This is a genomic window from Bradyrhizobium sp. BTAi1 (assembly GCF_000015165.1).
Taxonomy (GTDB): Bacteria; Pseudomonadota; Alphaproteobacteria; order Rhizobiales; family Xanthobacteraceae; genus Bradyrhizobium; species Bradyrhizobium denitrificans.
This window is the reverse complement of record NC_009475.1, coordinates 55068-111631: the sequence shown is the minus strand read 5'-3', so window position 1 is coordinate 111631 and position 56564 is coordinate 55068. Positions and strand designations below refer to the sequence as shown.

The following is a 56564-nucleotide window of genomic DNA, read 5'->3' as shown; positions in this document are numbered from 1 at the left end:
CGGCCTAAGCAATGTCCCGATCTTTCTCGATAGCCCGATGGCAGTCGATGCCAGCGAGATATTCTGCAAATTCAAGACCGATCAAAAGCTCTCCTACGATGAGTGCAAGAGAGCGTGCGCCGTTGCGACCTATATCCGCTCAGTCGAAGACTCGAAGCGTTTGAGCGATAGTCCTGTTCCAAAGGTCATCATTTCCGCCAGCGGCATGGCAACCGGCGGGCGCGTGCTCCACCATTTGCGACGCTTCGCGCCGGACCCGAAGAACACGGTTCTCTTCGCCGGGTATCAGGCCGAGGGCACACGGGGGGCGGCGATGATTTCAGGTGCCAGAACCATTCGGATCCACGGCCAGGATGTCCCGATCGTCGCCGATGTTCGCAACATCGACGCCCTGTCCGCTCACGCCGACGCCGACGAAATGCTCGGATGGCTTAAGAGTGGACGGATCGCTCCGAGTCGAACCTTTATCACCCACGGTGAGCTGCGCGCCGCGCATGCTCTGCAGAGCCGAATCACGAAGGAATTGGGATGGACCTGTGTCGTACCTGAGCAATGCCAGGAGGCAACGCTGAACTGACGTTGGTCGTTCGTATGATTCTCGAACTGAGCATGTCCTTGAAGCCGCATCTATCGGGATCGGCACCCCGGAGGGGTGACCAGCAATTCAGGGTGCCGGATCACCACAGTGCAATCACCGCTCTTTCTTGGGCCCCATGTGATGCGGCACATCGGTCTTGGGTCCACCACCATAGTGGTGGCTGCTGCTGCCCGACCGGCTCTTCGAGCCCGTGCTCTCTTTCTTCGCCATGTGGTGTGGAACCTTCAGTTCTTTGAGATTAGTCAAATTGCCGTCGGTCAATCGCAGTAGCCTCCTCAAGCTAGCTAGTCATCACAACTGGTTGCGAAACCATATGGAGAACATGATGAGGACGATCGATCAAAAACGCTTTGCGGCAGCCTTAGGCTTTGCCCTTACCTTAGGGTTCTCGGGAGCAGCTTCGGCACAACAGCAGGCGCCGGATACCCAGACTCAACAAAGCGCACCTGCTCAGCAAACCACCCCCGCCCAGCCGGGTCCGGGCATGGGCCAGCGCATGATGCACGAGGGAACGGAGCACAGCAAAATGGGCAAGGAAATGATGAAAGAGCATGGCCGGATGGGCGGCACAACGAGCGATTCGAATTCGGCGACGACCGGTACCACCGCGCCGGCGAATCCGAACGCGGCGCCGCCCTCCGGCTCCAAGTAATCGTTTGTGTGCTTTCCTGACAGCCCGGACAAGGCATCCGGGCTGTCAGCTTTTGATGTGTCTAAATTCGCTTTTTAGGGGGTAGCGTCGAATGCGCTGGGGAATCGGCACTCAAATGCCGATCGGGCTGACAAAGACGGCTCAGCAATGATCCGGCCGAAGATTGAGGCGGCGTTCTCAGCCGTGATGAAAGATACCGAGTGCTTGGGGCCTGTAGCGGCTCCCATGTGCAAAGCCGCTGCAGAAAACCGCATTCGTTTGTTTCGGTCCCATGTGGCGGGCAGTTGTCTTCGAACCGCCGCTGTTGTGATGGCCGTTGGTCGTATCAGAATCGAGTATTCGGACCCGAGCGTAAGACCACGTTTGGCCTCTGAATTTTGATGTAAATCAAGCTCAGCAGCCATCAGACTGGAATATATCAGCCGATGACCGCGTTGATCGCCGGTCCATAACGACCGGCAGAAGAGAAGTTCACCAAATTCACAACCAGGGACTAACACGCTTCATGCCTCCGCTGCGGCGAGCTGTCAGAAAACGTACCCGAGCCGCGCCTGATTTTTGGTGATGGAGGCCGAATGATTGTTCACGCGACCACGCACAAGATCATCCGGATGATTCTCACGCAGGCCGAGCGCAGTTCGTTTGTTCCTCTGGTCGGATTGGCGGCGTTCCTCTCAACTCTTTCGATGACCGTCCCTGTAGAGGGGTTGGTCGTCGTCGCCTCTTTGGCCTGCCGGCGCCGCTGGATCGTGAGTGCGTCCATCGCGGCCGTCGCGAGCGCCATCGCGTCCCTCGGCTTCTATCTCGCCTTTCATCATATTGGCTGGAACATCTTGATTGAGCGCTACCCCGAACTTGCCGGATCGCGAGCCTGGTTGCAGGCGGCCGATTGGCTGTCGCAATATGGCCTGTTCGCGATATTCGGACTGATGGCCGTGCCGCTCCCGATCCCCAAGCTGCCGATGCTCGCTGTGGCCGGAATCTATCGGCTGCCGATACCGGACGTCTTTGTCGCCATTGTCGCCGGCAAGATCTTCAAATATTTGGCCTACGCCTACATCACCGTTCGATTCCCGGAGGCCTTTCACTTCCTCACCGACCGCTCGATGCCATTGAACCGCCCTCGCTCAGTTCGACTGCATACCTTGATAGTTGCCGGCATGGCGATCAGTCGTAAGATGCGAATCGGGTCGTCTCCGTCGACGACGCAGAAAGACGTCATCAGAAATGGAGGAAGCAACATTGGCTGACGAGACCACTGGCCGCGCGCCCGGCTGGACTCTGCAGATTGCCGTTTTTGTGCGGCAGCGGGTTTGGGAAACCATCACCGTTCGATCTGTGCTGCCGAAGTCACAGCGCGACGTCCGCTTGGATCTGTTTCGTGGTCTTGCGAATTGGCTGATTTTTTTGGGGCATATTCCGGATACGGTGCTTGTCTGGTTCACGACGCGAAACTACGGTTTCAGCGATGGGGCCGATCTTTTCGTGCTAATCTCCGGCTACACGGCGACTTTCGTTTTCGGCAAGATGATGATGGAGCACGGCTTTGTGATCGGCGCGACGAGACTGTTGCGCCGAGTCTGGCAGCTCTATGTCGCCCATTTGCTGCTGTTCCTCATATACCTTACTGCGGTCCATTACCTTGCTCATAGGTTCGATGATCCGCATCTCATGGATCAATTCAACGTTGCGCCCCTGATGAACTTTCCCGTCGAGACCCTCGCTCAAGGCCTGGTGCTCAAGTTCAAGCCGCTCAATCTCGACGTTCTACCTCTCTATATCGTGTTGATGGCTGCGTTCCCGATTGTCCTTTGGTTCATGATGCGATGGCGCAATGCGGTGATGATCGGATCAATCGGCTTGTATCTCGCCGCTCGTCATTATAGCTGGAATTTTGCGTCGTATCCCGCCGGAGTCTGGTACTTCAATCCGTTTGCCTGGCAGTTGGTCTTTGTGTTCGGAGCCTGGCTCGCCCTCGGCGGCGCTGCGGCAAGTCGGGCAATCCTGCAAAATCGCATTCTCTATGTCCTGAGTACCGCCTTCGTTCTGTTCGCTCTTGCCGTTACTCTGGCAGAACGCATTCCCGAATTGCAGCGGTTCGTTCCTGAGATCATTGCCAGAGCGTTCATTCCGAACGACAAGACCAATCTCGCTCCCTATCGCGTGATCCATTTGGCGAGCCTGGTGTTCATCGTAGTTTCGCTCATTCCGATCGACTGGCCGGGCCTGAAGTGGCCGATCTTCAAGCCGCTCATCAGATGCGGTCAGCAGTCACTGCCCGTCTTTTGCGTCGGCCTATTCCTGTCGTTTATCGCGCATTTTGTGTTGGAGTACGGTTCAGAGGGGGTTCTGGCGCAGCTCGTGGTCGGCGTCGCGGGCCTGTGGATCATTACGATCATTGCTTACTATCGAACCTGGTCGAAGGATATCGACAAGAGCTTGTCTTCCGGCGCAAAAATGACGCAACGTGCAGTCGGCGGCGAGCCATAAGCCAGGTCGGAGGATGAAGTCGGGTTCTCAATTCGGAGGCATGTGGTGAGGCAAGGATGATCACCTCGGAAGCGATGTTCGCGGAGCAGACTCAACGCGCCATATTGCACGGGCTTCATTGGACGGCTTCGATCGTCGAGCTGCTTGGGGTGGTGGTGATCATCTGCGGCGTCGTCGTTGCGACCGCATGGTCGTTCGGCGAACTGCGGCATGGGGAATTCGTCGCCGCGTTTGGTTCCTATCGCGCCATCCTCGGCCGTGGCATTTTGCTGGGCTTGGAATTCCTGATTGCCGCCGATATCATCGGGATGGTCGCAATCGTGCCATCGTTCGACCGGCTTGGCATCCTCGCGCTGATCATTGTGATCCGCACGTTCCTAAGCTTCTCGCTTCAAATCGAAATCGAGGGCCGTTGGCCTTGGCAGCGGCACGCCGCGGCTCCCGACAAGGCGGATCACGCCGGACTCTGAGACTTCCCCGGTTCCGGGAGACTTACCCCGGATGACGATCAACTATTTTGTTGGTGGATATAATCTGGATGACCATTTGGGGAGGACAATCCCGTCCGGTCGATCGATGTCTTCGTCGATGAGCTTGTCCGTCAACACGGCGGGCTTCAAGGCCGAGTTTCCAGCCGCAGCAGCCGATCGTTCGTTCGCCTAGCAGAAGCGCCCACCTTCATCATCATCGTCTAGCCGATCGAAGAGCCCCGCTTGCCTCGATGAAGGCTCGGCGGCGGCGCTGTATCGGCTCCTCTAAGACAAACTGGCGGCAACCGCCATTGTCGCGATCGATCATTGCTCGAGGTGACCTGACCGGGCTTTTTTGAACCAAGCTTTGTGAGAAAGTGAGCTTGGAAAGGAGCTTTGATCATGCCGAAGAAGAGGTTCAATGCGGAGCAGATCGTGGTGCTGCTGCGCCAGATTGAAGTGTTGATGTCGCAGGGCAAGGCCGCGCCGGTGGCCTGCCGGGAAGCCGGAATTTCGCAGCAGAGTTATTATCGCTGGCGAAAGGAATACGGTGGTCTTGAGCTCGATCAGGCGAAGCGGATGAAGGATCTGGAGCGGGAGAATATCCGCCTCAAGCGTCTCGTTGCCGATCTGTCGCTGGAGAAGCAGGTGCTCAAGGACGTTGCCTCGGGAAACTTATAAGCCCCGAACGGCGCCGGCAGGCGGTCGATGGCATTCGAGGGAAGTACGGTCTCTCCGAACGCCAGGCCTGCCGGATCGTCGGCCAGCACCGCGGAACACAGCGATACGCCACCATCGTTCGATCTGATGAGGATGCGTTGACGAGAGCGATTATCTCTCTCGCGTCCCAATATGGGCGATATGGCTATCGTCGGATCACGTCGCTGCTGGTCGATGCCGGCTGGCACGTCGGATGTGATCGGGTCCAGCGGATCTGGCGCCGTGAGGGGCTAAAGGTACCCAGGAAGCAGAAGCCGCGGGGTCGGCTCTGGCTCAACGACGGATCCTGCATCCGTTTGAGGCCGCAGCATCGTAATCATGTCTGGAGCTACGACTTCGTCGAGGCGCAGACCCACGATGGGCGCAAGCTGCGGTTGATGACTTTGATCGACGAGTTCACCCGGGAATGCCTGGCAATCAGGGTGGCTCGCCGGATCAACAGCTTCGGTGTCATCGAGACGATGGCCGACGTAATGCTCGAACGCGGTGTGCCAGAACACATCCGGTCGGACAACGGCGCGGAGATGACAGCCAAGGTCGTGCGCAACTGGTTCGCCAAGCTCGGAGCAAAGACGCTCTACATTGCGCCCGGCAGCCCATGGGAAAACGGCTACTGCGAGTCCTTCAACGGCAAACTGCGCGACGAATGCCTGAACGGTGAAATCTTTTACAGCCTGAAGGAGGCCACTGTCGTCATCGAGCAATGGCGCAAGCACTTCAACACGATCCGACCGCACTCATCGCTGAGCTACCGGCCCCCGGCGCCGCAAACATCGGCGCCGACACTGCAGCATCTGGATCGGAGCGCAGCGATGCAGTAGTCTCTATCCCGCTGGTCCAAAATATCCGTCAGGTCAATCGCTCTGCCGCCCCCGAGGTCTTGAGAGAATGACTTACTTCAGGCTGGTCATCGCGGTCAGGTCAGCCGAGAGCTTGACGATACCGGCCGCGCCGCACCAATTCGAACCTGTCCCGAGCGGATTGATCGGGGTGACGTTGGTCGTTCCGGAAGCGTTGAAAGAACCCGTGAAAGCGCTGCAATTACCCTTCGACAAATCGGTGTCGGAATAGCGCAGGTCCAGCGCGAACACCTTGTAGGTAAAACCTACGCCGATGTTCCAAGTGTTGTAATCAGCATAGTGGATGCCATTCGGGAAAGCCGGGACACCGTAGAAGCTGTCGGTCGTTCCAAACCACTGCCGCCCGAACTCACCGGAGACATACATGCCAACGCCGCTGCTGCCGAAGATCGTGCTCGGGGCGGTGTACTTGCCGGTGATCGAAGAATAGTTGCCCCAGGCGCCTGAGTTCAGGAAATTCGGCGAGTAGTACTCGTTCAAGCCGAACTGCCAGTTTTCATTGATTGTGTAGCTGACCTTTCCATAGGCCTCGAAAAAGCTGACGTCCTTCTTCATGGTGTTACCATTGGGGAGGGCGTTGGCTGCGCATTCCGCGCTGACCGCCTTACCGGCGGCATCAAACGGGGCGCCGAAGAAGCAGGTGCCGCCCGGATACAGGTAGCCCCAGACGCCGATATCGAAGGCAAATGCCCCGAAGGTCGGACGAATACCGCCGTAGATATCGATTTCAGCAGCGGGCCGGTTGGTGAACGAGATGCTCTCGCCGGCGAGGCCAACATACAGCTGCAGGTCCTTGGTGACGTTGTAGCGCGGCTCAAAATAGGCCGCGACGGAGGGCTTGTGATTGGACTGGGTGACGCCGCGGAAGATGTAGTCGTTCATGATCGCGCTGCCGAAGGCGAAATCCCAAGGATCGAACGGCGCCGGCGGCGGAGCCTTGACAGCTTTCACAGCCATATCGGCCGCAAAAGTCGAGCTTGCCGTCATCGCAAGCACTGCTGCGACCAAAACCAATCTCTTCATGACGATCCCCATCACCGTTGAACTTCAGCCCCATTGCCGAGCGCCACGAAGGGCAAGGTACTTAGCGACTGCTGGAAACTCTTTCCGGCAACGACCTTGCTGAAAAATAGCAGAATCGTGAAGCCATAAACGCGGGCATTTGCCTAAGAGTTGGTCATTTCGAACGCTCTGCGCGAGTTTCGCTGACGAGTGTTGCATGCGCGCCACAGAAGTAACGCTCGTCAGGAACATGCGCGATTTCCGATCCCCCAGTTTCCCGCGCCATCTACGCAACACCCGCACCTTCTTGGTCGCTGTCCTCCCTTTGCAAGGCTTGAATTTTGGGGTCCTCAAGACCCAGAACTCGGTAAATCTGTGGTGGAAGAGCCGATTGCTATGTGGTTTTTTATCGATCTCTGGAGATTGCCATGAACGGACTTGAGCTGAAGAAATGGCGCAAACTTCTGAATTACACGCAGGAGCAGGCGGCGAATGAATTCGGGGTCACTAGACCAACCATTCAAAACTGGGAATATGAGATCACGCCGGTTCCGGTCGCGGTCGATTTGGCTTCCCGGCAACTCTTGCGACGTTGGAAGCAACGTCCCGGGTTCGGGCCCGTTACCCTCGTCTACGCGAGCGCTCCGCTCTCGCCGACGCAAGATCGCGTGGATCGGCTGCCGACTCTATTCTGCAGACGGTACCTCGACAACAATGCTGCCTTCCTCAGGGTCTTGGAACTGAGAAGCAGCTCAAACTTCTTTAATCCGCTGATACTCGATGACACCAACCTCATCATCTGGGGCGGACCTCAGCTAATGGAAGAATGCGAAAAGCTGCATTTGCAAGGTTAGGAGCTGCGAGGCAGGCAGAATTCAGCAAAGTTGGAGTTACGTTGGGAATTCTAGGAATTGCTTTAGGCAGGCCCATTCAATGCGTTTGATCTCATAAAAGGTGGCGAGTTGGATTCCTGGGATTTAAAAAAGTGGCGGAAAAAACATGGATTCAATCAGTTTGAGGCTGCCGAGAAGCTTGGAATAAATCGGGGCGGCTTCCAAAATTGGGAGCGAGAAGTCAGGCCGATTTCAAGAGCCGTCGAGCTCGCTTGCCAGGAGATCACACGACGCTGGCAACAGCGTCCGGATTTCGGTCCCGTGATTCTCGTGTATGCCGATGGCCCGATATTGCAGCAGTCCGACGAACCCTACTGCGTCGCCCTTCGGCGCTGTGACCGTCACCCCAACAACGAAGCTGCCATCGAAGAAGCCTGCCGTTCGGGACTTGATCCCTTGCTCTCTAGTCCATTCATTCTTGCGGAAGACGGCTCGGTCATTTGGGAGAGCCCAGAGCTTTTGGAAGAATGCAACAGACGGAGTTGTGCAAAGCCGGCATAGCCGTTTGCACTTCATGGTCGAGGACCAGATATGCCGCGCGTGCAACAACGGCGCTCGTACCAGCCGAACTGTTGCTTCAGCGGAAGCATTTGCGGCAGCGCTCCACCCCCAAGCTGCCTGAGCTAATCGTGGCGGGCGGCCCCTCAGATCGACGCTTCGGACACCCTGCCGTCGTGCAATGCGACGCCTTATATTGTGGCGGGTGGCGGAACTGAAGTAATCGGTCTTGCGATCGCAAGCACGCCCTTGAGGCCGTCACCGAAACGGGCAATCGATTCCCGATGATTTCGAAGTTCGCTATATGGAAGATATCGTAAATTCAACTCGGACACGCGGGAGAACGCGGGTCGGCTGAATTGCCTCCGCACCTCGCCTTCCCGATCATCCGGCGCAACGAGAAAGAAGTGATGAGCGGCAGCGCCTTCTATACCAAGAGCAAGGTCGAGCATTCTCACGATGCCGGAGTAGATGCTGGTCGTATGCTCAACCTCAAACGCCGCGGCGACACTTCCCTGGGCGTCGATCCAAAGAACGTCAATCAATTTGATGGTTTCGCCTGCCGCCGCATCTGCAATCTTGCCGGGCAACTGCGTAAGACAGCCGTCACCGAGCCGTCCGTTACCGTGGGACCGCGAGGAATCATTCGAGGCGATCCATACGCCATAACCCAATGCCATTCCAAGATCTCGTAGCCATCCCTGTATTTCGGTGTGGGTGTGGTCGGCGTCGCGAGCGAGAGCTGCAGCTTTCGTCGCTGCGGCGGATTCGGCCCGGACCTGCTCAAGATCTGCCTTCCAAGCATCGAGCGAGCCGTTCATCTCCTGCTGCGGCAGCGGATAGCGTTCCGCGCCCAGATCGAACAGGAATGCGGCGGCTGCGCCCAAATCGTTCGACAGCAAGCTCCGATGTTGGGAGTTCAGCGTCAGAATCCCTTTTCTCATCGCCAGATACTGATCCCACCGGCCGAGCTTGACGCCCGCGTTCGTCAACGCGTTGTAGCCTTTTACGATGGCCGTATTGAACGGGGGCGTGATTGTCGGATGCAAAAAATAGAGCAGATTCGCGGCAGCCGGCCCGAGGCCTTTGATTGTCGCCTGATCTAGCGTTCGGATTGCATCGAGCACTTGCTCCTCGGTATTGCAGCAAAGGCAAGAGTCGAGAAATCGGCCAAAGGCGGCTTGGTTTGGACGGCTCTCATAAATGTCAGGAATGCGCAGTTTCGGCTTCCACATAAACGCGTGATCGGCACCCTTGAATACTTGCCGCTGCTCGGCGATCGAGTCGAGCACCGTCTCCAGGGAAGAGCCCCTATATGTGTTACCGAAGGTGTCGGCCTTGATTTCTGCGATCACCTCCTGGAGCCCGCGCCGGATAGACCTGAAGTTCTTGATCCGCTCCTCCCACAGGAACCAGCTCCGGTAGGTCCCGCGTTCGTCGTCTCTCCAGTGCCTAATGAGGTCTCCGACCCAACTCTGATCCACGAACTAAGCCCCTTGTGCGGCCGTTTGCCGAATCCTTCAGCCGATTGCACTTAATATAGCTTGAGGGTTGGTTCGCGAAACGGCCATTTCTCCGCAAGTCTTCCAAATATTGGGGGGGTGCCTCGACCGATCGCCAGGGGACCTCTTGCCCCTCGGGCTTATTCCCGCGGCGCTCAAGGACCTCTTGGGAAAGAAGTGGCGGCGCCCGCGGGGAAACGGGAAGCTGTCGTGCATCTGCGAGAGGAATTCGGATGAGCGAACGGCTGGCGTGTAAAACCATCGGCTGCTGCCGCATGAGCATGCGATATCGGACGACCCGGGCTGACGATGCCAGCCTTCGCCGACGCAGCATTGGCGCCCTGGTCCGATCGCCCGCTTGCGGCCGCCGCGGCGGCGCACTGTCAGCTTCTCTTCCCGGTGAGCCGGAAGAGCCCCGCCTGAGCAGCACATACAGCCGCCGATAGCCTAAGTGGCGGCGTTGTGGGCGATCGCCCTCATGGGATGCCGGAGAGCGTGGTGTCCGCCACGATCGCCAGGCACTCGCGGGTACAATATCAACGACGGTCGGAATGCGGAAGCGGCGGCCGCAGGTCAGCTGGTCCGACGCAAAGTCGAGCGATCACCGGTCGTTCGGTACCATCGGAGCCCGTGTGGCGCGGGAACTGGACCGGGCTGATGATCGAGCGCGGCAGGCCCAGCATGGGCCGATTTGCTCTCGACCGATGCGGTGCAGATCAAGGTCGGCGCAACGGTCAGGATCGACGGTTGGGGCGGCCCAGCGATACAGGGAAAGGTGGTCCGTATTGACCCGGCCGGCTTTCTAAAGGTAGTCCACGCCTGGCATCGAGGAGCAACGGGTGTGCGTCACCATCGATTTTGACGATCCGCCCGAGGCATGGTCGCAGCTTGCCAACTGGAGCGCAGACGATGGACGTGCCGGTCAGTGCGCTGTTTCGAAAAGGCAACGAGTGGGCGGTGTACGCGGACAACGGGCGGGCGCAAACAAAGGTCGTCAAAATCGGCCATCGCAACAATCGGATCGCGGAGGTGCTCGCAGCGCTTCCAGTCAGAACCCAGGTGGTACTGCATCCGAGTGACCGAATTAGCGACGGGACGCGAGAAGCCGAAAGACAAATTCGTTAGAAAATAGCTACGCTGGTCATTTCGCCAGAAGCCCGGCTTGGGCGTGCGTCTCATCGTATGGGAAGACGACGCCGAGATCCGGCACTGCAAGATGCTTGTCGGTCTGCGGACACTCCAGGCGCGTCAGCATATCCCGGATGACGTTCAAGTGCGCAAGGTGCTTGTCGTCCGCCCGCACCACAATCCACGGGGACAACGGACTTGAAGTGCGTGCCAGCATCTCATCGCGCGCCTCGGTGTAGTCGTCCCAGTGCTTCACCGCCACTTCGTCAATGGCACTCGTTTTCCATTGCTTCAGCGGGTCGTGCCGCCGGTCCTTGAGTCGTCGCTTCTGCTCCTTCTTCGTGATGTCGAGGTAGTACTTCATGATCTGAATTCCGGATCCGATCAACATGTGCTCGAAGGGAAGAACATCTTCCATGAAGCGCTCATACTCGCGATCCGTGCAGAACTTCATTACCCGTTCCACGCCGGCGCGGTTGTACCAGCTTCGGTTGAAGAGAATTAACTCCTGCGCTGCAGGAAGATGTGTCGCATAGCGCTGAAAGTACCAGGAAGTGGTGTCCCGATCTGACGGCTTGCCAAGGGCCACAACACGGGTTTCCCGCGGGCTGAGATGCTCGACGATCCGCTTGATCGTCCCGTCTTTTCCGGCCGCGTCACGGCCCTCGAATATGACCAGCACCTTGTGATCGTGCTTTATGACGTGTTTTTGAACTTTGACGAGCTCGATCTGGAGATCGCGCAGCGCTGACTCGTATCGTGTGTGGCCGTCTTGCTTGCGACGCGTCTTTATGCTCTTCGCCATTTCGCTTCACGATCCCTCAAGACGTCCTACTGACGGCGGTTGCCGGTGAGCTGCAGCAGCAGGATGAACAAATTGAGAAAATCGAGGTAGAGCGCAAGCGCACCCATGATCGCCTTCTTGCCGGCAACTGCAGAATTGTCACTCGCCAGGTAGATCTCCTTTATGCGCTGTGTGTCGTAGGCCGTGAGTCCGACGAACACGATGACCCCGATCACCGAGATGGCGAGTTGCAAAGCCGACGACGCCAGAAACAGGTTCACCACGCCGGCAATGATGATGCCGAACAGGCCCAGCATCAGGAACGAGCCGAAGCGCGCGAGATCGGCGCGCGTCGTATATCCGTAGAGGCTCATGGCCAGAAAGGTCGCCGCCGTGATGAAGAAGGTGCGAGCGATGCTGACGCCGGTATACATCAGGAAGATTCCGGCGAGCGACAATCCGACCAAGCCGGCGTAGGTCCAGAAGGCGGTTTGCGCGGCGCCAAGGCCCATCTTCTCGATGCGGAAGCTTAACAAGAATACCGGCGCCAGTGGCGCCAGCACGATGACCCAGAATAGAAGTGGCGTCTGCACGAGCGAGGCGTAAAGACCTGTTTCGGCAGCCCCATAGGCAACAACCCCGGTGAGCACTAATCCTGCTCCCATATAGTTGTAAACGCTAAGCAGAAACTGCCGCAATCCGGCGTCGATTTCGGCCCCCAAGGGGAGCGTCCGTGCAAGCCCTGTCAGATCAGGTGCGTGATGGTCGCTCATGGGAGGTCTCCTGATTGCCTGCTATTGGCGAGCTCCTCCAACAGAGCTCTCCGATATGCCGAGACATCTACGTCACAGCCGACACTGATCGATATTGAGGCAGATCAACCAAACAGCCCCTGACGTTCAGAATATACAGTAGAGCCCGAGCGCTCGAACTTAATCCATCTCAATGTCAGAAGCGCTGTTCCGGCGTTAGCTGCCCGGCACAAGAGTGGCCCAGTCGCCGGCTCTTGGCGTGCTGTTAGGTTTTGGGGAGCAGATACCGAGGGCGTCGCGGGGGAACACGCGTTGTAACGAAGCCGATGATTCCGCAGTTAGAAGGAGAAATACGATGAGTTGGCTCAATAGCAATTGGATCTGGTTTGCGCTTGGCGCGGTCGCACTCTTCATGTTCAGCCGAAGTGGCTGTGGCACGACCCATGCCGGTAACGATCATCGGCGGCCGCGCGATGGCGACCAAAATGATCCAGGTCGCGAGACGACGGATACGCCGATTGTGACCGTTGCCGCACCGGGCTCCGAGAACACGCTGGTGCCATCGACTGGCAATATGCACAGCGCTCCCCCGGCAGGCGCAGGCGTGATGGCCACCGAGCATGCCGGCCACGACAGCGCGAAAGGTGAGACCGGACCCCGCCGCCATCATCACGGATGTTGATCATCGCCGTGAACCGCCCAAATCTACTCTTCCGCGTCACAGCAAGGTTCGTCAGGAGAACAAAACTGACCAGCAAAACCAATACACCAACCCAGCCCGCATCGGGGCACGGATGCTGCGGCGGTCAGTCCTCTAAGGACAGGGCGGCGCCTACGGTCGTCGCCGAGCCGAAGGCGGCGCCATCCTCCGTGGCCAAGCGTTCAGCGTCGGCGGAAGCCGCTCCATGCTGCTGCCATCGCGATGCAACAAGCGCACCGTCGCCTATCTGAATATCTCCGGGCATTCACGGCAGCATTTGTTCCACACGATGATGTAGATCAAATGAAGGGTTCCGAGACCAGCTAGGAAGCAGAATAACGATATGTAGGCAAAACTCAGAAACACGTAGTCCGCCACTGTGATGGCAATCAGTGTCAATCCAAACAATCGTATGTGCAGGTAGGTTGAGATCATTGTCGGTGTAATGAGCAGAAAAACGTAGATCAGATAGGTTAGCCAGCGCGGGATCAGATAATCGAGAAACATGGTGTCTTCGTAGGCCAGTGACTGCCGATTGATCCTGACATCGACCCAATCCGGATGGAAAAGATGCGGGACGAAGAGGACCAGGTCGAAAGCAAGACCCGCCAAGGCAAAGCCCAGCAACGGCAATTTGCGCCGGCTCGCTGGAGGCTCCAGAAAATAGATGCTGAACGGTACCCAGACCGGCCAAATCAGCCAGGAGAAAAAGATAAAGCCCATGGCGACCCACCAGATCATGGATGGGTCGGAGTTATTCAGTCCCATCCAGACATGACCTTCCATGAATTGCTGAAGGCCAGCCAGAGTAGGCATTTGAGAAACGGGAAAGTACCGTTTGTTGATCTTGAATGCCTTCCAGCCTGCAAAGGCGCCGCCGGCGATCAGGACGCCGCCGGCAGCAAAACTTACGGGTTCGCAGAAACACATCCTCAATGCTTATCCTCAGAGGGAGGAGGCAGCAATGACCAAGGTTGCGCTCGAAATCGGTGGCGTCTTTAACTCGACGATCGTTGTGCGATCCAGTGAGCCGACGGGATGAGTGACTTCCGGTTGCGGCGTCTTGGACTGTTGATGGAGCCGGAGGCGGGCAATCCTCTGGAGGCCGAAGGCGTCCTGAACCCGGCCGCCGCGCGTGGCCCGGATGGTCAGCTTTATCTTTTCCCGCGGCTGGTCGCGCGGGGCAACCACTCTCGCATCGGCATAGCGCGAGTCTTGTTCAACGAGGCCGGTGATCCAGTCGGGGTCGAGCGACTTGGTATCGCACTTGAGCCCGAAATGGATTACGAACTGCGGTTGGACGGCACCGGTGGCTGCGAGGATCCGCGTATCACGTTTGTCGAGCGGCTCCGACGTTACGTCATGACTTACACCGCGCATTCGCGGAGCGGCCCACGGATCGCGCTGGCAATATCCGAGGACTTGTTCCGCTGGCAACGCCTGGGGTTGGCTACCTTCCGGCCATATGAGGGCATTGAGTTCGAAGGCGTGGACAACAAGGACGCCAGCGTCTTCCCTGTCGCCATACCGGATCCATCGGGACAGCTTTCAATGGCCATTCTGCAGCGGCCACTGTTTCCCGGAACTCGTCCGGAGGAAGCGGCACGCCAGACCGTGCCCGACTCGGTGGATCTCCATCGCGAAAGCATCTGGATTTCCTATTGTTCGGCGGCCATGACCGGCTGTGAACCCTTTCATCTCTGTCATTTCGGCTCGCATCGCCGCCTGGCCGCTCCGGTGGCCGCTTGGGAACAGCTCAAAATCGGCGGCGGTACTCCACCCATTCTAACTCGGCACGGGTGGCTGACCATCTACCACGGCGTCAGTGAGCTTCCGGCATCTCCGGGATCCCCATCCAAGCTGTGCTACTCGGCCGGCGTGCTGGTGCTTTCGAAGGATCTTCCTCACGTCATCCGCTATCGTTCGCAGGAGCCCGTGCTGACACCGGAACTGCCGCAGGAACGCCAGGGTATCGTCGCCAATGTGGTATTCCCCACCGGTATCGATCGGCGAGACGATATCGGGTCGCCCGATCGGCTCGACGTTTACTATGGGATGGCAGACTGCCGGATTGGCGTGGCGAGACTCGATGTACCAATGCGCTTGCCGTCAGACGGGCTGGAGAATCTGCCACAAGCAAAGCTAATCGGCGAGGGTGAAAGAGCCTAAGTATCGGTAGGAGCAGGCATCAATGACGAAGATTACGCTTGAAGTCGGCGATCTGTTCTCGGTCCTCGGCGCACACGGGATCGAACGGCAACTACAGCGCGTAGCAGGTGTCGGTCGCGTATCGGTCAATCCGGTCTCCGGCTCGACAACTGTTCTGTTCGACCCGGGGAAAGCCAGTCCAGCCGCGATACAGAAAGCCATTGAGGATTGTGGCTACCATTGCGGGGGTGAAGCCCTGCCGAGACATATTTGCGAGAAGCCCGCTGTGCCGGAGCCTGGTCCGAAGGCTCTGGTGAGTCAGCCCAAGCATGTGCATCCTCAAACGCACGAGGACCACGGCGGAATGGTTCATCCCGACATGAAGTCGTCCGGCGCGATGGCCGACCACAAGACGCATGGCGGAGAAAAGAGCGATGCCATGGCGCATGAAATGGGCCACGGCGCCGGCATGGACATGCAGGACATGGTCCGCGACATGCGCAACCGGTTCTCGATCGCGCTCGCCTTCAGCCTGCCGATCTTCTTGTTCTCGCCGATGGGAATGGACATTATCCAGATCCCGCCACCATTCGGCCTGCGGCTGGACCTCGTCCTGTTCATTCTCGCGAGCGCCGCCATCCTTTACCCGGTCTGGCCCTTCGTCGTTGCTGCTTACCGTGCGCTCCGTAGCGGTGTTGCAAACATGGCCGTCCTGGTCGTGCTTAGCGTGGGCACCGGATATCTGTTCAGCGTCGGCTCTACGTTCTTCTATGGCGGCCAGCAGTTTTATGAAGCCAGTGCAATCCTGCTGGTCTTCATCCTGCTCGGACACTGGTTGGAAATGCGCGCAAGGGCAGGCGCGTCCGAAGCCATCCGCGCATTGATGGATTTGGCGCCACCAAAGGCATCGGTGCTCCGGGAGGGCAAGGAAGTCGAAGTCCCGACCGCCGAGATCATCTCCGGCGAAACAGTCGTGATCAGGCCGGGCAACAAAATCCCGGTCGATGGAACCGTGCTGGAAGGGTCGTCACTGGTCGACGAATCCATGCTCACGGGCGAATCGATGCCCGTGAACAAGAAAGTCGGCGATGCGGTGATCGGCGCCACCATCAACAAGAGCGGTGCGTTTCAGTATCGCGCGACCAAGGTTGGCGCTGACACGGCGCTCGCCCAGATCGTAAAGCTGGTCCAGGAGGCGCAGAACTCCAAAGCGCCGTCGCAACTCCTTGCGGACCGCGCGTCGCAATGGCTGGTGCTGGCAGCAGTTGCCGTGGGACTGCTAACGTTCGTCGTCTGGTACTGGTGGGTCGGCCAGACGCTGCTGTTTGCGCTGAGCCTGACGATCACAGTTTTCGTGATCGCTTGTCCTGATGCACTTGGTCTGGCGACGCCGATGGCAATCATGGTCGGGACCGGGCTAGGCGCCATAAATGGCATCCTGTTCAAGAATGCGTCGGCTCTGGAAGACGCAACCAAATTGAATGTCGTCATCTTCGACAAGACCGGCACGCTGACCGTGGGCCACCCCGAGGTAGTGGATATCGCGATAGCTGCTGGCGCCTCCGAAGATCAATTGCTATCCGCAGCGGCTGCGGTGGAAGCAGGGTCGGACCATCCCTTGGCCCAGGCAATCCTGCGCCGGGCCGCCACCGTGAAGGCAACCAAGGCGACCGGTTTCAAGAATGTCGAGGGCAAGGGCGCGCAAGCCGAGATCGACGGCAAGACGGCACTGCTCGGCAATAAGCTGCTGATGATGGAGAACAACATCGATCTCGGCGAGCTCGGCGCAAAATCCGAGGAACTGCAGGGCGCCGGACGAACGGTCGTTCATCTCGCAGTAGACGGCAAGCTCGTTGGTTTGATCGCCATTGCCGATGCGGTGAGACCGACGGCGGTGGCAGCGGTCAAGGCGCTGCGTTCGCGGGGCGTCGAGGTCGCGATGTTGACAGGAGATAATCAGGGTACGGCCGAGCGGATCGCAAAGGGTCTCGGGATCGATAAAGTTTTCGCCAATGTGTTGCCTGGCGACAAGGCGGGCAAGGTCAAGGAACTCCAATCGCAAGGTAAGAAGGTCGGCATGGTCGGCGACGGCGTGAACGACGCTCCGGCCTTGACCCAGGCCGATGTTGGCTTCGCAATCGGTGCAGGCACTGATGTCGCGATGGAAAGTGCCGACATTGTGTTGATGAAGAGCGATCCTTTCGATGTGGTCGGGGCCATCGAACTATCCCATGCGACGCTCAGAAAAATGCACCAAAACCTATGGTGGGCGGTCGGCTACAACGTGATTGCCTTTCCGCTTGCCGCCGGCGTGCTGTATCCATTTCTCCTTGGGCCAAGCATCGCCGCTCTTGCGATGTCCGGTAGTTCCGCGCTTGTCGCAATCAATGCTCTGATGTTGAAGCGGACCAGGCTGACTGGTATCCGTCGTCAGCGGCCAACTGCGTCTCCCGGCGCGTTCACCACCGTTACGGCAACGTCGTGATCACGCGCCCCGCGTCGCATAGCGGCCAGCAATAGCGGCGCCAGGGCGACAATTGCAAAAAGTCGCTGCCGCGAGGCAATCCCTCGCCGCTTCCCTGTTTCGATGAGCTAGCCTTGGTAACAGGAAATTCACCGGACCTGCACGACCTTCACGTTGGGTGACACAAACTGTTCTGCTCGTCGCGAAGCGACGGCTACGCCACGTTGGTTGATTAGGATCAATAGCGATTGTTTCGCCCCGCCTAAAGTGACGTTAGTCGGTTGGCCGAATCGAACACGGGCCTGAAGAAATTCGGCCTCGTCTCATTCGGAAGCCGGCAATCAACCTTAAGTGGCAAAACTGAAATGCAAATCTCCAGCACCGCTACCGTGCCTTTGCCTTTCATTCGGCGAAAGTCGCTTTGGCTTGTCGTGGCAGCTCTTGCCATTGTTTATCTGATCTACCCGTACGTGACGTTGTACCGCTTGGACCGCGCGTTGGAAGCCCGCGATGCGGCGACGATCAGTGAGCTAATCGATTGGCCCGTTGTCCGTCAGCAACTCAAGACCGATTTCGGCAGCTCGCTCGTCACGCGGGGGCACGAGAGAAGCGGAATCGAGACACTCGGTGCCGCGCTTGGGATGGCTTTGAGCCCTTATGTTCTCGATCCGCTCGCGGAAGCGGTTCTCTCCCCATCAGGTCTTATCACATGGTACTCCGAAGCGCGCCAATCTGGACGATCCAGCACTTTGATCGAGGCTATCAGCTACGCATTCTTCAGCGCGCCGACACGGTTCGACGTGTCGCTCCGGACGAACGAACCGCAATACCCGACTTTGCGTTTCGAAATGAGGCTGGAAGGCGTCCGATGGCGTGTGAGCCGGCTGTTATTGTGATCTGGCGGATATTTTGAACCAGCGGCTGATGACGCAATCAGGGATCAGAATGGAATGCTGGTCGTCCCTGAGTGAAAAGCCGATCAGCTCGCTTTGGCGAATAGCGACAGATGTAATCCGACCTTCTTGCTGAGGGGCGGCAGACATTTCTTACGGCGATCACCGGGGGCCTCCGAACGAGGGGATGGAGTCCATGGACAAGGGTGGCGGGAGGCGCGCATCGCGCTTCTCACTGAAATCCGGACACCGATTATTCGCGGACGATTCAGTCGGGGACGGATCCCAGCTTGTTGAGATCATCGACGTTCTGCGAATTCTTGAGTAGCCCACCCACCTGTTCGTAGGACCTGGTAACTTCGCTCAATCGGCTCATCTCCTGGACGTTTTGGACGTTGGACTTCTCCAAATCTCCGACCAAGAGTTTTACCGACCCCGTCGGAATATTGAGAGCAGGAGACCTGCTCTCAAAAAGGTTGGAGCCCATCGCTTGCAGCGGGCCGTCGAAACGAACGAGGCGGAGACTGCCGATAGTCCGCTGGCTGGAACTGATGGTGCCGTCCGAAGCGATCGTCAATGAGCGCTCTCCGGGTGCGACCGTGATCGGACCGGTCCGGGAGAGGATCGGCAGGCCATCCATCGTGACCAGGCGTCCCGTGGCATCCGTGGTAAGCGAGCCGGCCCGCGTGTAGCGCTCACCCTGCGGCGTCTGGACGGCAAAATACCCGTCTCCAACGATGGCTACGTCGAGAGGATTGCCGGTGAGTTGAATTGCGCCTCCTGCGGAATCCGGATACTGGAGTCCGGCGTTGACCAATGAGACGGGGCGCTCCCTTTTTCCGTTGGCTTCGCCCTCCTTCGCCGGCGAGAGATATTCCTGAAAGGAAAGCTGGCGCGCGCGAAAGCCGGTCGTGTCAGCATTGGCAACATTGTTGGCAACGTTGTCCAGCCTGCGTTCCAGCGCGATCAGTCTCGACAGATGAATTGTCGTGGTCTCGCCCATATGCGCCCACCGAATCAGCCGGGGTTCAGTTGGACCGAGCCTAGCGGATTTCCGATCCCCGCGACTTCCAACTGTTCGGGCATTGCCGGGCTTGCGCCGCGCTAGTCTAGAAGCCCAAACAGGCGATCAATTGGTCGGCGCGCTGATTTGCGCGACCATCCGCAAAAATTGGTTATGCGAAGTCTCGGCCATGAAGGGCAAGGCGATCAGAAAAGTAAGGAATGTCGCAAAGATCTTGGGAGCCTGGATGAGCGTCTGCTCTTGGATTTGCGTCAGGGCCTGGAACAGCGAGACTGCGACGCCGACCACTGTACCCACGATCAACAAGGGTGCAGAAATCACAACAACCGTCATGACGGCATCGTGGGCAGCGCTCATAACTTCGAGATCATTCATGAAGAACCCCTTGCCGTAATATGGTCTTTTGCGTCTCTAATGGTTAACAACTGGTTAATGGTAAGCCAAGTTACGCAGAGCGGGTCACAGCAACTGAGCCGATTGTAGGGATGGTGCAAAGCCCGCTTGGCCTGGCCCGAACCCACCGTCCGCCTGCCGAAAGATAGTGTAGGCACGCAAATCGGACCATAGGCGCCGTAGTTTGCGGCACAGTAGGGTCTCGGCACGACCCCATTTCCGTGCGGGCAGGTGCAGGCGTCTTCAGCGGGGGTTTCAAAGCCACCAGCAGGTCGGCCGCGATGATCACGATCCAGCGCGACGGCATTTTTTGCATTATTTAATGTCGGCATTGCCTGACCGGGCCAGCCCCTCGATGAAGGGCGTCGGAGTACGACCCGAGATGATAAAGGCGGTGCGTTAGCCTATCGCATCACATCGAAGAATGTCAGCAGGCCACCGAACATGCCGCTACACCGGAGATCAGGCCCGTTAACCGCATCAACAGGCAGCGAAAACGTCAACAAGGCCCCCGCCTTTCGTCGCCGATATCGGGGAGAAGGTGTGCCACAAATCCATTTCTTCGAGTGCGAGAGTTTCTTCGATGGTATCGCGCAAGCTTACAAACGCGTCACGCGCAGTCGCAAGGCGTTACCGACCACGCTCACCGACGACAGCGCCATGGCCGCCGCGGCGATGATCGGCGAGACCAGAATGCCGAATCTGGGATACAGGACGCCCGCGGCAATCGGGATGCCGGCGGCGTTGTAGATGAAGGCGAAAAACAGGTTTGCCGGATGTTGCTCATGGTGACTTGCGAGAGCCGGCGGGCGCGAACGATGCCACCGAGATCGCCGTTCAGGAGCGTGATGCCGGCACTTTCCATCGCGACGTCCGTGCCGGTGCCCATCGTTATGCCGACTTCGGCCGCGGCGAGTGCCGGAGCGTCGTTGACGCCATCGCCGGCCATAAACGATCCTTCCCGCCTTCTGTAGTTTGGCGACCACTGCGCTCTTCTGACCCGGAAGAACCTCCGCCTCGACATCGGCGATGCCGCCGTCGACCTTGCCGGTCGCCCCTTTGCCCGTCGGCGAATTAAATTCTTCCACCTTGCTGAAATCGAGGTTGCGTTCTTTCGCGGCGCGAAAGATGGCGACCGCCAGCTGGCCACCTGATCAGCCAGCCGCTGGATCGGCGCACGCGAGCGCTGCGCATCAGCGACCATCTTGACGATCTGCGAAAGCAGTGTGTCGCGCCCGACCTTGTCGGCGCGCATCACGAAGCCACCGAACCGCCTCGCACAACTGCGTTTTCCGCTTTACTCATCGGATACTCCATCCCGCTTACTACTATACCCTATAGGGGTATATCGACTCCATTTTGGCATCCCGTATTGCCCGAATCGTCCAGAAATCTGGGATACCATCTCTTGAAACCGTTACCCGGCAGGGGTATAAGCCGCCATGCGGAACGACATCAAAATTTCCTGTCGCAAGCGTCTCCAGCGGATCGAGGGCCAGGTGCGAGGGCTGTCGAAGATGGTCGACGAAGACCGCTACTGCATCGACGTCATAACGCAGATATCCGCGGTTCGTGCCGCGCTGCGCCGCCTCGAAGAGGAAATCTTGAAAGATCATGTGGCTCACTGCGTCGATGCCGCGATCAGGAGCGGAGACCGGGCCGACCAACGTCAGAAGATTGCGGAGCTAATGGGGGTGGTGGGCCGAGCAGATCGTTAAGCTAGAGCTCAATGATTTTGCTGGTTGTCGTCTTCCGATCGCCTTCGATCGATGCTAAGGTAATACTATGTTGTTGAGGCTGATAAATGCGTGGCGGATTAGGGCGGGCTGGGCGCTCGCACTCGTCTATGTGCTTTGTATATCGGCTCCCAATGTTGCTCTTGCGCTCGGGGCTATACAGCAGATAACGCCTTGCATTCTCGACGAACATGATTCTCTGGGCATCGGGCACCGTCACGAGATGGGCGACCGGCAGCATACGCGCTCCGATAGATATTCCGTGGGTGCTGAGGACTACGTGCGACCGGCTAGAACAGTGCACGCCAGCGGGCAATTGGCTGCTGAATCGAGCCGGCAGGTCCCCCTTGGAGATACTCACAAAACGCAAGGCACTCAATGCTGCGGCATGGGTTCGGCCGCGGGCCTGCCGGCAAACGTTTTCGGTATCCTCGCCCCGTTCGGACTGGCGTCTATCTATCCGCCCGCGGATTATCGGGACCTACCCGATAGTGGTCAGCCACGGCAAGATCGTCCTCCCATTTCCTGAACCGACGGAATAACATGATGCTTCGCCCGAGGTGACGGGCGAGGGTGCATGCAATTCAATCGACCGATCAGGATTAGTCCGATGTACATTCCCTATGGGCCGAAGCGTGCCGTCGCGTACGCGGACGCTCGACGTTCTCCAGCGCAATTCCGGGCCCTTACGCTAGCTTGCGTAGCTGTCGTTAGCCTGTCCGGATGCATGCAAGGAACAACGCCGTTGGCCGGTCCAGACCCCGCCGATCCCGGCTCCAGAGTAGTGGGTGTTGCTTACCGTTCCACGATTGCGCCCTATACGAGCCTGCGGCCGGCGTCGCCTGTCGGATGGAAGCAGCAGAATCAAAATGTGGCTCCGAAATCTGGCAACAGCGAATAGGACCGAGATTCATGGGATGGCTCCAATTACCTATTCGTAAGCATTCATCTGCGGTTGCCTGGCTGCTCGGGCTAGCCGGATTACTCGGCGGTTGCGCAAGCTTTTCTCCGGACGCCGGGATGGCGGTGGTTGCTGATGCGACCGGCGCTACGATCCAGAAGGACGTGGTCGCGGTGCGGACGTCCGAGGATGCCGACGCCGTTGATATTTCAGTAAAGGCGTTGCTGAGAAATACGCTCAATGTCGAGGCCGCGATCCAGGTCGCGTTGCTCAACAATAAGGGCCTGCAGGCTGCTTTCAACGAACTCGGCTTAGCTGAAGCCGATCTTGTCGGGCAGAGCCTGCCCCCCAATCCGGTCTTCTCCGTCTCGAGGATCGCCGGCAACGGCGGTTCCGAAATCGAGCGCCAAGTCGTTGGCGACATTTTGGCGCTTGTTACACTCCCATTTCGGTCTGAAATCGCCAGAGAACGCTTCCGCGGTGCGCAGCTTCGAGCTGTCCTCGAAGTTCTGAGGACCGCTGCCGAGACCAGGCGCGCTTATTACCGCGCCGTCGGAGCGAACGAGTTGGTTGGGGTGCTGACCGACGCAAAATCGTCCGCCGAGGTTATCGCTGAGCTCGCAGAAAAACTCGGCCAGACTGGCTCAATGAACAAACTGGACCAGGCGCGCGAGCAGGTTTTCTACGCCGAGATAACGGCTGACCTCGCGTCGGCGCGACAGGATGCGGCCAGTTCGCGAGAGCGCCTGGCGCGTTCGATGGGACTCTGGGACGGAAATCTCAATTTCAAGATCCCGAGCCGATTGCCGAGCTTGCCGCAGAGGCCGAGGAGCCTGCCATTCATCGAGGTTGATGCAGTGTCGCACCGCATCGATCTTCAGATCGCGGGCATCGAATTGGACGCTCTGGCCAAGTCGCTAAGCCTTACCCAAGCCAGTCGTTTCGTCACTCTACTGGACGTCGCGGGGATCGATCGCAAGACACACGACCCGGAAAGCGCACCTTTCCGCGAGCGGGGCTTTGACATTCAATTCCAAATTCCCATCTTCGACGGAGGCGAAGTTCGCGTTAGGCAGGCCCTTGAGACCTACAATCAGGCATTTAATCGGCTGACTGAGAAAGCGGTCAATGTGCGTTCCGAAGCTCGGGACGCGTATCGCAATTACCGCTCGCTTTATGACATCGCCGGGCACTACCAACGCGAGGTTCTTCCGCTGCGAAAGGTGATCGCAGACGAGACGGAGTTGCGGTTCGGCGCGATGCAGATCGACGTCTTCGCCGTGCTGCTCGAAGTTCGGCAACGAATAGCATCCCAGCGGGCGGCGACTGAAGCGAGGCGCGATTTCTGGCTGGCCACGGCCAACCTGCAGACCGCCGTCAATGGTGGAGGATCTGGAGATGCCGGCGGAGAGGGGCGCGTAACCGCAGTCGCGTCCACTACATCAGCCAACTAACGGAGGGAACGATGATTTCGAGAAGAGGATTTCTGGGCACGGCCGCTCTCGTCAGCGCAACAGCGGTTACCGGCAGAGTTCAGGCCGCTGCAATTCCGGAAGCGCCGATCATGGACAAGGTCACTATGCAGCCACCGCTGCACCCGACCAGCGGGCCAGACTATCGTCCGGTCGTGACCCTGAACGGATGGTCGCTGCCATGGCGGATGAATGGCGACTGGAAGGAGTATCATCTTGTCGCAGAGCCCGTCGTTCGCGAATTCGCGGAAGGCATGAAAGCCTTCCTGTGGGGATATAACGGGCAGTCGCCCGGACCGACCATCGAGGCGGTCGAGGGCGACAAGGTTCGTATCTTTGTCACGAACAAGTTGCCCGAGCCAACAACCGTGCATTGGCACGGCATGATCGTGCCGAGCGGGATGGATGGCGTGGGAGGGCTTTCCCAGCCGCACATCAAACCGGGCAAAACCTTCGTCTACGAATTCGAGATGAAGAAGAGCGGTACCTTCATGTACCATCCGCATTCAGACGAAATGGTCCAAATGGCGATGGGAATGATGGGCATGTTCGTTGTTCATCCCCGGGACTCCGCGTTCCGATCGGTCGACCGGGACTTCGTCTTCATCATGAGCAGCTACGACATGGATCCCGGCACATACGTTCCCAAGGTGACCGAGATGACCAATTTTAACATGTGGGCCTGGAATAGCCGCGTTTTCCCAGGCATTGATCCCATGCCGGTGAGGCTCGGCGACCGGGTCAGGGTACGAATCGGCAATCTGACAATGACGAACCACCCAATTCATCTGCATGGCCACAGCTTCTCGGTAACCTGTACGGACGGCGGCTGGGTACCCGAAAGCGCTCAATGGCCTGAGACCACTACCGACGTGCCGGTTGGGGCGGTCCGTGCTTTTGAAGTTGTCGCCGACAACCCAGGAGATTGGGCATTCCACTGTCATAAATCGCATCACACCATGAACGCGATGGGTCATGACCTCCGAACCCTTATCGGCGTCCCGAAACAGGCTGTCGCCAAAGCGGCCAAGAAGCTCGCCCCGGATTCGATGGCGATGGGCTCGACCGGCATGGCAATGGGCGAGATGGAAATGCCCCTCCCTGACAACACTCTGCCGATGATGACCGGTTCGGGACAGTTTGGCGCAATCGAGATGGGTGGAATGTTTACGGTCATGAAGATCCGCGAAGGGCTTGCGAGGGACGATTACCGCGATCCGGGGCCCTACAAATTTCCGGCAGGCACTGTTGCGTACGAAATCGACGCCCCGGTCACCGAACCCGCGAGGCAGAATACGCCTGCGCCCGCCGCACCCACGGCGGAAAAACGCGGCAAGTCTATGAAGGGGATGAAGATGTAGCGCTGCTGAAGGCGGCCGAACGCTAGAAATTTGCGATCCGATGAAGAAGGTCGCGACAATTGGGTTCGTACTTACACGCATGCCTTCGCCACGCTAGCTCACAGCCCCGGTACTTCATCGATCCTCGCCGGTTGGAGAACCCGGTGATCCCAATTTGCAGCGGCTACGGCATGGTCGGTCGTCGCCGTGAGCAAGACCACAAAACCAAGCCGAAAGGAGAACTATATGAGACAATTCGTACGTGCGGCCGGAGCGGTCATCGTCGCAGCTTTGCTGGCCACTGCGGCCTCCGCAGAGGACATCAACGGCGAAGTGAAGAAGATCGACGCGAGCGCAGGAAAGATCACGCTCAAGCACGGACCGGCCAAAAGCCTCGGCATGGACGAGGGCATGACCATGGTCTACCGCGTCAAGGATCCTGCGATGCTCCAGCAGGTGAAGGTCGGAGACAAAGTGAAGTTTGAAGCCGAGAATACGGATGGCGGCGTCACGGTCACGAAGCTCCAGAAGAGCAAGTGAAGAGTAAGAAACCCGACGCCGTCAGCCTAGCGCGGCGGCGTCGCACCGGAAGCAACAATTACTACGGAAAATCGAATGTCAAAGCTCTACGCGTATGCCTTGGTATTGGCTGGCGCAATCCTGTCTGGTAGCGTGGCCTATGCTCACCCGCAGCTTCAAACGGCCGACCCCGCGGCGGGCGTCGTTACGCCTTCCCCTAAGCAGATCCGGATAACGTTCAACGAAGCCGTCCTCCCGCAGTTTTCCGGCATCGAGCTGAGGGACTCGGCGGGACAATTGATCGTGACGGGCAAATCGGAAATTGATCCGGCCAATAAGAAAATACTGATTATACCCGTGAAGGGCCAGCTTGCACCTGGCGCCTACAAGGTCGAATGGCATGCCGTGTCCGACGACACCCATCGCGTCAAAGGCAGCTACTCCTTTAGCGTGGCCCCCTGATGATCGACTTCGGACTGATCCTCGCCCGATTCGCGCAATACGCGGCGACAACTACGCTTGCCGGCGCGTCGTTGTTTCCACTCTACGCGTATGCCCGCACTGAGCCGGAGTCATTGGGGCACTGGCGGCGACGGCTGCTTCTGTGGAGTGCGCTCGCCGCTGTCCTTAGTGGTTTGTTCTGGTTTCTCTTTGCGGCAGCAAGCATGAGTGACAATGCGTCCAATCTGGTCGACTTCGAGAACCTTTGGGCAGTCGAAGATACCAGCTTCGGCATCGTGTCGACGGCGCGAATGCTTCTGGCTGTAGCTATCACGGTCGCGAGTGCGGTGCGTCTTTCTTCGAGCGCATCAGTCAGCCACAATCTGACAAGCTCGATCCTTGCGGCCGTGCTGTTGGCATCGCTGGCCGGCATCGGCCATACTCAGGCCGAGGAAGGATGGGCAGGCGTAGTTCACATTGCCTCTGATGCCGCGCATCTGCTGGCCGCAGGCGCCTGGCTTGGAGGCCTCATCCCTCTCGCCTATATTCTTGTCCGTCATGGAAAGACGAGTTACGAAGCCGGGCTGATCGATCAGGTTCTGCTGCGTTTTTCAGGCATGGGCTACCTTGCGGTAGCGACGCTTGTTGGAACGGGGCTCATCAATAGTTGGTTTCTCGTTGGTTCAGTCCACGGCTTCCTGGCGACACCGTACGGCCAAACTCTTCTAGCAAAGCTGGGGTTGTTTGTAGGAATGCTCGCTCTGGCCGTCGCGAACCGGTTTTGGCTCGTGCCAGCATTGAGCCGTATCCGACCCGGTTCGTCTGAGAGCGAATCCAGCCTGTGGCGCCGCAGATTGCGCAACCACGTGGTTGGCGAGCAACTGTTGGGGATGATGCTTCTTTTCGTCGTAAGCGTTCTTGGCACGATGCAGCCGGCGATAGGGCAGTGATCAAGGGTGGCAGCTTTTATCTACGTCGACCATCTCATCCGCGGTGCCGCGAAAAGGCAAGCGGTCCCTAGGCGCCAGAATAGCCGGTTAGCGCTTGCCGAGGGCGTTTTGGTCCACCCAGGCGGAGCAACAACAGACGAGTTCAATCGATCCAATCAGCCTCCCGTCAGTCAAAATGTTATGGGTGCTAGACTAAACGAAAATGCGTCGGATCGCACCTTCTCCAACACAAGTCGCTGCGATCATCCCTCGGACCTTCGAACTCTTCCCGACCGCTGCGATGCTGGCCTTGCTGATCCATGCTCGACCGCGTTGCATTTGAGAACGACGAAAATCGTTATCCCGTGGCACGAAGATTCTCGAGCCGCTATCTATGAAGCCCTCCTGAGGGTAGGGCTCACACAACACAATTAGAGTCGACTCTTCGGCATCTATCGAGACCGGTGCAGGCGCACGTTCAGAGTGTTCGAAGTCACTTTCACTCTTTCACTTCGGGAGCAACAGCAGACCTCGACTTGCCCTCAAGGTCGATTCTCCTGATCAATTCAGCGTCTTCCGTCTGGAATGTGGAAAGAAGCAAATAGAGACACTCCGCAGCCCCGAGGGCAACTATGGCGATTCGGTCGGAAGCGTGGCTGGAGGCCATCGCCGGCATGATCGTAGATGAGCTGGCTGTGGTCCCCGACACGGGGCTTGGCGAACGCGTCATCAAAGAACTTGAGACAGGAGCCATTACTTGGGATCTGTTGATCTGCCCCTAGATGTCGAGCCATGGTTAAGCAAGACGTCGGATAGCGAGTTGACCAGGTCGCAACCATCCGAACGGATGGCGGCGACCAGTTCCGGCAAAGAGCACCCTCTAGGTGCTACCGACATTCTCGGCGGCGGAGTTGATGTTAACCCGACAAAAGCCGGCATGGCGAGGCTCGACGATCCCGCCGTCTCCCAATGCACTCAGCTCGACGGTGATTTCACCCTTTCCAAGCAGCTCTCTCAATCCTTCGTATTCGAAGGCACAAGCGGTAGCCCTATGGTGGCTGCCGGCGGCGCGAGCCGGATATCCTGGATTGTTTCAAAGAGACAGATCGCGCCGAAGCGCCCGTTTGCTACACGTGGGGTCGACGAACAGCAATGCCCGAGAATCGGCAATGTCGGCCGACGCCCGGCGACTATCGAACGATTCGGCTGATCGTAACGCGAAGCCAACATGCCTCGCTTGATCTCCCCAAGAAGAGCTGCGTAGCCCGGGTCGCCGTTGACAGTCGTGCTAATATTTTGTGCAATGGTTCGGAGTGGTCGTTGACCTGGCTCAACCGCTGCAATCCCACCTCAGGTTTGGTTGTTTTTGGATCAGACATCTGGTTTGATTGTCTTTAGATTGGTTAGTTCAAACAGGAGAAACGGGAATGAACGCCCGCAGATTAGTCATGGCAGCCACTGTCACGTCTTTTGTTGCGCTCCCCGCCGTGGCGCAGACTAGCTCAGGAGACGAAAAGAATGGCCACCACTACTCCGGTGGACCTAAGACGGAGGTGCCACACCATATGGGGAAGAAGAAGAGCACTGGCTCGAAGAGCGCGAGGGGCGGCAGCCACCACTATGGCGGTGGACCTAAGACCGACGTCCCCCATCACATGGGGACAAAAAAGGAGCAGTGACCGCACGATAGTGATCCTGGAATTCGGAATTGCAGGATCACCCCTTGCCCCCCGGCGACGTCGTGACCTTGCCCCCAAGTGGCTCCGGTCGGCCTATGCGAGAATGGCGTTGCTGGTGAGTTCGCTACCGTTGCCGCTGACCAACATGCTCGGCTTGCCGCGCTCGATCATCAGCCAGTCCAGTTCCCGCGCCACACGAATGCGAGAGAGGGAGGTGTCGACCACCAGCGCGAGGCACTTGCGAGTATAATCGTCAACCACGGTCAGGATGCGGAACGGAACCAGCATCCGCCCTCTGGCCTTGGTTGCCCGCTTGCGGCCGCCGCGGCGGCGCACCGTCAGCTTCTCTTCCCGATAAAGCCGAAATCTTGTGGTTGATCAGATACCCCTCCCGCTTAGCAGAACATGCAGCGCCGATAGCCAAAGCGGCGGCGTTCCTGGCCAATCGCCGTTGCGCTGGCGAAGGCAGGCATCGTTAGCCCGGATCGTCCGATATCTCACCGTCATGCGGCAACTGCGATGGCCTTACGCCCGCCGTTCGCTCATCCCGAATGCGTCTCGCAGATAGACGACAGCTTTCCGTTTCCCCGCGGGCGGCACCACTTCTTTCTCCAGAGTACTTCAGCGCCGCATTATCCAGCATGGCGTCAGCCAGCAGGCGTTTCAGCTTCGCGTTCTCGTCCTTCGGCGCCCTCAGCCGCTTGGCCTACGAGATCGTCCATTCCGCCAAACTTGGCCTTCCATTTGTGCTGGCGTCGCTGACGCCCTGCTCGCGGCACAGATCGGCCACCGAAACCCCGGCCTCATACTCCTTCAAGGTCCCGATGATCTGCTCTTCTGTACGACTACGCTTCATGCTCCGGTCCTCGTCTTGGGCCAGAGCGAACTTAAAATTGGATTGAGCTAGTAGGGCAAGGTCAGTCGATCCCCGATAGACGTGGCATCAAGGACACGCTCAGTTCGAGAATCACGCAAACGACCAACGTCAGTTCAGCGTTGCCTCCTGGCACTGCTCAGGTACGACACAGGTCCATCCCAATTCCTTCGTGATTCGGTGCGCGGCGCGCTCACCGTGGGTGATAAAGGTTCGACTCGGAGCGATCCGTCCACTCTTAAGCCATCTGAGTATTTCGTCGGCGTCGGCGTGAGCGGACAGGGCGTCGATGTTGCGAACATCGGCGACGATCGGGACATCCTGGCCGTGGATCCGAATGGTTCTGGCACCTGAAATCATCGCCGCCGCCCATCTGCCCTCGGCCTGATACCCGGCAAAGAGAACCGTGTTCTTCGGGTCCGGCGCGAAGCGTCACAAATGGTGGAGCACGCGCCCGCCGGTTGCCATGCCGCTGGCGGAAATGATGACCTTTGGAACAGGACTATCACTCAAACGCTTCGAGTCTTCGACTGAGCGGATGTATGTCGCAACGGCGCACGCTCTCTTGCACTCATCGTAGGAGAGCTTTTGATCGGTCTTGAATTTGCAGAATATCTCGCTGGCATCGACTGCCATCGGGCTATCGAGAAAGATCGGGACATTGCTTAGGCCGCCGGCCAATTTGATGCGTTCAAAATAGTAGAGCAGCGCCTGAGCACATTCGCGGCAAGGCGCTGCTGGGGCCGTTGAGGAAGCTTTCGACGGACTACGGGCCTGACGGCACCGGGCGCTGACGATTTCCAGCTATTCGTTATGGATAAAATATCGGTGACTTGCCTTATATTGGCTCGCTTGTTGATCGAGATCAAACTATCGATCATCCCAGCAGGATACCCAAGCGCCCGAGTTAACCTGTTGCAAAGCGAGCATGCGAGCTGCGGCCCCTTACCTGAAGTTTTCGATTGGTGCTGGACTGGCTGTCGCGGCGGCAGCCTTGTTTTGGTTCATTTCAACCGGCCCCGACGGGAGAGCTCCCAGTAATGAGGTGGCCGAGCCTGCGCTCTCCGGTCGCGCAACTCGAGGTAAGGCCCTCTTCGGGGCAAACTGCGCAACTTGCCACGGCGAAAGAGGGGCGGGTACCGACAAGGGACCGCCGCTTATTCACGACTTCTATAATCCAGGACATCATGCAGATGCGGCCTTCTTTGCCGCAGCCAAATTCGGCGTCCGGCAACATCATTGGCACTTTGGCAATATGCCGCCACAGCCCCAGGTCGGCGAGGAGGAATTGGCCGCCATTGTGGATTACGTTCGAGAAGTTCAGGTCGCAAACGGCATCACGTTCAGACCCCACCGCATGTAGCGGCTGGTGCGATCACACGGTCGCAAGGAGGCAGATCTGTGGTCCTTCCCGCGATCTCTTCCGCTTACCAGAGAACGCGGACGCCTCCAACGAAGTCGAGCGGAAACTATGATGGCTTTTTGTTCACTAGGGAGGTTCACTGATGAATATGGGACCGGTTGAGTTACGATGCATCCGCCTCTTGGCGAGTATAGCGGTCTTGGGTCTTGCGCAATCGGTGCTGGCGGTGAGTTCGAGTGCGTTCGCCGCGCCGCCGGTCCGCACGGCGATGATGGATGAAATGGGATCGATGGGCGGCGGCCAGTCCGGATCGGTGTCTGGCATGTCCAATACGGCTCCAAACGCGCCCGGCATGGGAGCAATGTCCGGCAGTGGCACGGGCGGTATGGGTGGCTGCTGCATGGGAGCGATGGGACAAGGCCCAGGTGCCGACTCGGCCCCCGGCGCTGGAATGGCCATGCAGACCAATCTGCCAGGTTTTCCCGGCGCATCCCACATCTACCACGTCGGCGCGACGGGTTTTTATCTCAACTATGCCGACAAGCTTGGTCTGTCGACCGATCAGAGGACGAAGCTCAACGAGATCAAACAGTAAGCTCTGCTCGCGCAATCCAATACGCAACGGAAGGTCGATGAGGCCGAGCAGGCGCTTTGGCTGCTGACGGCCGCAGACCAACCGGACGCAGCTGTGATTGAAGCAAAGGCACGCGAAATCGAAAAGCTCAACGCAGATCAAAGAATAGCTTTCATTCGCGTGGTCGGCGTGGGCTTGCTGTTGGGGCCGAATGCGAAGGTTATCTTTTGCCTTCCTGGCGGAGCCTTTTGTAAAGTGCTGTGATTGCATCCGAGAAATCTTCCCGGTCATGGCTTGCGCAGTATTCCTCCAGAAATTGGAGCTGCCGAACCAGATCGAAGGTTGCCGGCACCAAATCGAGCGTGTCATCGCTGCCCGGCGGCCTGCTCAGCAAAATGCCGCTCATGAATCCTTGCGTCCAGGCGAGATGAGATAGTCTCTGCGAATTGCGGGATTGGATTTCACGTCCTCGTTGAAGCCTCGGCAGGTTGTTGCGCCCAATCCGACGATGCGGGCGGTTTGCGCCTGGACCTGCGAACTCGCCTGCAACAGGATCGCTCCTGAAATCAGAAGCAATGCTAAGCCGGTCATCCGATGCGAAGCCTTTGGCTGTTGTCAAACGCCATCCGGAACTGCCCCCTTTGCGTCATGAAGAACTGCCCCCACCATCGGGATTATGATCTCGGTTGAAGGTTGTTTCCGCCGGTGACGGGCCGGAGGGAGGCGGAGCCGACCGGAGGGCCGTCACCGGCGGTCGGCGTTTTGATGAGACCGCTCTTGCGCTTGGCTCGGAGCCGGTAGCTGTCGCCGCGGATCGTCAGCACGTGGCTGTGGTGCAAGAGCCGGTCGAGGATCGCGGTGGCGACCACGGGATCGGCGAACACGGTGCCCCATTCGGCAACACTGCGGTTCGAGGTGATCAGCATGGCGCCAGTTTCATAGCGCCGACTGACCAGTTGGAAGAACAGATGCGCCGCGTCAGGTTCCAGCGGCAGGTAGCCGAGCTCGTCGACGATCAGCAGCTTTGGCTTCGACAGCGCGAGCAGTTTCTCATCCAGACGCCGTTCGCCATGCGCCTTGGCAAGGCCTGCGACCAGTGTCGTCGCCGTGGTGAACTGCACCGTGTACCCGGCCAGGATCGCCTCTCGCCCCAGCGCGATCGACAAGTGCGTCTTGCCGACTCCGGGCGGCCCGAGCAACAGCACGTTCTCTCCGTTAGCGATCCAACGTGATGCGGCAAGGTCGCGGATCTGCTTGGGATCAATCGAGGGCTGCGCCTCGAAGTCGAAGCCTGCGAGCTCCTTCACGGCCGGGAAGTGTGCAAGCTTCAGCGCCATATCGATGCGGCGATGATCCTTGCGCGCGATCTCACGTTCGCACAGCAAGATCAGCGTCTCACGCGCCGACAGGTTCGCGCGCGCCGCCTCGTCGAGCAGGCTGTCGAGCTGGTCGCGGATGCCGGAGAGCTGCAATCGCGCCAGCATGGCATCGAGCGGATCGGTCGGTGCTTCGGTTGCCTTCTTTGCGCGCGTCATCAGAAGCTTCCCCCGATCACGGCTTCATATTCGGTAAGCGGACGCAACAACGAATGCGGTGGAGACGATCCCGGCACCGCCGCTGCAGTCTCCGGCCGGCGGACCGCGCCATTGCGCCCGGCAACACCGTCGAGATGAACCGGATCGACGATCCGCAGCCGGCGCCCCTTCGATTGCTCGTGAACCGCGACCTGGTGCACGCCATGGCGGATCCGCACCTCGCCGGCCGCGATCGTTACCGCTACGCGCTCGCCAATAAGGCGCCACGGCACCGAGTAGCTGTTCGTATCAATCTCGACGGCGCAATCATTGCCGACGACGCGGGTCAGTTCACGCAAGGATCCGAACGACGGCAGCCCGCCGAGCGGCTTCAACCGATGTATTTCGTCACGCGCGAAGCGGATGATCGGGGCCTCGCCGGTCGTGCCGTGGATACGAACGTTCGCAACCTCACGCTCCCACCTGTCGAGATGCGCCTCGAATGCTTCCCAACTAGGGAAGGAATGACCGGCGATCGCGTTCTTCTTCACGTAGCCGACGCCGTTCTCCGTCTTGCCCTTCGTGCGCGCCCGATATGGCGCGCACGCGCGAGGACGGAAGCCCCAATGTTTTGCGAAGGCTATCAGCTTGTCGTTGAACTGAACCGACCGGCTCACCGCGTCATGGCGCACGACAAGCGCGCGTGGATTGTCCATCAGCACTTCCTCCGGCACGCCGCTGAAGGTCGTGAACGTGCTCTCGAGCCCGGCGAACCAGTGCTCTTGCTTCTCGGCCCGGAACGCACGCACATGGAGCCGTCGCGAATGCCCCAGCGTCGCCACGAACACGAATGCTTTGATCTTCACCCCGCCGATCTCGACCAGACGCTCGCCAAAATCGATCTGCAGCTGCCGGCCCGGGGGCGTCTCGAACCGCGTCGTCGCCAGCGCCTCGGCCTTCAGCGCCTGGCGATAGGGCTGCACGGCGCGTTGCAGCGTTCGCCGGCTGACCGCCACGCCTTTCTCGGCCAACAGGTCCTGGCGCACCACGTCGGCATTGCCGCGATGCCGAATGAGCCTCTCGCGCAGCCAACCCTCAAGGCCATCAAGCCGTTTCGGCCGCTCAGGCGATTTGAACGGCTTCACGCCGCCCGCCGCCACGTAGTCCTTTACCGTGTGATGGCTGCAGCCCAGCTCGCGCGCAATCCGCTTCAGACCCCACCCGCACGCCCTCAGGCGCAACATCTCCGCCACGTCATCCGGCGTCTTCATCACCTGCCCCCGTGGATCACTCCACGATGAGCCTTCCGTGATTCGTTCCTCGTTCATTCGCTCTCTCCTCGGCTATCCAAGGAGGGGGCAATTCCTCATGACGCCGAGGGGGCAGTTTTCCATGGCGCGCGACAGCTGTAACAAGGGCCTCCTCTGCAGGGTACGCAGCGAGTATTTGAAGCCCTGTTGATAGATTATTTTTTTGCCATCGCACAATAGACCTCCCCGCGCTCTATGTGAATCCAGGTTCGAGGAGGATCCTTTTCGCTCAGCGGCCGCCCGTAAATTATGCAGCCCTATGGGTCTGCCTTGATTTCGACGCGGTAATCGATGCCTGCCCAGTTGCCGTCGCGCCAGCGAATAGTGAAGTCCACCCATTGCCCATCTCGCAGGGATGAGGTGTCGAGTTCAGCAGCAAAGAAATCAAGACCGGTGTCTTCAGCCTCGACGTCGTTCACACCGTTCCAGCCATCGATCCCCCAATGCACTGTACCAGCGCTGGCGATGGCGACGATGAGGCGGCTGCCGCGGGCCACCGTCGCAATTTGCGCATGCGGCCACCAGAACGTGCGATCGGCCGTTCGGCGCTGACCACCATAGCGCCGCCAAACCGCTTCTGGTCTGTCGGCAGGCCGACCCAAGTGCCGCGAGACCGCGAGCTTGATGAACTCCGCGTGGGCCCAGGCCAGCGGCATGGCCGAGCCGGTGGGGCGACCTGGCTCGAGCCGCCGCTGCGGAACCGAGGATCCGTCCCAGATTTGCTCCGGGATCATTCCACCCGGACTGGCCGAAGCCACCATGGTTTCGAGCATTGGCAGGGAATCCTGGCCGGCGCAGAGCTCGTAATGACCTCTTTCGCCCGCAAGGAGCGGCCATGGCCGACCTTTGCCAGCCCCATCGTAAGGCCGGCCATCATCGTACTCGCCGTAGCCATCGCCATTGTAGCGACGCCAAGCTACGCCGGATGGGGTCTCAACCCTAAGCAGATGATCTACCACTTTCAGGCTGTCGAGGATTAGGGGATCCTGCGGGTGGCGTAGCCCGAAGCGAACCAAGCGCAGGAAATCGGTGCTGATCTGCGCGCTCGCCTGCAGGCTTGCTCCGTCGGCGCGGTTGCGGATCGCGACCAACTCGTTCAGTGCTTGGCTTCGTCTGGACAGGACGGAGCCTGGCGCGGTGCGAACATAGTGGCCGCGCACGTTCAATTGCCTCGTCCAATCGCTGTCGGGGGCAACCAGCCAGGTATCGAGACGGGCATTCCAGAAATCGGCGAGTTGCGTGGCCCAGTGCCGGGCCCTGTCGTCGAGCAATTCGCTGCCCGCGACCAGGGCCGCGATACAGGTAGCCAAGGTGAATGCGTTCAGACCGCTGTTTTCTTCCCAACGGTCTTGATCGGTCGAGGGACCAATACGCGCGATGCATCCCAGCGCACGCCGGACCATGTCCTGCGGCTCGATGCCGTCGACCGCATCCCGGTCAGCCAACAGTGCGGCGAGAAGCACCGGATAGGCCGCTTCGTCCAGCTGGACACCGCGCCAATAGGGTTCGCCCCCCAGCCACTGGTTTTGTTGCCAGTGTCCTTCAACGTTCTGTGTGGCAATTAGATAACGCAGCGTGTCGCGTGCTTCAGCTTCTCCGCCGAAGGCCAACAAGGCGGAGGCGCATTCGACGAGATCGCGTGGCCAGACCAGATGATAGCCACCTCGCTCGTTCCCGCTGTCGCCCCAGGGAATGCTGAGGCTCGCCACCATGGCACCGGGATAGGTTTTGTCCAGATGCGTGCGCAGCACGGTCGTGGACGTGACAAATTGGTCCCGCAGCGGCCGGGCCAATTCGACCGGATTTGCGCAGCACTCCCCGCAACTGCGGTGCCAACTGGTCCAATCCGAGATCTGGGCCTTAAGCAGTCGGTCAAATGGTTGCATCAACGATGAAACAGCAAGTGTCGCCGCGGCTGCAGGGGTGGTGGCAAAGCCCAGGGCCAATACGCTGTTTTGCGGCAATTCCGCCATCAGCGCGACGTTCCCCGGGCCTGCGGCAGGATAATTCCAAGTCATCTCCCCCGTCCGAGCGAAATCCTGCCATCCGTCACTGGCGCCCACGTATCCGGCACTTGCCCGGATAATGGCATCCTGCTGGTATTCGTCGACAGCGGCGAGCGCCAGCGCAAACGGCGAGCGTGCCGCGGCCAAGAATCGCCGGCCGCGCTGTTCGGCAATGATGGCGCGATTGCCATACCCGGTCGCCCCGAGGTGAGGTGCGAGCAACGCGTATAGCCGCAACGACGGATCGTCAGTCTCAAGGCGACATTCGATCGCGAGCACATCCCGTCGCGGGTCGGGGCAGATCCGCAAACGCAACGAGAAGCGCGAATGTGAGTGTACGACTTCGTAGGCCGAAACGCCCTCGGCGACCGCTCGAAGTTCGTATTTGCCAAGTCGCTTGACCTCCGCCCAAAATCCCTTCCCGTCGGCAACCAAAAAGCCGAGATCGCGAATTTGCGGAATATCGACCCGAGGCCAGTAGACCTCGTTGACGATCCCGTAACCGACCGTGAACCACAGGCGCGCAGGTCCAAGCGACGATCCGACGACATCCTTGCTGCTGCTTGTCCAAGTCGGCGGGATGCCCGGCGCTCCCGGAGCGTCAAGATTTGGATCTGGCTCCCAATGATTGGCCCGCGGTCTTTCCACCGCCGGGGCCGTTTTGGTTCTCACCAGACGTCCGTGATTATCGTGGTGGATGGTTTTCATCGTGGCCCACACTGGCCTGCCCGGGGAGGGTGGAGAACACCTTGCTGTCACGAAACGGCACCCCGCTCAAAAGAACAGCCTTACGGCCTACCCAAGTAAATCCGTCCCGAGCGGCCTGATCCTTGACCCACATCAACCAAGAATGCTGAACTCATCGTTATCAAATAGAAGTTGGCTGCACCCCGACCTCGCTCAGCACGCTTCGTGGTTCTGGGGGGTGTTGCGGAGTGATGGAGGTGCTAGCGTGACCACCCTTTCCCCAGCCGAACCGACCCGTCGCGACTTCCTTTACGTTGCGACTGCAGCGGCTGCCGCTGTAGGCGGAGCCGCGGTCACATGGCCCTTGATCAGCCAAATGAATCCCGATGCCTCCACGATCGCCGCCGCGGCACCGATCGAGGTCGACCTCGCGCCAATTACCGAAGGCCAGATCATCCAGGTGTTTTGGCGGGGCAAGCCCGTGTTCGTGCGGCACCGCACAACGAGGGAGATCAAGGCAGCTCGCGCCGTCGATTGGCGAACGTTGCCCGATCCGCAATCGGACGCCGAGCGGGTCAACGACGGCCACGACCAATGGCTCGTCGTCATCGGCATCTGCACGCACCTTGGCTGCATCCCGCTCGGCCATCAAGGACAATACGACGGCTGGTTCTGCCCATGCCACGGCTCGGTTTACGACACATCGGGGCGCGTACGCCGCGGTCCGGCACCGGCCAACCTGTACCTGCCGCCATACGCATTCCTGTCCGACAGCAAGATTCGCATCGGGTGAAGCGACTATCGTAATCCGCATGACGACCAACCCCATTGCCCACGAGGGCCGCGTAACATTCATCTCGGCAACGTCGGCCCGACGTCGTTCAACAGCGATCGGGACATCTCCGTTCGGGGTGCCGGCAAACTACATTGGCGGCATGGGTAATTGCTTATCAAGAGGCGTAGGATAGCTGTATAGCTAGAATCATGGAACCAGATGTTTGACACCTGGTCCAGGAGGAAGCCTTCGTGAGCAATCACTCGATGCATGACGCAGATCGTGCCACCCACGTCAAAATTGTTGTTGTCGCATTGTTGGCGGCGGCGGCCGTGGTTGCCGTCGGAATTGCAGCTCGGACGGGGACTGCCGACGAGATCCACGTCGCCAGAGCGATCAAGGCAAAAGGCCCTGCAACGTTGACAGTCGATGATCCGTCAGTCGACGTGCACAAGCAACGTTCACCTGGTGCAGCTCCCCAATTCACTACCCGCCGCTCGTGGGTCCACGAATGCTGAGGGCGTAATCATCACGCGTAGCGTCGGTTCTTCCGAGTTGCCCGATTGCTTCGTGCCGCATCAGTGAAGCCGACGGCGCAAGCTTTGTTTCGTCGCCAGCTTCCAAGCGGCCGCCGAATCCCGCATGACCCGCTTCAACCCTTAGTCTCGATCAATTGTTTGAGCCAGATCAAGTTTGCCAAGGCTCGGCCGGATAACATTGGGCGACAGACGGACAGTTTCGGCGCCAACTCCGCTGAAGCCTCTCCAAGAACAAGCTCAAGCTGTCGCCAAAAGAGTAGCTATCTCGCGCCCCGAGACATCGAGCTTCCTTCTCGCTGGCGTGGGAGACTTAAGGAGGACGGGCCGATGCAACTTGGAATAGTCGGTCTGGGGCGGATAGGCGGCAACATCGTGCGCCGAGTGCTTCGCACGGGACATGCTTGCGTAGCCTATGACCGCGATCCAAAGCTGAGCCAGCGCCTCAGTGCGGAAGGGGCATTCGCGGCGCAAAGTCTGAAGGATCTCGTCGCAATCATGGAGCGGCCGCGCCATGTTTGGCTGACGCTGCCGGCGGGCGAAGCAACCGACGACACGCTCCATCAACTTTCGCCAATGCTGGATGCAGGAGATGTGCTCATTGACGGAGGTAACTCGTTCTACAAGGACGACATTCGTCGTGCGCGTGAACTCGCCGCGATGGGATTGCATTATGTCGACGTCGGAACGAGTGGGGGCATCGAGCGGGGCTACTGCCTGATGATCGGTGGAGAAAAAGAGATCGTCGACCGGCTCGATCCAATTTTTTCCGTGCTCGCGACGGGTAACAGAAATATCCCGTGTACCCCGGGTCGCGAGGGGCGGGACGCGCGAGTTGAACGGGGTTATATCCATGCCGGCCCAAGTGGCGCCGGCCATTTCGTGAAGATGGTCCATAGTGGGATCGAGTACGGTCTGATGCAGGCCTATGCCGAGGGCTTTGAAATTCTCAAACAAGCAATCGCGGAGGAACTAGCAGCCGAACTGCGATTCGATTTCGACCTTGCCGACGTGGCCGAGGTCTGGCGGCGGGGCAGTGTTATCTCGTCCTGGCTGCTCGATCTCACCGCCAGTGCTCTTGCCGCCGATCCGAAGCTTTCGAACTTCGAAGGCTATGTGATGGACTCTGGCGAAGGCCGGCGGGCGGTCAGCGCCGCCCTCGAAGAGGCCGTTCCCATACCGGTCCTGTCAGCGGCTCAATATGCGCGTTTCGGCTCACGCCAGCAGCACAGCTTCGCGAACAAGCTCTTGTCAGCAATGCGCAACGGCTTTGGTGGCTACCAGGAGCCTGCGAGGGGCTGAGAGCGGCCCCATTCGGCCGCCGGAGGCGGATGATTGAATATGGAAATAGACGCTACCGTATCGCAGCGTTGCACGCTTGTGATCTTCGGCATCACCGGAGATCTTACACGACGGCTGCTTATGCCGGCGCTCTACAATCTCGCCCGCTGGAAGCGCTTGCCAAAGGATTTCAGGATCATCGGCGTCGGGCGCAGCGAAATTCCGGTTGACACGCTGCTGGATGATCTCACCAGATCCTTGCAAGAGTTTGTCAGCGAGCAGGCCGGCGAAGCATCGGTCGATAGCGTCGACTGGAAGGTTTGGGACGAGGTCGTGCGCCGATTGGCGTACGTTTCGGGCCACATTGAGGATGCAGGAACTTACGCAAAGCTGCTCCAACTCGTCAAAGGTTCACAAGCGGGTCCCGGTGCAGGAAACGTTCTCTTCTATCTCGCGGTGGCTGCGCAGTTCTTCGGCCCTGTGGTCGAGCACCTCGGAGAGGCTGGCTTCGCTCGGGAAGAAGCAGGGGACTGGCGGCGGATCATCATCGAAAAGCCGTTCGGCCGAGACCTGCAATCTGCAAGAGCCCTCAATCGGGACCTTCTCGCCGTCTTCAGGGAAGATCAGATCTTTCGTATCGATCACTTCCTCGGCAAGGAGACCGTCCAGAACATCATGGCGTTCAGGTTCGGTAACGGCCTGTTCGAGCCGATTTGGAACAGGGACCGCATTGACCACGTCCAGATCACTGTCGCCGAGACGGTCGGCGTGGAGCGACGCGGTATATTCTATGACGCGATCGGCGCACTTCGTGACATGGTACCGAACCATTTGTTTCAGCTGTTCACGATGCTCGCGATGGAGCCGCCGATCTCGTTCGAGGCCGATGCCGTGCGTGACAAGAAGCAAGACGTGCTGATGGCCGCGCGGCCGCTGTCGGAAGAGGCGGTCCTCCAGGAAGCGGTGCGCGCGCAATATACCGAAGGTACGGTGCGTGGTCGGGCGGTCCGGAATTATCGTGAGGAGCCCAACATTGCTGCTGCCTCGCGCACAGAAACTTATGTTGCGCTTCGTTTGATGATCGACAATTGGCGATGGGCGGGGGTGCCGTTCTATCTGCGGACCGGCAAGGCCCTCACTCAACGCAATACGGAGATTGCGATCCAATTCAAGCAGGCACCCCTTGCGCTCTTTCGAAATACCGCCGTTGCCGACTGCATTCCAAACTGGCTTGTGCTGCAAATCCAACCCAACGAGGGCATCTCACTGCAATTCGGCGCCAAAGTGCCGGGGCCCGACGTGCGATTGGATGCCGTCAACATGGGATTTCTATACAAGGACTATTTCCGGACCCCGCCGAGCACCGGTTATGAGACGCTCATCTACGATGCCATGATCGGGGATGCGACGCTGTTCCAGCGCGCCGACAATATCGAGGCGGGTTGGCGTATCGTACAGCCGGTGCTTGATACCTGGTCGGGTGGGCACGGTTCGATTTGGACCTACCCGGCTGGAAGTGCGGGTCCGAAGGAGGCCGATGATCTGCTTGCCAGAGAAGGTCGGGCATGGCGACCGCTTTGATCAGGGGATAGCTTAGCTCTGCTCGACGGGCTGGATCCGCTCCCATGTCGAGCCTCGCCACTGAGCGTGCTATTCTCCGCTGAGCCTGCCGAGACGAAGACCAATCCCGTCGAATTGGTCTTGAAAATGGAGACGCTGAATGGGATTTCATGAACAACCGGGAGGCTTGACCGCCGTTTCATGGTTTCTGGCTGTCGCATTCTTGGTCATCTCGGTGTCGCGGGCGCCCGCGCAGATGGAAGGAGGGCACGGCGCCCCCCATTCCGAGATGTCTGTTCCGCCTACTCCTTCTCCCAACCAGCGCGGCCTTGGGATGCCCGGCATGGGAGAAATGGGCAGTGGCGCGATGGGCGCGAGCCCCCGCGGCGAGATGGGCGGCAGTATGGGAGAGATGGGGGGCATGGGTGAGATGGGGCGCCGCCCCGCGAAGGAGTTTTATCCCTCCCTGATGAACTTGCCGACGTTGTCGGCCGAGCAGCGCCGCATGATCGAGGCACAGGCCCAAGCTCAAATCACGAATGGCACGACCGAGATCGCCAACGCGGAAAGTGCGCTTCGCCAAGCCAGGTCAGCGGGAGACTCCGCCGCTGTCGAACAGGCCGCGGGCCGGCTGCGCGACGGACTGAGCAATGTCAAGAGCGGCGCAACGACGCTTCGCGCCCTTGCCGAAGGCAAATCGCCACCGCAAATTGCGCAGGCCTGGTTCAAGTCTCAGCTAAGCATCCCTTCCGCGACGGCAAGCGACAGTCTTTCGGCGCTCGGCCTGTCTTGGTTTCATGTGATTACGATGGCGGTGGTGGCGACATTCGCAACAGCCATGCTTGCGATCTACTTCTTGCGCATGCGCCGCGCCAGCGCCTTGGTCGAGCGTCTGACACGTGTCCCGGCAGTCGCAGCTTCCTCGGGGAGGCCTCCCATCCCCTTGACTGCTGCGTCGAAAATCCCCCCAGGCAGCACGCCGGCTACGGGTCCGGGATCAACATCTGCGCCCCCCGCCGCTGCAGAGGCGCGACCTGAACCTTTATCTTTTCCTGCAGCCCGTACAACCACCGCAAACGCGGGGCCATGGAAAGGAAAGCTTCGGGTCGCCGCAATCTTTCCTGAAACAAAGGACGTGAAAACGTTCAGGCTCAAAAATCCGGATGGCGGGCCGGTTCCGTTCAGCTTCCTGCCGGGCCAATTCCTCACCTACTCGGCGGAGATCGATGGCAAGCTCGTCCGGCGATCCTACACGATTGCGTCATCGGCTGCACAAAGCGCCTATGTCGAGACCACGATCAAGCGCGAAGAACCGGGAATTTTCTCCGACTACATGCATGACAAGGTGGTCGAAGGCGATCTGCTCGAGGTGGCCGCGCCGTCAGGCACGTTCACCTTCACCGGCAAGGAAGCGGACAGCGTGGTGTTCATCGGAGGCGGTGTCGGCATTACGCCGCTGATGGCTGCAATCCGGTATCTGTTTGATACGACCTGGAAGGGTGAAACATTTCTCGTCTACGGGGCGCAGAGCACGGCGCATTTCATCTTTCGCGACGAGCTCGAATATCTCCAGCGCCGGATGCACAACCTTCATGTCGCAGCCACCATGGCGCGTGCGGCCGGCACGTCCTGGATGGGGGCCGAAGGACACATCACCAGGGAGTTTCTACTTCAGTCCGTGCCCGAGATTACCAGCCGGCGCGTCCACCTCTGCGGACCGCCCGGCATGATGCAAGCGATGAAGAAGCTGCTCGCCGAACTCGGCGTCCCGCCTGACCAGGTCAAGACCGAGGCCTTCGGGCCGGCGCGCGGCGCCGTGCCGCCCCCGGGCGTCACCCAGATCGTGCAAGGCGGAGCCGCAGGTAGCGGTGCCGGCGCCTTGCAACCCACGGCACCGGCGATTGGGCCCGCAACCGCCACCATTCGCTTTGCGAAATCGGACAAGCTCGTTCCCCTGCCGCCGGACAAGACTGTGCTCGAGGTCGCGGAGTCCATTGGCGTACCCATCGATTATTCCTGCCGGATCGGGATCTGCGGCACCTGCAAGACAAAACTTCTCGAAGGCAAGGTGACTATGGAGGTCGAGGAGGCGCTCACACCCGAAGACAAGGCGCAGAACATCGTCTTGGCTTGCCAAGCCAAATCGGTCGGCAATCTGGTCGTCGAGGCCTGAGAAATGAACCAGACCGAACGCCTGATCGTCGAAATCGTCCTTTCTCTGCTCCTCTTCCTGGTGCCGGCGTTTCTTTTTCACACCGCGCCACGCTTCGCCGGAAGCTTGACAGGATTCATCCTTGGCGTCGCCGCCGCCACCTTGATGGTGTTGCTCCTGATCTACCCGCTCGCCAAGTACGTCGATTGGTTCAAGTCATTGGTCACCCGATTGGTGTCGCTACGCAGCCTGCTCGCCTTTCACGTCTATGCGGGCGTGTTCGGCGCCTTTCTGGCGATCCTGCATACCGGTCACAAGTATCAGAGCCCTCTCGGGATCTCGCTTCTGGTTTTGGTGCTGGTGGTTGTCGCGACGGGATTCGTGGGGCGCTATTATCTGCCGCAAACCTCTACCGAATTAAGAGAAGCGGAATCGCATCTGGCGACCCTGCGTTCGACCTACGACCAGGCGGCCATGGCAATTGCCGGGCGCCTGGCGCTCGAAGAGGCGGCCGCCGCGAACATCAGCGCACCGGCGCTACGCGATGTATCCGTGCTGCAGGTCGTCGAAAGCATTGCAGATCTTGAATATGGCATCGGCTCGCGCGAGGCTCTCAAGAAAGTCTTCATGCGCTGGATCGTTGTCCATGTGGTTGCTGCTATCCTCATGTACCTGTTGCTAACTCTGCACATTGGGGGCGAAATCTACTACGGGCTTCGGTGGCTCACGTGAAGAACGTCAACCGCTTCTATCTCGTCCTGATCGTCGGCGGCGCAATCGCCGCCATCATCGCGCTGGCCAGCCTTTATGGGACCGGATCGGCCGCAGTCCCCGGTTGGCGCACAGCTTTCCAGCCCGGCGCTCTTTCGTCCGGACACTCCTTTCTGGACGGCAAATGCGAAAGCTGCCACACGGCGGCTCGCGGGGTCGAAGCAGCGGCATGCATCAAATGCCACGCCAGTACGGCGGCAGACCTTGCAAAGCAGCCGACCGCCTTCCACGCCACCATTCAGGACTGCCGCGGCTGCCATAGCGAGCACCAGGGTGGCGAGCGGCCCACCAGGATGGATCACGCTGCGCTCGAGAGAATAGGGTCGCATGTCACCGTTGGGACGGCTGGTCATGCCGGGGTGACGCGACAGATGCTTGCAGACATGGCCGACTTCCTGGGAGTTTCGCTTGCTCAGACCGAGCAGAGTTCCTTGGATTGCGCGAGCTGTCATGGCAATCAGGACACGCATCGCGAACTTTTCGGGACGGAGTGCGCGGGATGCCATCAGACAACAACTTGGCGCATCGCGTCCTCGCAACACCCATCTCCCACGTCAAAGGACTGCGCGCAATGCCATGAGGCGCCACCAAGCCATTATTCAGAGCACTTCAGCATGGCTGGAATGGAAGCCGGCGGCCACGGCGGAACACAGATCAGCCAGTGTTACCAATGCCACAAGACAAACTCCTTCCGCGATCGCAAGATGTTCGGAGCCGGTATGCACTGAGCATGATGGACCATTAATTTAAACGCGGTTTATGGCTTGGTTTGATGACGCCGCGCCCGAGGTAGGTCCGATTCGAAGAGAGATGATCCATGCGCAAGATATTGCTCGCCGTTGTCTTCATCATCTATCCCATCCACGCAGCGATCGCGCTTTCCAGCCTTTCCAGGGAGCCGATCTGGGCCGCCCGTCACATCGAAGGATTGCCCCCCGAGCTGCGTACCCGAGTTCTCGCACTGGAAAACGCATGTGGCGATTCTATCGCCGCGAGGCATTATTTTTCGACGTCGATCGACATCGGCAACTCGAGCTTTGCCGCGCTCCATTTCGAGAACCTGCGCTGCCGTAACGCCCAGGTGATCTGTTCATCCAAAGGCTGCCTGCACGAGGTCTACATCAAGACGGGGCAAGCCTATCGCCGAATCCTGAAGCTCTATGCCCGCGATATCAGGATGACTGAGGCAGACGGGAAGCTCGAGATTCGGGTAGGATATGATGATGGGCTGACGGCGCTCCGATGGACCGGACGGAACTTTGTTCGGACGCAGGCTGGCTTACCCGGCGCATTTTGAGGACGATACGCGGCCCTCATGGGCATCTCAATGTGCTGGTGTTTGCTGGTGGTCAGTTTGCTCAAACTGACCCAGTATCAAGTTTTTCTGTCATGGCTGCAAGCTGAACTCGGCTCAACATTGTTGAGCTAAATCAACACGCCGTGGCCGGGTCTCGCTACTCTCAAGCGACCGGAAGGACCGCCAACAGGTGGGGCACACATCGATGGATAGTATCAGGCTAACCCCCCTTCGAAAATCGGCACTTGGACCGCTGCTCGTTGCCGCGACCTTGGCGGTCTTGGTCGGCGCGGCATTTGGACAGGTCGATGCCCCTCGAACGACCTCGAATGAGGCAGCCAGCCGCGCTGTGCCGCCCACTCATCACCCTCAATATGTCGCGCCAACCGGCAAGCGCAAGCCGCCAGGTCGTGCGCTGGACGAGCACGAGGGGATGACACCAGCCCTGGAGGAGGACAACGCGCGGATCAAGGCGCACACTCTGAAAAGCATCTGCAAAGATGCGCCTGGCTGCGAAGGCGGTCACCTCTGGAAAGGTCGCAAATAGGATGCGCGATGCCGATACATGTTCTTCAGGATGCCTTGCCGGGATCGCGTGTTCGCGGCTCCGATCGGCGCTTCGTCCCTTGCTATCTGGCCTCTTGGGCGCGCTTCGTGGCTCCGGCGAAGCCATCTCGGCGGCTCGTGCCGCCACAATCCTGAATTCGCCAAGTGAGGTCGCCCGCGTTACGCCGGCGCGGAAATATCGGGTTCGAGCTCATTAGGCTCGTGGATTGCGAGCTGCCGATCCCGTAGGACGCCATGCCAATGACCCAGCCTGAGGTGACGCGATGAGAGCAATCAAGACGCTTCGTGATCTCGGCCAGAGCCTATGGCTCGATAACATCACACGAGACTTACTGCGGAACGGGACGCTGCAGCGCTATATAGACGACTTTTCGGTGTCCGGACTTACGTCCAATCCCACGATTTTCGAGCTAGCCATCAAGAACAGTACGATGTACGACGCCGATATCGCTCTTCGGTCGCCGTCGATCCAATCGGGCGAGGACCTGTTCTTCGACTTGGCGCTCGCGGATCTGACTGGCGCTGCCGAACTACTCCACCCCGTATTTGCTCGCACCGACGGTGTGGACGGCTGGGTGTCGCTCGAGATTTCGCCCCTTCTGGCCCACGATACTAACCGCACGCTGGCGGCCGCGAGCGATCTTCACCGCCGTGCCGGTAAACCCAACCTCTTTATCAAGATTCCCGGCACTCCAGAGGGACTGCCGGCCATCGAGGCGGCAATCTTTGCCGGCATTCCCGTGAACGTCACCCTGCTTTTCTCGCGCGAGCAGTATCTTGCCGCGGCCGATGCCTATCTGCGCGGCGTCGAGCGGCGCATCGCGGCGGGGCTCAATCCGGCAGTTGCCTCAGTCGCCTCGCTGTTCGTCAGCCGCTGGGATGCCGCGGTTGCCGGCAAGGTCCCAACTGATTTGACCAACCGGCTCGGCATCGCCGTCGCTCAGCGCACCTATAAAGCTTACCGTGAATTGCTGTCCTCGGCGCGTTTCCAGCGCGCCGCCAACGCCGGCGCTCGCCCCCAGCGTCTGCTATGGGCCAGCACTGGCACAAAGGACCCCAAAGCCTCTGACATCCTCTATGCCAAGGCGCTGGAAGCCCCGCTCACGATCAACACCATGCCTGAGGGCTTGCTCAAGGCTTTTGCCGATCACGGCGAGGTGGGCGAGATCCTGGCGCCCGACGGGGGCGACTGCGAAGCGGTTCTCGCCCGTTTCGCTAATATCGGCATCGACATCGACGCGCTCGCCACGCGACTGCAGGACGAGGGGGCTGCATCCTTCGTAAAATCCTGGAACAACCTGATGGACCGCATCAAGACCAAGATGGACCTGAGGCGGGCGACGGTTTGACGATGTAAGATGACCATGATGATTGCTCGACCTACGCGGCACTTCCAGCCTGGACCGCCCTGGAGTAGTAACAAAGATCGACGCCTGTATGGTAACCCTAGAGGTTCACGCGAGTACAAGGAACTCTGAAAGCAATTTATGTCCGCTACGAGGAAGAGTAGGTCACGCCACTCCTGCATTCGCGATCAGGAGGTTGTCAATCGCTTCACCTGGGAGATCGTGCACATCAATATCTACCTGATGAAGCTTTGCCAATTCTGGGCCAAGGCGCTCAACATCAGCGGGCCGCAATGGATGATTCTGCTCGCCATATCCGATTTGGACGAGGGCGATGGCGTGCCCGTCAATGCCGTGTCGAAGATGCTTCAGGTCGACTCATCGTTCGTCACGACGCAGTCGAAGCGGCTGGAGAAGAGTGGGCTGTTGCACCGCAACTCGTCGCCGACTGATGCTCGGGTGGTCCGGATGTCGCTCACGGATCAATCCCACGACCATCTATCACGGCTTGCCGCTCGGCAGGAAGCGATCGGCGCGCTTGCCTTCGAGGTATTCGGTTCAGACGAACTGGCGGAGTTTTTCGAGAAACTCTCAAACCTGAAGAGTCGGTTGGGAAAGGCGCGTTTGAAGCTCTCGTTGGATTTTTGATCCTCGCAGGTGACCCGGTCGAGTGCAACTCACCACGATCCATTTGAGCCGTAGCGGAAGGAAGGCGGTCACTCATATGGAGGACACGCAGAGGAGGCGCGGCCGCACCGGCAACGGCAGCCCGACGCGCTCTTGACGTCTGGTGCCGCTTCACCTGTGGCGGCACTCCGCATCAAGCTCAGAGCATGCTGCTGCTGTCAGCAGATGTTGTACGGTCCATGCGGACCAAATACCCAGCAGCTTCCGTGGCCGTGAGGGTCGCCGTTCCAATGGTCGTACCCGCCCGAGAAATGGTCGCCATGGCCGTGATCGAAGAAGCCATGGCCGGAGCCGTGGCCATGGTCATCGGCAAGAGCGTTGGTTCCGCCGGCGACAGATCCGATGCTGATCGTCGCAACCGCGAGGGGGGCCGCAAGCAATTTCCTGGTCTTGAGCGTCACGTGCGTGTCTCCTGTGTTTTGCTACCCAAGCGAACTGCTTGGGTTGTTAGGAGCATAGAAGAGCGTCGTCGATCGCTCCGTGACCGGATCACTTCCGATCCAGCGGCGCGGTCAGCGCCGATCTGGCTTTAAGGCGGATCGTAAAGGCGGTTGAGGCAGATCAAGTCACACTGAACGAAGCGTGGCAGAAAGCCGTAGATTTAAGACGCATGCCGCACGGTCGTGCACCGATCAACGCGGCTTCTGCTTTGTGAGGAGCAGATCTCTTGAAAGGTCATTTTCTTGGCAGTGGAATCGGCTCGCTGGCAGGAGCCGCCTTCATGATCCGCGATGGAGGTGTCGCCGGCCACGAGATCGCAATCTACGACGCGTTGCCGTTAGCAGGTGGATCCCTCGATGGTACCGCGCTTGACGACGGCTCCTATTCCCTTCGGGGAGGCCGCATGCTGACAACTGATCATTACGAATGCACGTGGGACCTTCTATCGACCATCCCCTCCCTAGAGCATCCAGGTCAGACGGACACTGATCGCACCTGCATTGGGCGTTATTGGCGCTTGCTCTCGCAGCTACCCCAATTTCGACGGCGCAGCTGAATTAGCTGTTGTGATTGGAGCGATTGCCGCTGCGGCTGGAATGGCAGCGCCGGTCATCACCTATTGGACGGCTCTTGTTGCCGGCAGATACCAGGGAGATCTTGGGCGATGGACGGCCGTAACCAGTCTGGGGCAAGCGGCGGGATCAGCTGCCGCCGGTCTTTTCCTGTTCGCAAGGTTCCTGTCGCAAGGAATGAGGGCAGTATCTTCGCGCTTTTGAGGAACAAGTCTCAGATCGATTCGCGCTGGGCGGCCTCGCTCGGCGCGATCTATTTCTCGGATTTCTTTGCCTCGTCCGACGACATCGCGCGGTTGCCGGGCTTCTGGCGATCGGAGCAAATGCTCGTGGCGCTTGCCGGTCGTCTCTGCGCTTTCGTCCACGCGATGCGCTCGACGGAGCCAGCTATTCTGGAAAATAATCCGGCGAAGTCAGGAAGGTCGATCATCGCCAAAAGCAAACCGGCGATCCAGAAGAGATTCTCATGAGTAAACATCGCAAGGAGGCCTAACACCGCAACGAGCTGATACTGAACCTTCCGTTCTTTCTGGGCGATATGCTCCGGCAAGTGATGCAGCCGCAGCATCACGATGCCAAACATGAACACGAACAGGATCAGAAACACTCCCATCGCGATCAGCAGTACGTCCGTCTCTCCAGGCTCGGCAATGAACCAGGGGAGGCGAGCGTGAGAGGGCGGCGTTTGAGAGTTAATCATGAGATCGTACCCCGTCCGTCCTGAAATTCGCCCGCTAGGTCCTCCGGCACCTTACGCAACGGACGCATTCACCAAGAGCACTGTCCCTGGCCTCCGAGCCCATTGATCTAGATCAATGCAGAGGGGCTACAGCGTGGGCGTCAACGGGTCGTGGACCGCAGGCGCGAGCAGCGGGTCGACGTCCGTCGGCGCGGGGTCCCGGCGCCTTACTGGCAACGCTGCGAGCGCAGCCTCTTCAACGTTTGTGCGAGCCGGATCGCAAGGTGCATTGGCGCGCCGATCGGTCGTCGTTGAGCGCGCCAGCAATCGTTTGATCGCTGGCATGAAAATTCTGAATCGTTGGCCCTGATCGATTCAGCAATTTAAGCCAACTAACGCATCCCGAGTTTCGACCCTAGGACTCAAGGTGGCGGTCAGAAATGTTCCGAACTCTTTTTGCCCTATGCTTTAGAGGGAGTCTAGCAGGACGGGCGAGTAATCTGATGCTCGCCGGTTGCTACTTCTGCTGAACACGACTGAGGTAATCGATAACAGCGAAGATGCGTGTTCGCACTACGACTTCCGGGTTTTGCTCCGGCCCAGCCATCTTCCAATAAGATGGATCAACATAGTGAGGCAATTTGATAATGGGGTTGAATCGTTCACCCCAAATTGGCATTTCACGAGTGCCGTGAGTGGGAGTTGTTTTCAATCCATATATGGATTCATAAACAGCCTCCGTCGGAAAGACCCCGTTGTTGCTCTTGGCCAACAACGTCAAATCGGGAGGCGATATCTTAAGCTGGTTGCTGACCGGTCCTTTGCCCTTTGCATCCGCACCATGACAACTCGCACACGAAGACTGAAATTCTGATTTACCGATGTCAAAATCTTCGGCCTGAGCCGCAGCAGCGAAACCAGCGCTAAGACTGGCAACAATCAACCATTTTACACCCCATTTTATCATGTCGTACTCCGACGCGGCTACGATGACCCTACTAACTCCTTGCCCCGACAGTTTGACGCAGATCAACGAAGATAGTTTCAGCTTGGCTTGCGAAGCTTCTTTAGAATTGCGCGCTGAACGTCAATGTCCTCTTGGACAACCCGCTTAGCGTCTTCCACCCGCTGCTTGGCGCTCTTGCGCGGCTTCACGACGGCCTTGAACGCCTTCTCCGCGCCCTTGGGCGTCTCATCAGCCCCATGGGCCTTAGCGGCCTCTAAGAAGCGTTTGGACTGCTCCGGATCGTACCGGCTTCGGCGAAGAATACCGGCCGTTGACACACCTGACGCAGATGCTTTGCTGGCGGCAGACATATGGGATTTTTCTCGTGTTCTCTTTGCGCTCATCTGTGACCACCGTCCATCCTAAGACCTTCGCTGCTGCGAGAAGCCAAGGGTCTGCTGGATCAGGATTCCGAGTGCCCCACTGATCGAATAGAAATTCAAAGTCGTCTGCATCTGACCGCCTAAGCTCATCGTAAACTTCCTCTACCGTTTTCAAAGTTCCAAACCCGACGAACATTTTGAGTCCGGCCATAACGGTGTCGCAATGCGAAACACCGTCAAGGTGAGCTATCGCATCGCAATCAATGAGGTACACCTTGGAATATATTCCATAATGTAAGTTATGCGAATCAATAAAGTTGATATGGATCAATGGCTTATGTTGGGCTCCAGTTGGATCTCGCCTCGCCTGTTTTGTATGCGCGCCCGCTTGGCGCGACAGACCCCAGCAAAAACATAAGCTGACTTCAGTCGCGTTGGGCTACTCTCGTTCCATCGCCGATCCGGTCGCTAGGATGCAGTACGACTCTATCCCCTGCAGCAAGCCCCGAGAGAACCTCGGCCATCCCGTTATTTCGATGGCCGATGCTGACCGTCACCATTTGAGCACGCCCGTTCTCGTCAGCAAAAACGGCCCACTGGTTGCCCTTCCGGAACAAAGCGCTCACTGGCACGGTCCGGGCCTCCGGAGCGCTCCACGTAGTTACATGGACGACGACCCGGTAGTCGTGTCCAAGCGAGCTCCAGGTGTCGGGGGGATCCGCGAAATCGATCGTCACGCGGACCCGCTGCTCCTCGATCCCCAGCGCCGAGACCTTCAGGAAGCCGGCGGGGTCAACGCGCACCACCTTCCCCCTGATGGGCTGTCCGCCCCAGCCGTCGATCCGGACGGGCGCTCCCACCTTGATCTGGACCGCATCGGTCGAGAGCAGGTCGGCGACGATCTCCAGATCGAGAGGGTTGCCGATGTCGACCAGCGGCGTCCCGGGCAGAACCGTCGCCTCGCTGTCCTGGATGATCTTCAGGACACGTCCGCTCGCCGGCGCGAGCACCCGGACGCAGCAGGCCGGCTCCGCCGACGGCGCGGCGTTGGCCGGGTCCATCAAGCGAGCCGCCAGGCTGGTACGCACCGCGCGACGCATGTCGACCTGGGCCTTCGCGCTCGCCAGGGCGGCTTCGTTGTTGGCCACGTCGAATTTCGCCTTGTCGAACGCCTGAGCCGAGGTGGACTGCGTACGCAAGAGCGTCTGCGCCCGCTGGAATTCGGTCCGCGAGAAGTCCAGCGCGGCCTCGATCCGCTGCACCTCGGCCTGCTGCTGCTGGATGGCGGCGTCCGCAGCCAATACTTCGGCCTCAAGCTGGTCGCGGGAGCGCACGTCGATGAAGCCCGGGAGCGTCGGCTGCATCAGGGCGACGGTCTGGTTGGCGGCAACCTCGTCGCCCACGTGAAGAGAAGGACCCTGCTCGCCGAGCGGATGAGAGATCCTCAGCACCTTGCCGGCGATCGGCGCCGAAACCGTGTAGACGTGGCGGACGCGCGTCTTGCCGTCATCGTCGGCCGTGACTTCGATCGGGCCTTTCGCGATGGTCGCGAGATCCGCCAGGACCGGCCGTGGCCAGGCGAACCAGGCCAGTCCCCCCGCGATCGCGGCCAGGGCCGCTGCACCGATGATCCGTTTGGTCCACTTTGCCGGCATGGCTAGTCTCGCGTCTTGAGGACCGCGACGAGGTCCAGTTTGTCGATGCGTTCGCGGATCACCGCCGCGGAGGCGACCGCAGCCAGCACCACCACGGACGTGGCGATGACGTAGGTCGAATGCTCCACCACCAGCCGGACGCGCATTAGTTCGCCGGCCAGGTTCGTCTTCATGACCCATGCGAGCCCGTAGCCCATCAGCCACCCTGGCGGCTGGGCGATCAGCGTCAGGATGGCGAGCTCGAGCAGGAGGATGCGTAGCACTTCGCCGCGCGTGAAGCCGAGCACCCGCAGGCTCGCCAGCTCGCGGGCGCGCTCGGACAGCGAAATCCGGGCGTTGTTGTAGACCACGCCGAACGCGATCACGGCGGCGAGCGCAGTGTAGATGCTCGCCATCGTGGTGATGAGGAGCGCGACGGTCTTGCGGAAGTTGGCCAGGGACACGCGCTGCAGCGCCACGCCGCCGACCGTCGGCATGGACTTCACCGCCGCGTAGAAGTCCTCCTTCCGATTCTCGTCGAGGCTGAGGTTCAAGCTGTTCACCACGGGCGCCTCGCGCATCAGCTTCCGAAGCGCCTCGATGTCCATCATTCCCCGGATGCCGAAATAGTCCTCGACGGTGGCCACGATCGGCATCGTCACGGTGCGACGGGCTCCCTCCAGCAGATCGAGCTCGACGGTGTCGCCGGCCCCGACCCCGAGGATGTGACCTAGCATGCTGGAGATCGCGAGGCCCGTCTCCGGAAGCACGACGGGCCGGAGGTCGGCGTCGATGATGCGCCTTAGGTCGGCATCGGCGGGCCGGCCGCTGATCGTGATCCGCCGTTCGACGTTGCCATGGCGGATCCGGACGGGCACTTCGCGGAACGGCTCTGCGGCGAGAACGCCCGGAAGCCGGCTCACCTGCTCCACCACGTTCTCGATCCGCTTCTCGGAAAAGCCGATGGTCGCGTCCTGCCGGTCGGCGAGGAAATAGGTCACGTCGATCAGTTGCTCCATGGTGTCCCGCGTGAACAGCGAGACGACCAGGATCGCGGTGGCGAGCGCCATCCCGAGCGTCGTGAACGCGGCCCGGACGGGATGCCGCGCGATGTTGCGGATCATCATGAGCGTCGGCTGCGATACGAACTGGTCGAGCTGGATGCTCGCCGGCAGCAGCCGCCGATAGACCGGCGGGGCCGGCGGTTGCATGGCGACGGCCGGCGGCAGCTTCACCACTTCGCGCAGCGCCCGCAGCGCGCCGATCGCGGCGGCGGCTGCGCTGAGCGCGCCTGCGGTGACGTACAGGTCCGGCGCCTTCGCGAACACCAGGAAGGGGAAGTGGAAGAAGTCGCCGAATAGCGCGGTGACGCGCAATCCGAGCCAGGTGCCGACGATGCCGCCCAGCGTGATTCCGATCACGACGATCAGGGCGACGAATTTGAAGTAGTGCAGCACGATGCTGCCATCGGAGTAGCCCAGCGCCTTCAGGAGGCCGATCTGCTCGCGCTCGAGCGCGACCAGCCGGGTCAGAGTGAGATTGACGAGGAAGGCGGCCACCAGCAGGAAGATCGGCGGCAGCGTGCGGCTCATGTTGTTGAGCATGTCGAGCTCATGATCGAGCCAGGCATGCGAGGTCTGATCCTTCCGGCCGTGGGCCGCCTGCCCGCCGTACGGGTCGAGCAAAGCGTCGAGCCGCGCGATCACCTCGCGCTCGGATGCGCCGGGTTGCAGCTTGACCGACACCGCCGAGAAAGCACCGTCGAGATCGTAGACGCCGGCGAGCGCCTTCTCCGACATCCAGACGATGGCGTAGCGGCGGTCATCGGGCATCAGGTCGCCCGGCCCGACGGTGTAGACGAACTCGGGGGACAGCGCCGTACCGACGATGACGAGTTCGCGCTTCTTGCCGTTCAGAATGGCCGAGAACCGCGCCCCTTCCGAGAAGCCGTGGGCCCGGGCGAAGGGTTCGTTGACCACGACTTCTTCGGTCCGTCCCGGCTCCGGAAGGCGCCCGGAGCGGATGTAGAGCCGGTTGAGATGCGGCTCGCCGCTGTCGGGCAGCGAAACGAACTGCGCGCTGGCGGGCTCCGAGAACCCGGGAATGTCCAGCAACGCGAGCTTGGCGATCCGGGTGTCGACGGCGGCGACGCCGGGTATCTCGCCGATCCTGCCGGCGAGCGCCTTGGGGGCGCGCTTCGCCTGCGCGAATACGTCGCCGAAGCCGTAGCGTTCGTAGTACGCGATCCGGGTCTCCTCCAACGATCGATGGGAGCCGACCGCGAGCACCAGCGTTGCCACGCCCCCTCCGACGACCAGCGCGACGGCGAGCACCTGCGCCCAGAGCCGCCTGACGTCCCGGAACAGCTTGATGTCGAGCGCCGTCATGCCGTCACCACGTGAGTTCGGCCGCTTCCCGCCGGGTCTCGTTCTTCTGGATCCTGGAGATCCGGCCGTCGGCGAAGAACAGCACCCGGTCGGCGACCTCTTGGATGCTGGCGTTGTGCGTGATGATGACGGTCGTGGTGCCGAGCTGCCGGTTCACCCCGAGCAGCGCCTCGATGACGCGAATGCCGGTTTTCGAGTCCAGCGCCCCGGTCGGCTCGTCGCAGAGCAGCACCGCCGGGCGTTTCGCGATCGCGCGGGCAATCGCCACGCGCTGCTGCTCGCCGCCGGATAGTTGGGCCGGGAAGTGGTGCATGCGCTCCTCCAGGCCCACCAGAGCCAAGGCGTCCGCGGGACGCATCGGTCGGTTGGAAACCTCCGTCACCAGCGCCACGTTTTCATAGGCGGTGAGGCTCGGCACCAGATTGTAGAATTGGAAGACGAAGCCGACGTGGTCGCGGCGGTACTTCGTGAGCTCGCGGTCTTCCAAATCGGTCAGGTCGAGGTCGCGGAAGAACAACCTGCCGCTGGTCGGGCGGTCGAGACCGCCCATGATGTTCAGCAAGGTCGTCTTGCCGCTGCCGGACGGACCCAGCAGCACCACGACCTCCTTCTCGGCGATCTCGAGATCGACGTCGTTCAGGGCATTCACCTTCACCTCCCCGGAGACGTAGGTCTTGGTCAGTCCTTTCGCCGTGAAGACGGGCTGCGTCATGAACGGGCCGCCTCCCACGCGAAGGCTGCCAGGCTGAACGCCCATGCCAGCGCCATTCCCAGCAGCACCCACTTGAAGTCGGAATCGATCATGAAGTTGACGGCCGTCATCCAGCCTATCGACGCTGCGCCGGCGACCGTGGCTCCGGCCGCAGCGAGCGGATGGTGGTCGCGGAAGGACGTGGCCGCCAAGGTGATCGCGAGAACGCCGGTGGCGACGATGTAGCCACCCATCACGCGAAACACGTGAACGAGCCACGATCCCAGCCTGTCTCCGACCAGTTGCAGCTCGGCCGGGGTCAGCTTCACGAACCTGACGTCCTCGGGCAGCAGCGAGGGCCGGACGAACAGGAAGTAGAGGCCGACCCCGATCAGTAGGACTCCCGATCCGGCGAGCAGGAGGGAGGAAAGCGTCCACCGAGCTCCCGCCTTGCGCATCGGACCGCCCCCATCAGCCGTGGCGGTAGTCGCTCGAAGGTGCCCGTCCCAGAACACGACCGGGCTTCGGAATGAACGCAGGCAC

The 56564-nt window shown here is 59.7% G+C and carries 56 protein-coding genes and 6 pseudogenes (2 of these 62 cut by a window edge); 34 read left to right on the top strand and 28 right to left on the bottom strand.

Annotated elements, in window-relative coordinates; genetic code table 11:
* On the top strand, window positions 1–577 hold the 3' portion of the coding sequence (locus BBTA_RS37435; RefSeq protein ID WP_011931004.1) for an MBL fold metallo-hydrolase. 788 nt of this gene lie to the left of the window's left edge; 577 of the gene's 1365 nt are visible here — the last part of the coding sequence; its start codon lies off the left edge, out of view; it ends in the stop codon at window positions 575–577.
* Between the two features lie 114 nt (window positions 578–691).
* Here BBTA_RS37435 and BBTA_RS41060 read toward each other — a convergent pair whose 3' ends face one another.
* Window positions 692–859, bottom strand: a complete 168-nt coding sequence (locus BBTA_RS41060) for a hypothetical protein (protein ID WP_168167961.1) — start codon at window positions 857–859, stop codon at window positions 692–694.
* A 64-nt stretch (window positions 860–923) separates the two neighbouring features.
* On the opposite strand from BBTA_RS41060, the gene BBTA_RS37430 reads away from it, so the two are divergent.
* The 6 genes from BBTA_RS37430 to BBTA_RS37405 all read left to right on the top strand — a co-directional run bounded on the left by BBTA_RS37430 (window position 924) and on the right by BBTA_RS37405 (window position 5751).
* A complete protein-coding gene (locus BBTA_RS37430; RefSeq protein ID WP_148221670.1) occupies window positions 924–1250 on the top strand; it encodes a hypothetical protein in 327 nt (108 codons plus the stop codon).
* A gap of 575 nt (window positions 1251–1825) precedes the next feature.
* A complete protein-coding gene (locus tag BBTA_RS37425; protein ID WP_011931002.1) occupies window positions 1826–2500 on the top strand; it encodes a hypothetical protein in 675 nt (224 codons plus the stop codon).
* Window positions 2493–3740 carry an OpgC domain-containing protein gene (locus BBTA_RS37420; RefSeq protein ID WP_011931001.1) on the top strand — a complete coding sequence of 416 codons (1248 nt, stop codon included), beginning with the start codon at window positions 2493–2495 and terminating at the stop codon, window positions 3738–3740. The genes BBTA_RS37425 and BBTA_RS37420 overlap by 8 nt, the downstream gene beginning before the upstream one ends.
* Before the next feature lie 56 nt (window positions 3741–3796).
* Window positions 3797–4210, top strand: a complete 414-nt coding sequence (locus tag BBTA_RS37415) for a DUF1622 domain-containing protein (protein WP_011931000.1) — start codon at window positions 3797–3799, stop codon at window positions 4208–4210.
* Between the two features lie 31 nt (window positions 4211–4241).
* On the top strand, window positions 4242–4403 hold the full coding sequence (locus BBTA_RS41055; RefSeq protein ID WP_168167962.1) for a hypothetical protein: 162 nt from the start codon (window positions 4242–4244) through the stop codon (window positions 4401–4403).
* Between the two features lie 209 nt (window positions 4404–4612).
* Window positions 4613–5751 (top strand): IS3 family transposase gene (locus BBTA_RS37405; protein WP_148221383.1). Its coding sequence is split into 2 segments (ribosomal slippage): window positions 4613–4877 and window positions 4877–5751, totalling 1140 coding nucleotides; the frame shifts between segments, so codons are not numbered across the junction.
* Between the two features lie 72 nt (window positions 5752–5823).
* On the opposite strand, the gene BBTA_RS37400 is transcribed toward BBTA_RS37405, so the two are convergent.
* Entirely contained in the window at window positions 5824–6813 is a 990-nt protein-coding gene (locus BBTA_RS37400; protein ID WP_011930997.1) for a TorF family putative porin, read from the bottom strand.
* Window positions 6814–7220: 407 nt separating this feature from the next.
* Between BBTA_RS37400 and BBTA_RS37395 the strand changes: the two genes are divergently transcribed.
* Both BBTA_RS37395 and BBTA_RS39550 read left to right on the top strand, forming a co-directional pair.
* On the top strand, window positions 7221–7646 hold the full coding sequence (locus BBTA_RS37395) for a helix-turn-helix transcriptional regulator (protein ID WP_011930996.1): 426 nt from the start codon (window positions 7221–7223) through the stop codon (window positions 7644–7646).
* Window positions 7647–7754: 108 nt separating this feature from the next.
* A complete protein-coding gene (locus BBTA_RS39550; protein WP_011930995.1) occupies window positions 7755–8186 on the top strand; it encodes a helix-turn-helix transcriptional regulator in 432 nt (143 codons plus the stop codon).
* A gap of 188 nt (window positions 8187–8374) precedes the next feature.
* Here BBTA_RS39550 and BBTA_RS37390 read toward each other — a convergent pair whose 3' ends face one another.
* On the bottom strand, window positions 8375–9667 hold the full coding sequence (locus BBTA_RS37390) for a hypothetical protein (protein ID WP_011930994.1): 1293 nt from the start codon (window positions 9665–9667) through the stop codon (window positions 8375–8377).
* A gap of 183 nt (window positions 9668–9850) precedes the next feature.
* On the opposite strand from BBTA_RS37390, the pseudogene BBTA_RS41560 reads away from it, so the two are divergent.
* A pseudogene (locus tag BBTA_RS41560) lies at window positions 9851–10015 on the top strand (IS3 family transposase); the annotation flags it as partial.
* On the opposite strand, the pseudogene BBTA_RS41925 reads toward BBTA_RS41560, so the two are convergent.
* Window positions 10014–10195: pseudogene (locus BBTA_RS41925) on the bottom strand (IS3 family transposase); the annotation flags it as partial. The pseudogenes BBTA_RS41560 and BBTA_RS41925 sit on opposite strands and share 2 nt — an antisense overlap.
* Window positions 10171–10301 (bottom strand): annotated as a pseudogene (locus BBTA_RS40545) (IS3 family transposase); the annotation flags it as partial. The pseudogenes BBTA_RS41925 and BBTA_RS40545, both read right to left, overlap by 25 nt.
* A gap of 293 nt (window positions 10302–10594) precedes the next feature.
* On the opposite strand from BBTA_RS40545, the gene BBTA_RS41555 reads away from it, so the two are divergent.
* Window positions 10595–10810: a hypothetical protein gene (locus BBTA_RS41555; protein ID WP_244424516.1), complete on the top strand. Its 216-nt coding sequence runs from the start codon at window positions 10595–10597 to the stop codon at window positions 10808–10810.
* Between the two features lie 16 nt (window positions 10811–10826).
* Here BBTA_RS41555 and ppk2 read toward each other — a convergent pair whose 3' ends face one another.
* The 3 genes from ppk2 to BBTA_RS37370 all read right to left on the bottom strand — a co-directional run bounded on the left by ppk2 (window position 10827) and on the right by BBTA_RS37370 (window position 13979).
* Window positions 10827–11618 carry a polyphosphate kinase 2 gene (ppk2, locus tag BBTA_RS37385; protein ID WP_011930993.1) on the bottom strand — a complete coding sequence of 264 codons (792 nt, stop codon included), beginning with the start codon at window positions 11616–11618 and terminating at the stop codon, window positions 10827–10829.
* A gap of 26 nt (window positions 11619–11644) precedes the next feature.
* Window positions 11645–12370: a Bax inhibitor-1/YccA family protein gene (locus tag BBTA_RS37380; protein ID WP_011930992.1), complete on the bottom strand. Its 726-nt coding sequence runs from the start codon at window positions 12368–12370 to the stop codon at window positions 11645–11647.
* 922 nt (window positions 12371–13292) lie between these two features.
* Complete coding sequence (locus tag BBTA_RS37370) at window positions 13293–13979, bottom strand: DUF6629 family protein (protein ID WP_041751815.1); 687 nt, start codon at window positions 13977–13979, stop codon at window positions 13293–13295.
* A 108-nt stretch (window positions 13980–14087) separates the two neighbouring features.
* On the opposite strand from BBTA_RS37370, the gene BBTA_RS37365 reads away from it, so the two are divergent.
* From BBTA_RS37365 to BBTA_RS37355, 3 genes are all read left to right on the top strand, one after another.
* Complete coding sequence (locus BBTA_RS37365; RefSeq protein ID WP_011930989.1) at window positions 14088–15218, top strand: glycosidase; 1131 nt, start codon at window positions 14088–14090, stop codon at window positions 15216–15218.
* A 22-nt stretch (window positions 15219–15240) separates the two neighbouring features.
* Window positions 15241–17682 carry a cation-translocating P-type ATPase gene (locus BBTA_RS37360; protein WP_011930988.1) on the top strand — a complete coding sequence of 814 codons (2442 nt, stop codon included), beginning with the start codon at window positions 15241–15243 and terminating at the stop codon, window positions 17680–17682.
* Window positions 17683–17942: 260 nt separating this feature from the next.
* A complete protein-coding gene (locus BBTA_RS37355) occupies window positions 17943–18557 on the top strand; it encodes a DUF2939 domain-containing protein (protein ID WP_011930987.1) in 615 nt (204 codons plus the stop codon).
* Between the two features lie 265 nt (window positions 18558–18822).
* Here BBTA_RS37355 and flgF read toward each other — a convergent pair whose 3' ends face one another.
* The 3 genes and pseudogenes from flgF to BBTA_RS39545 form a co-directional block, all read right to left on the bottom strand.
* Window positions 18823–19557 carry a flagellar basal-body rod protein FlgF gene (gene flgF, locus BBTA_RS37350; protein ID WP_011930986.1) on the bottom strand — a complete coding sequence of 245 codons (735 nt, stop codon included), beginning with the start codon at window positions 19555–19557 and terminating at the stop codon, window positions 18823–18825.
* A 126-nt stretch (window positions 19558–19683) separates the two neighbouring features.
* Entirely contained in the window at window positions 19684–19953 is a 270-nt protein-coding gene (locus BBTA_RS37345) for a flagellar biosynthetic protein FliQ (protein ID WP_011930985.1), read from the bottom strand.
* Between the two features lie 617 nt (window positions 19954–20570).
* Window positions 20571–21238 (bottom strand): annotated as a pseudogene (locus tag BBTA_RS39545) (HAD-IC family P-type ATPase); the annotation flags it as partial.
* Between the two features lie 175 nt (window positions 21239–21413).
* Between BBTA_RS39545 and BBTA_RS37335 the strand changes: the two are divergent.
* From BBTA_RS37335 to BBTA_RS40530, 7 genes are all read left to right on the top strand, one after another.
* Window positions 21414–21689: a metal-sensitive transcriptional regulator gene (locus BBTA_RS37335; RefSeq protein WP_011930983.1), complete on the top strand. Its 276-nt coding sequence runs from the start codon at window positions 21414–21416 to the stop codon at window positions 21687–21689.
* Window positions 21690–22619: 930 nt separating this feature from the next.
* Window positions 22620–24062 carry a TolC family protein gene (locus BBTA_RS37325; protein WP_041751811.1) on the top strand — a complete coding sequence of 481 codons (1443 nt, stop codon included), beginning with the start codon at window positions 22620–22622 and terminating at the stop codon, window positions 24060–24062.
* Between the two features lie 11 nt (window positions 24063–24073).
* Complete coding sequence (locus BBTA_RS37320; RefSeq protein ID WP_011930981.1) at window positions 24074–25441, top strand: multicopper oxidase family protein; 1368 nt, start codon at window positions 24074–24076, stop codon at window positions 25439–25441.
* A 225-nt stretch (window positions 25442–25666) separates the two neighbouring features.
* A complete protein-coding gene (locus BBTA_RS37315) occupies window positions 25667–25960 on the top strand; it encodes a copper-binding protein (RefSeq protein WP_011930980.1) in 294 nt (97 codons plus the stop codon).
* A gap of 75 nt (window positions 25961–26035) precedes the next feature.
* The gene (copC, locus tag BBTA_RS37310) at window positions 26036–26401 is read left to right on the top strand and encodes a copper homeostasis periplasmic binding protein CopC (RefSeq protein WP_011930979.1); all 366 of its coding nucleotides are present in this window, start codon (window positions 26036–26038) and stop codon (window positions 26399–26401) included.
* The gene (copD, locus tag BBTA_RS37305) at window positions 26401–27330 is read left to right on the top strand and encodes a copper homeostasis membrane protein CopD (protein WP_011930978.1); all 930 of its coding nucleotides are present in this window, start codon (window positions 26401–26403) and stop codon (window positions 27328–27330) included. Before copC ends, copD begins: the two co-directional genes overlap by 1 nt.
* Before the next feature lie 736 nt (window positions 27331–28066).
* Window positions 28067–28519, top strand: a complete 453-nt coding sequence (locus tag BBTA_RS40530; RefSeq protein ID WP_148221667.1) for a hypothetical protein — start codon at window positions 28067–28069, stop codon at window positions 28517–28519.
* Between the two features lie 568 nt (window positions 28520–29087).
* Here BBTA_RS40530 and BBTA_RS39535 read toward each other — a convergent pair.
* From BBTA_RS39535 to BBTA_RS41535, 3 genes and pseudogenes are all read right to left on the bottom strand, one after another.
* Window positions 29088–29844, bottom strand: a pseudogene (locus tag BBTA_RS39535) (transposase); the annotation flags it as partial.
* Window positions 29845–29973: 129 nt separating this feature from the next.
* Window positions 29974–30222, bottom strand: coding sequence for an MBL fold metallo-hydrolase RNA specificity domain-containing protein (locus tag BBTA_RS41540; RefSeq protein ID WP_244424515.1), 249 nt, complete (start codon window positions 30220–30222; stop codon window positions 29974–29976).
* Window positions 30223–30294: 72 nt separating this feature from the next.
* A complete protein-coding gene (locus BBTA_RS41535; protein ID WP_256374726.1) occupies window positions 30295–30570 on the bottom strand; it encodes a hypothetical protein in 276 nt (91 codons plus the stop codon).
* Window positions 30571–30790: 220 nt separating this feature from the next.
* On the opposite strand from BBTA_RS41535, the gene BBTA_RS37290 reads away from it, so the two are divergent.
* Both BBTA_RS37290 and BBTA_RS41530 read left to right on the top strand, forming a co-directional pair.
* A complete protein-coding gene (locus tag BBTA_RS37290) occupies window positions 30791–31225 on the top strand; it encodes a cytochrome c (protein ID WP_011930973.1) in 435 nt (144 codons plus the stop codon).
* 142 nt (window positions 31226–31367) lie between these two features.
* Window positions 31368–31820, top strand: coding sequence for a hypothetical protein (locus BBTA_RS41530; protein WP_011930972.1), 453 nt, complete (start codon window positions 31368–31370; stop codon window positions 31818–31820).
* A 199-nt stretch (window positions 31821–32019) separates the two neighbouring features.
* Here BBTA_RS41530 and BBTA_RS37280 read toward each other — a convergent pair whose 3' ends face one another.
* The 4 genes from BBTA_RS37280 to BBTA_RS37265 form a co-directional block, all read right to left on the bottom strand.
* Complete coding sequence (locus BBTA_RS37280) at window positions 32020–32418, bottom strand: hypothetical protein (RefSeq protein ID WP_011930971.1); 399 nt, start codon at window positions 32416–32418, stop codon at window positions 32020–32022.
* A gap of 55 nt (window positions 32419–32473) precedes the next feature.
* Window positions 32474–33334: an IS21-like element helper ATPase IstB gene (gene istB, locus BBTA_RS37275; RefSeq protein ID WP_011930901.1), complete on the bottom strand. Its 861-nt coding sequence runs from the start codon at window positions 33332–33334 to the stop codon at window positions 32474–32476.
* Window positions 33334–34641, bottom strand: a complete 1308-nt coding sequence (istA, locus tag BBTA_RS37270) for an IS21 family transposase (protein WP_011930970.1) — start codon at window positions 34639–34641, stop codon at window positions 33334–33336. Before istA ends, istB begins: the two co-directional genes overlap by 1 nt.
* Before the next feature lie 239 nt (window positions 34642–34880).
* Window positions 34881–37337 (bottom strand): glycoside hydrolase family 15 protein, encoded by a 2457-nt coding sequence (locus tag BBTA_RS37265; protein ID WP_083780824.1) that lies wholly within the window; start codon window positions 37335–37337, stop codon window positions 34881–34883.
* Window positions 37338–37581: 244 nt separating this feature from the next.
* Between BBTA_RS37265 and petA the strand changes: the two genes are divergently transcribed.
* The 10 genes from petA to BBTA_RS37220 all read left to right on the top strand — a co-directional run bounded on the left by petA (window position 37582) and on the right by BBTA_RS37220 (window position 48249).
* Window positions 37582–38109 (top strand): ubiquinol-cytochrome c reductase iron-sulfur subunit, encoded by a 528-nt coding sequence (gene petA / locus BBTA_RS37260; protein WP_011930968.1) that lies wholly within the window; start codon window positions 37582–37584, stop codon window positions 38107–38109.
* Window positions 38110–38342: 233 nt separating this feature from the next.
* The gene (locus tag BBTA_RS39525; RefSeq protein WP_148221666.1) at window positions 38343–38609 is read left to right on the top strand and encodes a hypothetical protein; all 267 of its coding nucleotides are present in this window, start codon (window positions 38343–38345) and stop codon (window positions 38607–38609) included.
* A 348-nt stretch (window positions 38610–38957) separates the two neighbouring features.
* Window positions 38958–39929 (top strand): phosphogluconate dehydrogenase (NAD(+)-dependent, decarboxylating), encoded by a 972-nt coding sequence (gnd, locus tag BBTA_RS37255; RefSeq protein ID WP_041751810.1) that lies wholly within the window; start codon window positions 38958–38960, stop codon window positions 39927–39929.
* A 39-nt stretch (window positions 39930–39968) separates the two neighbouring features.
* Entirely contained in the window at window positions 39969–41489 is a 1521-nt protein-coding gene (gene zwf / locus BBTA_RS37250; protein WP_041751809.1) for a glucose-6-phosphate dehydrogenase, read from the top strand.
* Window positions 41490–41628: 139 nt separating this feature from the next.
* Window positions 41629–43641 (top strand): 2Fe-2S iron-sulfur cluster-binding protein, encoded by a 2013-nt coding sequence (locus BBTA_RS37245; protein WP_011930964.1) that lies wholly within the window; start codon window positions 41629–41631, stop codon window positions 43639–43641.
* A 3-nt stretch (window positions 43642–43644) separates the two neighbouring features.
* Complete coding sequence (locus tag BBTA_RS37240; protein ID WP_011930963.1) at window positions 43645–44352, top strand: iron reductase; 708 nt, start codon at window positions 43645–43647, stop codon at window positions 44350–44352.
* Window positions 44349–45119 carry a cytochrome c3 family protein gene (locus tag BBTA_RS37235; protein WP_011930962.1) on the top strand — a complete coding sequence of 257 codons (771 nt, stop codon included), beginning with the start codon at window positions 44349–44351 and terminating at the stop codon, window positions 45117–45119. Before BBTA_RS37240 ends, BBTA_RS37235 begins: the two co-directional genes overlap by 4 nt.
* Before the next feature lie 89 nt (window positions 45120–45208).
* Complete coding sequence (locus BBTA_RS37230) at window positions 45209–45688, top strand: hypothetical protein (protein ID WP_011930961.1); 480 nt, start codon at window positions 45209–45211, stop codon at window positions 45686–45688.
* An 830-nt stretch (window positions 45689–46518) separates the two neighbouring features.
* Entirely contained in the window at window positions 46519–47604 is a 1086-nt protein-coding gene (gene tal / locus BBTA_RS37225) for a transaldolase (RefSeq protein ID WP_011930959.1), read from the top strand.
* A gap of 138 nt (window positions 47605–47742) precedes the next feature.
* The gene (locus BBTA_RS37220) at window positions 47743–48249 is read left to right on the top strand and encodes a MarR family winged helix-turn-helix transcriptional regulator (protein ID WP_011930958.1); all 507 of its coding nucleotides are present in this window, start codon (window positions 47743–47745) and stop codon (window positions 48247–48249) included.
* A 197-nt stretch (window positions 48250–48446) separates the two neighbouring features.
* On the opposite strand, the gene BBTA_RS39515 is transcribed toward BBTA_RS37220, so the two are convergent.
* On the bottom strand, window positions 48447–48689 hold the full coding sequence (locus BBTA_RS39515; RefSeq protein ID WP_011930957.1) for a hypothetical protein: 243 nt from the start codon (window positions 48687–48689) through the stop codon (window positions 48447–48449).
* Window positions 48690–48955: 266 nt separating this feature from the next.
* Here BBTA_RS39515 and BBTA_RS39510 point away from each other — a divergent pair.
* Window positions 48956–49225 (top strand): annotated as a pseudogene (locus BBTA_RS39510) (oleate hydratase); the annotation flags it as partial.
* Window positions 49226–49554: 329 nt separating this feature from the next.
* Here the strand turns inward: BBTA_RS39510 and BBTA_RS41050 are convergent.
* The 9 genes from BBTA_RS41050 to BBTA_RS37185 all read right to left on the bottom strand — a co-directional run.
* Entirely contained in the window at window positions 49555–50001 is a 447-nt protein-coding gene (locus BBTA_RS41050) for a hypothetical protein (RefSeq protein WP_083780817.1), read from the bottom strand.
* A gap of 496 nt (window positions 50002–50497) precedes the next feature.
* Window positions 50498–50947: a cytochrome c gene (locus BBTA_RS39505; protein ID WP_011930956.1), complete on the bottom strand. Its 450-nt coding sequence runs from the start codon at window positions 50945–50947 to the stop codon at window positions 50498–50500.
* 77 nt (window positions 50948–51024) lie between these two features.
* Window positions 51025–51297 (bottom strand): hypothetical protein, encoded by a 273-nt coding sequence (locus BBTA_RS41525; protein WP_041751808.1) that lies wholly within the window; start codon window positions 51295–51297, stop codon window positions 51025–51027.
* Window positions 51191–51505 (bottom strand): DUF4411 family protein, encoded by a 315-nt coding sequence (locus tag BBTA_RS41920; protein ID WP_371260229.1) that lies wholly within the window; start codon window positions 51503–51505, stop codon window positions 51191–51193. The genes BBTA_RS41525 and BBTA_RS41920 overlap by 107 nt, the downstream gene beginning before the upstream one ends.
* A gap of 229 nt (window positions 51506–51734) precedes the next feature.
* Complete coding sequence (locus BBTA_RS37205; protein WP_011930954.1) at window positions 51735–52964, bottom strand: efflux RND transporter periplasmic adaptor subunit; 1230 nt, start codon at window positions 52962–52964, stop codon at window positions 51735–51737.
* 2 nt (window positions 52965–52966) lie between these two features.
* Window positions 52967–55330, bottom strand: coding sequence for an ABC transporter permease (locus BBTA_RS37200; RefSeq protein WP_011930953.1), 2364 nt, complete (start codon window positions 55328–55330; stop codon window positions 52967–52969).
* A 4-nt stretch (window positions 55331–55334) separates the two neighbouring features.
* Window positions 55335–56042 carry an ABC transporter ATP-binding protein gene (locus tag BBTA_RS37195; protein ID WP_011930952.1) on the bottom strand — a complete coding sequence of 236 codons (708 nt, stop codon included), beginning with the start codon at window positions 56040–56042 and terminating at the stop codon, window positions 55335–55337.
* A complete protein-coding gene (locus BBTA_RS37190) occupies window positions 56039–56479 on the bottom strand; it encodes a hypothetical protein (RefSeq protein ID WP_011930951.1) in 441 nt (146 codons plus the stop codon). Before BBTA_RS37190 ends, BBTA_RS37195 begins: the two co-directional genes overlap by 4 nt.
* Window positions 56480–56492: 13 nt before the next feature.
* Window positions 56493–56564, bottom strand: the 3' portion of a protein-coding gene (locus tag BBTA_RS37185) for an isoprenylcysteine carboxylmethyltransferase family protein (protein WP_041751854.1). 603 nt of this gene lie beyond the right edge of the window; only the last 72 of its 675 coding nucleotides appear in the window; its start codon lies off the right edge, out of view; it ends in the stop codon at window positions 56493–56495.

Excerpts from the sequence above, each read along its gene's own strand:
- BBTA_RS37425 (WP_011931002.1), top strand. The coding sequence starts at position 1,826 with ATGATTGTTCACGCGACCACGCACAAGATCATCCGGATGATTCTCACG.
- BBTA_RS37320 (WP_011930981.1), top strand. The coding sequence starts at position 24,074 with ATGATTTCGAGAAGAGGATTTCTGGGCACGGCCGCTCTCGTCAGCGCA.
- BBTA_RS37230 (WP_011930961.1), top strand. The coding sequence starts at position 45,209 with ATGCGCAAGATATTGCTCGCCGTTGTCTTCATCATCTATCCCATCCAC.
- BBTA_RS37220 (WP_011930958.1), top strand. The coding sequence starts at position 47,743 with ATGTCCGCTACGAGGAAGAGTAGGTCACGCCACTCCTGCATTCGCGAT.
- BBTA_RS37380 (WP_011930992.1), bottom strand. The coding sequence starts at position 12,370 with ATGAGCGACCATCACGCACCTGATCTGACAGGGCTTGCACGGACGCTC.
- BBTA_RS41055 (WP_168167962.1), top strand. The coding sequence starts at position 4,242 with ATGACGATCAACTATTTTGTTGGTGGATATAATCTGGATGACCATTTG.
- zwf (WP_041751809.1), top strand. The coding sequence starts at position 39,969 with ATGGAAATAGACGCTACCGTATCGCAGCGTTGCACGCTTGTGATCTTC.
- flgF (WP_011930986.1), bottom strand. The coding sequence starts at position 19,557 with ATGGGCGAGACCACGACAATTCATCTGTCGAGACTGATCGCGCTGGAA.
- copC (WP_011930979.1), top strand. The coding sequence starts at position 26,036 with ATGTCAAAGCTCTACGCGTATGCCTTGGTATTGGCTGGCGCAATCCTG.
- BBTA_RS37335 (WP_011930983.1), top strand. The coding sequence starts at position 21,414 with ATGCGGAACGACATCAAAATTTCCTGTCGCAAGCGTCTCCAGCGGATC.
- BBTA_RS37245 (WP_011930964.1), top strand. The coding sequence starts at position 41,629 with ATGGGATTTCATGAACAACCGGGAGGCTTGACCGCCGTTTCATGGTTT.
- BBTA_RS37200 (WP_011930953.1), bottom strand. The coding sequence starts at position 55,330 with ATGACGGCGCTCGACATCAAGCTGTTCCGGGACGTCAGGCGGCTCTGG.
- copD (WP_011930978.1), top strand. The coding sequence starts at position 26,401 with ATGATCGACTTCGGACTGATCCTCGCCCGATTCGCGCAATACGCGGCG.
- gnd (WP_041751810.1), top strand. The coding sequence starts at position 38,958 with ATGCAACTTGGAATAGTCGGTCTGGGGCGGATAGGCGGCAACATCGTG.
- BBTA_RS41555 (WP_244424516.1), top strand. The coding sequence starts at position 10,595 with ATGGACGTGCCGGTCAGTGCGCTGTTTCGAAAAGGCAACGAGTGGGCG.
- istB (WP_011930901.1), bottom strand. The coding sequence starts at position 33,334 with ATGACGCGCGCAAAGAAGGCAACCGAAGCACCGACCGATCCGCTCGAT.
- BBTA_RS41920 (WP_371260229.1), bottom strand. The coding sequence starts at position 51,505 with ATGTTCGTCGGGTTTGGAACTTTGAAAACGGTAGAGGAAGTTTACGAT.
- BBTA_RS41530 (WP_011930972.1), top strand. The coding sequence starts at position 31,368 with ATGAATATGGGACCGGTTGAGTTACGATGCATCCGCCTCTTGGCGAGT.
- BBTA_RS37190 (WP_011930951.1), bottom strand. The coding sequence starts at position 56,479 with ATGCGCAAGGCGGGAGCTCGGTGGACGCTTTCCTCCCTCCTGCTCGCC.
- tal (WP_011930959.1), top strand. The coding sequence starts at position 46,519 with ATGAGAGCAATCAAGACGCTTCGTGATCTCGGCCAGAGCCTATGGCTC.
- BBTA_RS37360 (WP_011930988.1), top strand. The coding sequence starts at position 15,241 with ATGACGAAGATTACGCTTGAAGTCGGCGATCTGTTCTCGGTCCTCGGC.
- BBTA_RS37400 (WP_011930997.1), bottom strand. The coding sequence starts at position 6,813 with ATGAAGAGATTGGTTTTGGTCGCAGCAGTGCTTGCGATGACGGCAAGC.
- BBTA_RS37370 (WP_041751815.1), bottom strand. The coding sequence starts at position 13,979 with ATGTGTTTCTGCGAACCCGTAAGTTTTGCTGCCGGCGGCGTCCTGATC.
- BBTA_RS41050 (WP_083780817.1), bottom strand. The coding sequence starts at position 50,001 with ATGATTAACTCTCAAACGCCGCCCTCTCACGCTCGCCTCCCCTGGTTC.
- BBTA_RS37315 (WP_011930980.1), top strand. The coding sequence starts at position 25,667 with ATGAGACAATTCGTACGTGCGGCCGGAGCGGTCATCGTCGCAGCTTTG.
- BBTA_RS37265 (WP_083780824.1), bottom strand. The coding sequence starts at position 37,337 with ATGAAAACCATCCACCACGATAATCACGGACGTCTGGTGAGAACCAAA.
- istA (WP_011930970.1), bottom strand. The coding sequence starts at position 34,641 with ATGAACGAGGAACGAATCACGGAAGGCTCATCGTGGAGTGATCCACGG.
- BBTA_RS37345 (WP_011930985.1), bottom strand. The coding sequence starts at position 19,953 with ATGAATGATCTCGAAGTTATGAGCGCTGCCCACGATGCCGTCATGACG.
- BBTA_RS41540 (WP_244424515.1), bottom strand. The coding sequence starts at position 30,222 with ATGATTTCAGGTGCCAGAACCATTCGGATCCACGGCCAGGATGTCCCG.
- BBTA_RS37415 (WP_011931000.1), top strand. The coding sequence starts at position 3,797 with ATGATCACCTCGGAAGCGATGTTCGCGGAGCAGACTCAACGCGCCATA.
- BBTA_RS37365 (WP_011930989.1), top strand. The coding sequence starts at position 14,088 with ATGAGTGACTTCCGGTTGCGGCGTCTTGGACTGTTGATGGAGCCGGAG.
- ppk2 (WP_011930993.1), bottom strand. The coding sequence starts at position 11,618 with ATGGCGAAGAGCATAAAGACGCGTCGCAAGCAAGACGGCCACACACGA.
- BBTA_RS39505 (WP_011930956.1), bottom strand. The coding sequence starts at position 50,947 with ATGATAAAATGGGGTGTAAAATGGTTGATTGTTGCCAGTCTTAGCGCT.
- BBTA_RS37195 (WP_011930952.1), bottom strand. The coding sequence starts at position 56,042 with ATGACGCAGCCCGTCTTCACGGCGAAAGGACTGACCAAGACCTACGTC.
- BBTA_RS37325 (WP_041751811.1), top strand. The coding sequence starts at position 22,620 with ATGGGATGGCTCCAATTACCTATTCGTAAGCATTCATCTGCGGTTGCC.
- BBTA_RS37395 (WP_011930996.1), top strand. The coding sequence starts at position 7,221 with ATGAACGGACTTGAGCTGAAGAAATGGCGCAAACTTCTGAATTACACG.
- BBTA_RS37290 (WP_011930973.1), top strand. The coding sequence starts at position 30,791 with ATGCGAGCTGCGGCCCCTTACCTGAAGTTTTCGATTGGTGCTGGACTG.
- BBTA_RS41525 (WP_041751808.1), bottom strand. The coding sequence starts at position 51,297 with ATGTCTGCCGCCAGCAAAGCATCTGCGTCAGGTGTGTCAACGGCCGGT.
- BBTA_RS37430 (WP_148221670.1), top strand. The coding sequence starts at position 924 with ATGAGGACGATCGATCAAAAACGCTTTGCGGCAGCCTTAGGCTTTGCC.
- BBTA_RS37205 (WP_011930954.1), bottom strand. The coding sequence starts at position 52,964 with ATGCCGGCAAAGTGGACCAAACGGATCATCGGTGCAGCGGCCCTGGCC.
- BBTA_RS37240 (WP_011930963.1), top strand. The coding sequence starts at position 43,645 with ATGAACCAGACCGAACGCCTGATCGTCGAAATCGTCCTTTCTCTGCTC.